At 73.3% G+C, this 57203-nt stretch carries 44 protein-coding genes and 1 pseudogene (2 of these 45 only partly in view); 24 read left to right on the forward strand and 21 right to left on the reverse strand.

Annotated features, from left to right (window positions below; all coding sequences use genetic code 11):
- Window positions 1-795, forward strand: partial view of an ABC transporter permease gene (locus tag ACFWI8_RS05640; RefSeq protein WP_387086134.1) — the 3' portion only. 228 nt of this gene lie to the left of the window's left edge; the window shows 795 of its 1023 coding nt (coding positions 229-1023); its start codon lies beyond the left edge, outside the window; the stop codon is at window positions 793-795.
- 65 nt (window positions 796-860) lie between these two features.
- Entirely contained in the window at window positions 861-1952 is a 1092-nt protein-coding gene (rhaS, locus tag ACFWI8_RS05645) for a rhamnose ABC transporter substrate-binding protein (RefSeq protein WP_387086137.1), read from the forward strand.
- Window positions 1953-2731: 779 nt separating this feature from the next.
- Here the strand turns inward: rhaS and ACFWI8_RS05650 are convergent.
- The 4 genes from ACFWI8_RS05650 to ACFWI8_RS05665 form a co-directional block, all read right to left on the reverse strand.
- Window positions 2732-3265: a ricin-type beta-trefoil lectin domain protein gene (locus tag ACFWI8_RS05650; RefSeq protein WP_387086140.1), complete on the reverse strand. Its 534-nt coding sequence runs from the start codon at window positions 3263-3265 to the stop codon at window positions 2732-2734.
- A gap of 836 nt (window positions 3266-4101) precedes the next feature.
- Window positions 4102-4869: a hypothetical protein gene (locus tag ACFWI8_RS05655; RefSeq protein WP_387086143.1), complete on the reverse strand. Its 768-nt coding sequence runs from the start codon at window positions 4867-4869 to the stop codon at window positions 4102-4104.
- 567 nt (window positions 4870-5436) lie between these two features.
- Window positions 5437-6210 (reverse strand): ABC transporter permease, encoded by a 774-nt coding sequence (locus ACFWI8_RS05660; protein WP_387086146.1) that lies wholly within the window; start codon window positions 6208-6210, stop codon window positions 5437-5439.
- Window positions 6210-7193, reverse strand: coding sequence for an ATP-binding cassette domain-containing protein (locus tag ACFWI8_RS05665; RefSeq protein WP_387086149.1), 984 nt, complete (start codon window positions 7191-7193; stop codon window positions 6210-6212). Before ACFWI8_RS05665 ends, ACFWI8_RS05660 begins: the two co-directional genes overlap by 1 nt.
- Before the next feature lie 91 nt (window positions 7194-7284).
- Here ACFWI8_RS05665 and ACFWI8_RS05670 point away from each other — a divergent pair, with 91 nt between their 5' ends.
- From ACFWI8_RS05670 to gndA, 4 genes are all read left to right on the forward strand, one after another.
- On the forward strand, window positions 7285-7908 hold the full coding sequence (locus tag ACFWI8_RS05670; RefSeq protein WP_387086152.1) for a nucleoside/nucleotide kinase family protein: 624 nt from the start codon (window positions 7285-7287) through the stop codon (window positions 7906-7908).
- A 138-nt stretch (window positions 7909-8046) separates the two neighbouring features.
- Window positions 8047-9339, forward strand: coding sequence for a hypothetical protein (locus tag ACFWI8_RS05675; RefSeq protein WP_387086155.1), 1293 nt, complete (start codon window positions 8047-8049; stop codon window positions 9337-9339).
- Window positions 9340-9369: 30 nt separating this feature from the next.
- Complete coding sequence (locus ACFWI8_RS05680) at window positions 9370-11067, forward strand: tetratricopeptide repeat protein (protein WP_387086158.1); 1698 nt, start codon at window positions 9370-9372, stop codon at window positions 11065-11067.
- Window positions 11068-11159: 92 nt separating this feature from the next.
- The gene (gene gndA / locus ACFWI8_RS05685) at window positions 11160-12599 is read left to right on the forward strand and encodes an NADP-dependent phosphogluconate dehydrogenase (RefSeq protein WP_311602856.1); all 1440 of its coding nucleotides are present in this window, start codon (window positions 11160-11162) and stop codon (window positions 12597-12599) included.
- Window positions 12600-12963: 364 nt separating this feature from the next.
- Here gndA and ACFWI8_RS05690 read toward each other — a convergent pair whose 3' ends face one another.
- Complete coding sequence (locus ACFWI8_RS05690; protein WP_387086162.1) at window positions 12964-16893, reverse strand: Tat pathway signal protein; 3930 nt, start codon at window positions 16891-16893, stop codon at window positions 12964-12966.
- 218 nt (window positions 16894-17111) lie between these two features.
- A complete protein-coding gene (locus ACFWI8_RS05695) occupies window positions 17112-19076 on the reverse strand; it encodes a Dyp-type peroxidase (RefSeq protein WP_387086165.1) in 1965 nt (654 codons plus the stop codon).
- Window positions 19077-19306: 230 nt separating this feature from the next.
- Here ACFWI8_RS05695 and ACFWI8_RS05700 point away from each other — a divergent pair, with 230 nt between their 5' ends.
- The 3 genes from ACFWI8_RS05700 (at window position 19307) to ACFWI8_RS05710 (ending at window position 23011) form a co-directional block, all read left to right on the forward strand.
- Window positions 19307-19849: a type 1 glutamine amidotransferase domain-containing protein gene (locus ACFWI8_RS05700; RefSeq protein WP_387086168.1), complete on the forward strand. Its 543-nt coding sequence runs from the start codon at window positions 19307-19309 to the stop codon at window positions 19847-19849.
- Window positions 19846-21036 carry a Vms1/Ankzf1 family peptidyl-tRNA hydrolase gene (locus tag ACFWI8_RS05705; protein WP_387086172.1) on the forward strand — a complete coding sequence of 397 codons (1191 nt, stop codon included), beginning with the start codon at window positions 19846-19848 and terminating at the stop codon, window positions 21034-21036. Before ACFWI8_RS05700 ends, ACFWI8_RS05705 begins: the two co-directional genes overlap by 4 nt.
- A 130-nt stretch (window positions 21037-21166) precedes the next feature.
- Entirely contained in the window at window positions 21167-23011 is a 1845-nt protein-coding gene (locus tag ACFWI8_RS05710) for a transketolase (protein ID WP_387086175.1), read from the forward strand.
- On the opposite strand, the gene ACFWI8_RS05715 is transcribed toward ACFWI8_RS05710, so the two are convergent.
- Together ACFWI8_RS05715 and ACFWI8_RS05720 are read right to left on the reverse strand one after the other, a co-directional pair.
- Window positions 23008-24054, reverse strand: a complete 1047-nt coding sequence (locus ACFWI8_RS05715; RefSeq protein ID WP_387086178.1) for a hypothetical protein — start codon at window positions 24052-24054, stop codon at window positions 23008-23010. The genes ACFWI8_RS05710 and ACFWI8_RS05715 overlap by 4 nt on opposite strands.
- Window positions 24055-24074: 20 nt before the next feature.
- Window positions 24075-24443, reverse strand: a complete 369-nt coding sequence (locus ACFWI8_RS05720) for a tetratricopeptide repeat protein (protein WP_387086181.1) — start codon at window positions 24441-24443, stop codon at window positions 24075-24077.
- A gap of 144 nt (window positions 24444-24587) precedes the next feature.
- On the opposite strand from ACFWI8_RS05720, the gene ACFWI8_RS05725 reads away from it, so the two are divergent.
- Both ACFWI8_RS05725 and ACFWI8_RS05730 read left to right on the forward strand, forming a co-directional pair.
- Window positions 24588-26006: a DHA2 family efflux MFS transporter permease subunit gene (locus tag ACFWI8_RS05725; protein WP_387086184.1), complete on the forward strand. Its 1419-nt coding sequence runs from the start codon at window positions 24588-24590 to the stop codon at window positions 26004-26006.
- Window positions 26007-26100: 94 nt separating this feature from the next.
- Entirely contained in the window at window positions 26101-27168 is a 1068-nt protein-coding gene (locus ACFWI8_RS05730) for an ATP-grasp domain-containing protein (RefSeq protein WP_387086344.1), read from the forward strand.
- A gap of 63 nt (window positions 27169-27231) precedes the next feature.
- Here the strand turns inward: ACFWI8_RS05730 and ACFWI8_RS05735 are convergent, their stop codons facing one another.
- Together ACFWI8_RS05735 and ACFWI8_RS05740 are read right to left on the reverse strand one after the other, a co-directional pair.
- The gene (locus ACFWI8_RS05735) at window positions 27232-28077 is read right to left on the reverse strand and encodes a LacI family DNA-binding transcriptional regulator (protein ID WP_387086187.1); all 846 of its coding nucleotides are present in this window, start codon (window positions 28075-28077) and stop codon (window positions 27232-27234) included.
- Window positions 28078-28079: 2 nt separating this feature from the next.
- Window positions 28080-30578: a glycoside hydrolase family 2 protein gene (locus ACFWI8_RS05740; RefSeq protein WP_387086190.1), complete on the reverse strand. Its 2499-nt coding sequence runs from the start codon at window positions 30576-30578 to the stop codon at window positions 28080-28082.
- Window positions 30579-30694: 116 nt separating this feature from the next.
- On the opposite strand from ACFWI8_RS05740, the gene ACFWI8_RS05745 reads away from it, so the two are divergent.
- Window positions 30695-32866: an alpha-galactosidase gene (locus ACFWI8_RS05745; RefSeq protein WP_387086193.1), complete on the forward strand. Its 2172-nt coding sequence runs from the start codon at window positions 30695-30697 to the stop codon at window positions 32864-32866.
- Between the two features lie 41 nt (window positions 32867-32907).
- Here the strand turns inward: ACFWI8_RS05745 and ACFWI8_RS05750 are convergent, their stop codons facing one another.
- The 5 genes and pseudogenes from ACFWI8_RS05750 to ACFWI8_RS05770 all read right to left on the reverse strand — a co-directional run bounded on the left by ACFWI8_RS05750 (window position 32908) and on the right by ACFWI8_RS05770 (window position 38411).
- On the reverse strand, window positions 32908-33837 hold the full coding sequence (locus ACFWI8_RS05750) for an ABC transporter ATP-binding protein (protein ID WP_387086196.1): 930 nt from the start codon (window positions 33835-33837) through the stop codon (window positions 32908-32910).
- A complete protein-coding gene (locus ACFWI8_RS05755) occupies window positions 33834-34724 on the reverse strand; it encodes an ABC transporter ATP-binding protein (RefSeq protein WP_311595613.1) in 891 nt (296 codons plus the stop codon). The genes ACFWI8_RS05750 and ACFWI8_RS05755 overlap by 4 nt, the downstream gene beginning before the upstream one ends.
- A gap of 81 nt (window positions 34725-34805) precedes the next feature.
- Window positions 34806-35696, reverse strand: a pseudogene (locus ACFWI8_RS05760) (ABC transporter permease); the annotation flags it as partial.
- A gap of 19 nt (window positions 35697-35715) precedes the next feature.
- Window positions 35716-36705 (reverse strand): ABC transporter permease, encoded by a 990-nt coding sequence (locus ACFWI8_RS05765; RefSeq protein WP_387086199.1) that lies wholly within the window; start codon window positions 36703-36705, stop codon window positions 35716-35718.
- Window positions 36706-36716: 11 nt separating this feature from the next.
- Window positions 36717-38411, reverse strand: a complete 1695-nt coding sequence (locus ACFWI8_RS05770) for an ABC transporter substrate-binding protein (protein WP_387086201.1) — start codon at window positions 38409-38411, stop codon at window positions 36717-36719.
- A 309-nt stretch (window positions 38412-38720) separates the two neighbouring features.
- Here ACFWI8_RS05770 and ACFWI8_RS05775 point away from each other — a divergent pair, with 309 nt between their 5' ends.
- Window positions 38721-40001 carry an ROK family transcriptional regulator gene (locus ACFWI8_RS05775; protein ID WP_311595554.1) on the forward strand — a complete coding sequence of 427 codons (1281 nt, stop codon included), beginning with the start codon at window positions 38721-38723 and terminating at the stop codon, window positions 39999-40001.
- Between the two features lie 6 nt (window positions 40002-40007).
- Here ACFWI8_RS05775 and ACFWI8_RS05780 read toward each other — a convergent pair whose 3' ends face one another.
- Window positions 40008-40649 carry a hypothetical protein gene (locus tag ACFWI8_RS05780; RefSeq protein ID WP_387086204.1) on the reverse strand — a complete coding sequence of 214 codons (642 nt, stop codon included), beginning with the start codon at window positions 40647-40649 and terminating at the stop codon, window positions 40008-40010.
- 275 nt (window positions 40650-40924) lie between these two features.
- Here ACFWI8_RS05780 and ACFWI8_RS05785 point away from each other — a divergent pair, with 275 nt between their 5' ends.
- Together ACFWI8_RS05785 and ACFWI8_RS05790 are read left to right on the forward strand one after the other, a co-directional pair.
- Window positions 40925-42130 carry a cytochrome P450 gene (locus ACFWI8_RS05785; RefSeq protein ID WP_387086207.1) on the forward strand — a complete coding sequence of 402 codons (1206 nt, stop codon included), beginning with the start codon at window positions 40925-40927 and terminating at the stop codon, window positions 42128-42130.
- A 75-nt stretch (window positions 42131-42205) separates the two neighbouring features.
- Complete coding sequence (locus ACFWI8_RS05790; RefSeq protein WP_387086210.1) at window positions 42206-43306, forward strand: type III polyketide synthase; 1101 nt, start codon at window positions 42206-42208, stop codon at window positions 43304-43306.
- A 58-nt stretch (window positions 43307-43364) separates the two neighbouring features.
- Here ACFWI8_RS05790 and ACFWI8_RS05795 read toward each other — a convergent pair whose 3' ends face one another.
- Together ACFWI8_RS05795 and ACFWI8_RS05800 are read right to left on the reverse strand one after the other, a co-directional pair.
- On the reverse strand, window positions 43365-43886 hold the full coding sequence (locus tag ACFWI8_RS05795) for an NUDIX domain-containing protein (protein WP_387086213.1): 522 nt from the start codon (window positions 43884-43886) through the stop codon (window positions 43365-43367).
- A gap of 46 nt (window positions 43887-43932) precedes the next feature.
- A complete protein-coding gene (locus tag ACFWI8_RS05800; RefSeq protein WP_387086216.1) occupies window positions 43933-45039 on the reverse strand; it encodes an NAD(P)-binding domain-containing protein in 1107 nt (368 codons plus the stop codon).
- Window positions 45040-45093: 54 nt separating this feature from the next.
- Between ACFWI8_RS05800 and ACFWI8_RS05805 the strand changes: the two genes are divergently transcribed.
- Complete coding sequence (locus tag ACFWI8_RS05805) at window positions 45094-45507, forward strand: HIT family protein (RefSeq protein ID WP_387086219.1); 414 nt, start codon at window positions 45094-45096, stop codon at window positions 45505-45507.
- 9 nt (window positions 45508-45516) lie between these two features.
- Here the strand turns inward: ACFWI8_RS05805 and ACFWI8_RS05810 are convergent, their stop codons facing one another.
- Window positions 45517-46590, reverse strand: a complete 1074-nt coding sequence (locus ACFWI8_RS05810) for an ATP-dependent DNA ligase (RefSeq protein ID WP_387086222.1) — start codon at window positions 46588-46590, stop codon at window positions 45517-45519.
- Window positions 46591-46667: 77 nt separating this feature from the next.
- On the opposite strand from ACFWI8_RS05810, the gene ligD reads away from it, so the two are divergent.
- The gene (ligD, locus tag ACFWI8_RS05815) at window positions 46668-47717 is read left to right on the forward strand and encodes a non-homologous end-joining DNA ligase (protein ID WP_387086225.1); all 1050 of its coding nucleotides are present in this window, start codon (window positions 46668-46670) and stop codon (window positions 47715-47717) included.
- Here the strand turns inward: ligD and rho are convergent.
- Window positions 47695-48840 (reverse strand): transcription termination factor Rho, encoded by a 1146-nt coding sequence (gene rho, locus ACFWI8_RS05820; protein WP_387086228.1) that lies wholly within the window; start codon window positions 48838-48840, stop codon window positions 47695-47697. The two genes, ligD and rho, sit on opposite strands and share 23 nt — an antisense overlap.
- 383 nt (window positions 48841-49223) lie before the next feature.
- Here rho and ACFWI8_RS05825 point away from each other — a divergent pair, with 383 nt between their 5' ends.
- The gene (locus tag ACFWI8_RS05825) at window positions 49224-50684 is read left to right on the forward strand and encodes an aldehyde dehydrogenase family protein (protein ID WP_387086231.1); all 1461 of its coding nucleotides are present in this window, start codon (window positions 49224-49226) and stop codon (window positions 50682-50684) included.
- A 33-nt stretch (window positions 50685-50717) separates the two neighbouring features.
- On the opposite strand, the gene ACFWI8_RS05830 is transcribed toward ACFWI8_RS05825, so the two are convergent.
- Window positions 50718-52406, reverse strand: a complete 1689-nt coding sequence (locus ACFWI8_RS05830) for an IclR family transcriptional regulator C-terminal domain-containing protein (protein WP_387086234.1) — start codon at window positions 52404-52406, stop codon at window positions 50718-50720.
- Between the two features lie 167 nt (window positions 52407-52573).
- Between ACFWI8_RS05830 and ACFWI8_RS05835 the strand changes: the two genes are divergently transcribed.
- The 6 genes in view from ACFWI8_RS05835 to pcaB are tightly spaced (at most 47 nt apart) and all read left to right on the forward strand, a layout consistent with a single transcriptional unit that may run on beyond the window.
- Window positions 52574-53398 carry a CoA transferase subunit A gene (locus ACFWI8_RS05835; RefSeq protein ID WP_387086237.1) on the forward strand — a complete coding sequence of 275 codons (825 nt, stop codon included), beginning with the start codon at window positions 52574-52576 and terminating at the stop codon, window positions 53396-53398.
- A 47-nt stretch (window positions 53399-53445) separates the two neighbouring features.
- Window positions 53446-54183 carry a CoA-transferase subunit beta gene (locus tag ACFWI8_RS05840; RefSeq protein ID WP_387086348.1) on the forward strand — a complete coding sequence of 246 codons (738 nt, stop codon included), beginning with the start codon at window positions 53446-53448 and terminating at the stop codon, window positions 54181-54183.
- Window positions 54180-55364: a thiolase family protein gene (locus tag ACFWI8_RS05845; RefSeq protein ID WP_387086240.1), complete on the forward strand. Its 1185-nt coding sequence runs from the start codon at window positions 54180-54182 to the stop codon at window positions 55362-55364. The genes ACFWI8_RS05840 and ACFWI8_RS05845 overlap by 4 nt, the downstream gene beginning before the upstream one ends.
- Window positions 55364-56164: a protocatechuate 3,4-dioxygenase subunit beta gene (gene pcaH / locus ACFWI8_RS05850; RefSeq protein WP_387086243.1), complete on the forward strand. Its 801-nt coding sequence runs from the start codon at window positions 55364-55366 to the stop codon at window positions 56162-56164. The genes ACFWI8_RS05845 and pcaH overlap by 1 nt, the downstream gene beginning before the upstream one ends.
- The gene (gene pcaG / locus ACFWI8_RS05855; RefSeq protein WP_387086246.1) at window positions 56164-56760 is read left to right on the forward strand and encodes a protocatechuate 3,4-dioxygenase subunit alpha; all 597 of its coding nucleotides are present in this window, start codon (window positions 56164-56166) and stop codon (window positions 56758-56760) included. Before pcaH ends, pcaG begins: the two co-directional genes overlap by 1 nt.
- Window positions 56747-57203, forward strand: the 5' end (the start) of a protein-coding gene (pcaB, locus tag ACFWI8_RS05860; protein WP_387086249.1) for a 3-carboxy-cis,cis-muconate cycloisomerase. The gene runs 956 nt beyond the window's last position; the window shows 457 of its 1413 coding nt (coding positions 1-457); the start codon lies at window positions 56747-56749; its stop codon lies off the right edge, out of view. Before pcaG ends, pcaB begins: the two co-directional genes overlap by 14 nt.

Here is a 57203-nt window from a genome sequence, read left to right on the forward strand (position 1 = left end):
GTGATCACCGGTGAGATCGACCTGTCGGTGGCGAGCACGCTCGGCCTGTGCAGCGCGGTGATGGGTCAACTCTGGCTCTCCGGCTGGCCGCTGGAGCTGATCGTGGTGGCGGCGGTGGCGCTCGGCGCGCTGCTCGGCGCCGTCAACGGGCTCTTCGTCACCGGCTTCGGACTGCCGTCGCTGGCCGTGACCATCGGCACGCTCGCGGCGTACCGGGGGCTGGCGTTCGTGGTCCTCGGCGACCAGGCGGTGGCCGACTTCCCGACCGACTGGACGAGCGCGGCGGTCGAAACGGTGGCCGGCGGGGCACTGCCCTGGGCGATGGTGATCACCCTCCTGCTCGCCGTCGGCTTCGGCGTGACGCTGCATCTGACGCCGTTCGGGCGGCAGTTGTACGCCATCGGCAACAACGCCGAGGCGGCCGCGTTCGCCGGTGTCCCGGTGGCCAGGGCCAGGTTCTGGCTCTTCGTGGCCTGCGGCGCGGTCTCGGGCCTGGCCGGCGTCTACTGGACGCTGCGGTACGCCAGCGCGCGGGCCGACAACGGCGAGGGCCTCGAACTGGCCGTGGTGGCCGCCGTGTTGCTGGGCGGAGTGTCCATCTTCGGCGGCCGGGGCACGCTGCTCGGGGTGCTGGCCGGGGTGCTGCTGCTCGCGACGCTGCGCAACGCCCTCCAACTCGCCGACGTGCGGGCCGACACACTCGACATCGTCACCGGCTCGCTGCTGATCGCCTCGGTGGTGATACCCAACGCCGTGGCGCTGGCCCGCGCCAGACTTCGCCGGCGCGCCACGTGACGGGACCGTCGCACCTCCCTCCCCTCCACCTACCGGAATCGCTCTGCACGGAAGGAAGTGGTCCGATGTACCCGCACAGCCGACCCGCCCACCGTCGTCGCCGCGCCGGCGTCACGGCCCTCGCGTTGGCCGCGCTGCTCGCCGCGGCCGGCTGCTCAGGCACCACGCGCGGCGAGGAGGAGACCGGCGGCGGGGGCGCCCGTTCGACGGCCGAGGCCGACCCCGACGCGCCGCTGGTCGAGGGCCTGAGCGTCGCCTTCCTGCCCAAGCAGGTCAACAACCCCTACTTCACGGTGGCCAACGAGGGCGGCCGGGCGGCGGTCGAGGAGTTCGCCGGCGAGTACAAGGAGGTCGGTCCCTCGGAGGCCAGCGCCTCCTCGCAGGTGAGCTACGTCAACACCCTCTCGCAGCAGGGCACCGACGTGATCGCGACCGCGGCCAACGACCCCAACGCCGTGTGCGGGGCGCTCAACGCCGCGCGCGAGGCCGGCGCGCACGTGGTGACGTTCGACTCGGACGCCAGCCCCGAGTGTCGCGACCTGTTCGTGAACCAGGCGACGGCGGAGGGGATCGCCCAGATCCAGGTCGAGCTGATCGCGGAACAGATCGGCGGCGCCGGGCAGATCGCCATCCTCTCCGCGACCCCCAACGCCACCAACCAGAACACCTGGATCGAGCTGATGGAGGAGGAGCTGGCGAAGCCCGAGTACGCCGAGATCGAGCTGGTGACCGTGGCCTACGGCAACGACGAGGACGAGAAGTCGTTCCAGGAGACCCAGGGCCTGCTGCGTTCCTACCCCGACCTGGCCGGGATCGTGTCGCCGACCACCGTCGGGCTGGCGGCGGCGGCCCGCTACCTGTCGGGCTCCGAGTACCAGGGCGAGGTGGCACTGACCGGGCTCGGCACGCCCAACCAGATGCGGGAGTTCGTGGCCGACGGCACGGTGGAGTCGTTCGCCCTGTGGGACCCGGCCGACCTGGGCTACCTGGCGGCCTACGCCGGCGCGGCGCTGGCCTCCGGGCAGATCACGGGCGCCGAGGGCGAGACCTTCACGGCCGGTGAACTCGGCGAGTACGAGGTGGGCGCGGACGGCGTGGTGGTGCTCGGCCCGCCGACGGTCTTCGACGCGGAGAACATCGACGAGTTCGACTTCTGATCGGCGACGCCGCACACCGGCCGCGGCCGGAACCGCACCGCCGGTCCGACCGCGGCCAGCGGCTGTCACCCGGCCAAGCCGCGATCACGCGGGACGGGGATGATGGTGGAGCAGTGGCCCGAGGGCCCAGCCGCCGATCCCAAAGCGGCGTCGGAAGAGGTACAACTCCGACATGAAGGCAATGCGCGGGGCACTGCGGGAAGTGGTCCGGGCCGGCCTGAGCGCTGCGCACTTCGGTTTGGGTGTCGTGGTGGTTGCCAGTTGATCGTGGGCTGTTTCGCCGGGCCCCTAGCGTTGACCGTCGACACGTACACATACCGCTCGACTGCCGGCTCCAGGGCGCGAGCCCCGGCGAGAATCCGCCGCGGCGCGAAGTCCGCCGACGACGTGTCGATCACGGCATCCCACGGACCGGCATCAGCCAGCCGTTTCAGGTCCTCGTCCACCGTGCGATCACCACGAATGGCCCGAACACCGGAAACGTCCCGGCCCGACAGGCCACGGCTGAACGTGTCGCCCCCAGCCACGTTCGAGAGCCTGCTCCGCGATGCGGCGACCAAGAAACCACCCGCCGCCGAGTACGAGAATCCGCATGCCCCGATCCTGCCCCACGTCGGCGGCACAGCAGCAGCCACCGGCCGCCACCTCCGGCCGGAGCGACACGATCGTTGGAGTAGCGCCGGTCAGGGTGTGGCGGATGCAGACCGCTGGTGACAGCGGTCTGCATCCGCCGGTGACACGAGTCCGGATGAGTCGTGTCAACCTCTCTGGACCTCACATCAGTTGTGCGCACCGGCCCACAGATAGTGCTGACCAGGGACGACACCGAGGGTCGTGGCGTAGACGTCGTCGTTTACGTCGCTGGTCCGCAGAAAGTGCCCGGTGTCCATGGACTGGATCGTTCCGATTCCGTCCGAGTTCGAGTCTTCGTAGTGCCACAGCTGATTCGGTTCGTTGCACGGTGCCAGCCAGACGGGATCCGGCCCCGAGCTGCTGCCGGTCGTCAGGCATCGGCCGGTCTCCCGATTCCTGATTCGGCTCTGTTCGCCGCTGTTGCTGAGGAAGTCCCAGTGCTGGTAGTGCCCGCCTTCGCTACAGCTCCCTGCCCACACATTGCCGCTCGGCGCCCCGGAGAGGCACCTGACCGTCTCGACGTTCGCGAATGCCCAGTAGGTCTCCTGCTGCGCCGACGCGGTGGAGAGGGTGCCCGACATGGTGAGGGCCGTGGCGGCGCCGGCGGCGACGAACGCCGAACGGCTGGCCCACGTGCGCCGTGGAGCGGAAGTCGACTCGGCTGCGGATGCCTTACTCATCCTGATCACATCAACCCTTCGTCTGGGTCCGAACCCGTTGGACGGCCGCCGGTCATTCCTTCGCACGAAGGGGACGGTCCGTCGCCACGACCGTAGAAGGGGCCCTGACGGCCAGCCAGAGTGCACGGTGCCAAGTTCCGCATGCCGGATCGTGCATGGTGGTCTGCGAGGCATTCTGATGATCCCGGAGATCCCAGAACGTGAAGGGCACCCTGGCCGGTTCGTCTCCGTGATGACCGGCGCTTGATCTTCAGCGGTCTCGGCGTGCGGCTCCGGCCGGGTCGTTCGGGCCCAGGCTCACATGCGGCCGCTGGACGGCAGCGGTCGGGAGTGGAGAGCGAGCGCGGACGTGCTCACGCCGATGGTTGCCGCTGCCGAGGCGTAACGCGCGCTGCGGGAAACACCGGCCGGTGGCCGTGCCGCTGAAGACCATCGTCCACCTGCTCCTGGTCGCGGGGTCCGGGAGAGGCGGCGATGGGATCCGCGCCTCCACCATCCCCCCCACCAGGCCAGGAACCACCCGCGCGCCGACCAACGCGGCCGCCGTGTAACCGTCGAGGGAGAACCCCACAGCGCCGAACCCTCCCCCAGGGCCCTTCGGCGGCGAGCAGGTCCAGAACGAGGGCGCTGTCCCTGGGACGCTCCCGGATTCGGCCGCCGAAGTTCGACATGGCCGACCACCGCGAGCGCCATGCACGTCGAGTGCGGGATCAATCGCCTCAAGCACCACCGGGCCGTGGCCACGAGGTGCGACACGCTCGCCATCCCGGTACGAGGCCGCCGTGCTGGTCACAGTCCTCAACGAGTGGCTGTGACCAGCACGGTCCCAACAGACCCTAGATGCTTGATCCGCCGCCGGAGGTGTTGCTCCACCAGGCGCTGTAGGCGTTCAGCGAGTACCGCTTCTGCACGCCGCTGGTCGAGGTGATCTCGAGGCCGAACTGCATCGTGTCGAAGGTGGTGTTGCGCAGGAGGTTCTGCGACGCGGCCCATCGCCAGACCGCCGCGGCGTCGATGGTGCCGGTGTCGCTCTGCCGGGCGGGGATGAGCTGCAGGACGTTCCAGCCGGGATCGGCCTGCCAGACCGACGCGTACAGGACGCCGCCGATGGTCACGTTGGACGCGATCTGCCTTCCCCAGCCGCCTGCCGTTCCCCCGGACCAGCTGGTGAAGACCATGATCTCGTCCTGGTTGCCGGTCGACCAGAGGTCGCTCGTCCAGTTCCAGTGGTCACCGCCGGCGACGGGAGCCGACGACGTGTTGTACCAGAAGCCTGCGGAGTTCAGCTGCGACAGCGGCGTCTGGGGCCGGACCGAGGTGTTCGGGTAGGACTTGATCCCGCCGCCGGAGTGGTTGGCATCGACGTACCAGGACTTGATGCTGTCGACGGTCAGGCACTGCGTGCCGTGGTTCTCGCCCCAGATGTTGTTGAAGACCGTCCACGTGCCCTGGGTGTACTGACCCCACCGGTCGCAGGTGGAGTACACCTGGGCCTGAGCCGGAGACGCGAGGCTCAGGAACCCGGCGATCACGGCGACGATCACGGCCAGCCGACCGAACCCGGCCGACCTGCTGCTGATGGATGTACGGGGTTGCCATCTCATGTGTCCCTCCAAGGACGGCGATGGGTTGTTCCGGCTCCCGGTCCGGTGGCGGACTCCGGCGCCGCGAGGTGTCGCTCGCCGACGAGCACGGGCTCGGGACGGCGCGGCTCAGCTCCGCCGGAGGTGCCTGCGCGGTTGGCCGACCGGCTTGATGGCCGGCCCTGGGCGAAGTGGTTCCTTGCGCTGCTCGCAGTTGGAGTCCCCGCCGAAAGCGAGGCGGCCGAGACGGTCGATCAGCTGACGCGTCGACACCTTCGTTCCGTTCGCATGCGGTGCCGCTCGCGGTGGTGGGTGGCTCGTGTCGTCGAGGTGGCGCGCTCAGGCTTGGCAGAGGCAGGGCGGGAGGTGTCGAAGCGCTTGCGTCTGCGGACAGTAATAATGACGGGGCACCTGAGCAGCAAGGCACTGTGCGGGAATACACATTTCTTTCACCTGCGAAACACCGATGTCGAAGCGCTTCGACGGAGGTCTGTTGGGAAGGTGCTGGTCACAGCCACTCGTTGGCCTCTGGTGGTGACGAGCGCGCGCCCGGCAACCGACGGCGGCGTTCCGGCCGGTGAGGAGACCTCAGTCCGTGAGGTCGTGGTAGAGCCGCGCGGCGATCAGGAAGAAGACCAGGAAGATCCCGGCGGCCCAGACCAGCGAGAGCCACACGTGGTGGTAGACGGGGCCGCCGCCGAACAACGCGCGCAGCGCGTCGATGGTGATGCTGACCGGCTGGTTGCGGGCGAACGGCTGGAGCCAGTTCGGCATGGTGGCCACCGGCACGAACGCCGAACTGGCGAACACCAGGATGAAGAACGGCAGGATGCCGGCCACCTGGGCGGTCTCCGGGTCCTTGGTGAGCAGGCCGATGGTGGCGTAGAGCCAGGAGAAGGCGTAGCCGAAGACGAGCGCGAGCACCAGCCCGAGCGCGATCGAGGGGAAGGCGGCGTGGAACCGGAAGCCGACGGCCGTGCCGAGGCCCACCATGAGGCCGAGCGCGAACACGCTGCGCGCGAGGTCGGCCAGGGTGCGGCCGGCCAGCACGGCGGAGCGCGCCATGGGCAGGCTGCGGAACCGGTCCACGATGCCGCTCTGCAGGTCCTGGGCCAGGCCGATGGAGGTGGCCATCCCGCCGATCATCACGGCCTCGAGGAAGACGGCGGGCACGACGTAGTCCACGTAGGAGATGCCGGGGACGGCGATGGCGCCGCCGATGGCGTAGCGGAACAGCAACAGCAGCATGGCCGGCTGGATCGCGGTGAAGACCAGCAGTTGGGGGGTGCGGACCAGGCGTCGCAGGTTGCGCCCCGCGATGCCGGCGATGTCGCGGGCGGCGACCGCCGGGTTGGTGGTCATCAGCCCTCGCCTCCCGCGTCGCGCCGGGCGCTCTCGTCGGGTGGCTCGTCGGCTGAGGCGCCGGTGAGGGTCAGGAACACGTCGTCGAGCGAGGGGTGGCGCAGCGCCAGGTCGCGGAGGGGGACGCCGGCCCTGCCCAGCTCCTGGCCGGCCGCGACCAGGGCGTCGGTGCCGCCGGCGGTGGGCACGGTGACCCGCAGCGACTCGGGCTCGGTCTGGGCTTCGGCGCCCGCCACCCGGGTCAGGACCTCGGCCGCCCGGGACAGGTCCTCGCGGCGGGTGACCCTGACGTCCAGGACGTCGCCGCCGACCTGGGACTTCAGCTCGTCGGCGGTGCCCTGGGCGATGACCCGGCCGTTGTCGAGCACGGCGATGTGGTGGGCCAGGGACTCGGCCTCCTCCATGTACTGGGTGGTCAGCAGCACGGTGGTGTCGCCGGCGACCAGGTCCCTGATGAACTGCCACAGCTGGTTGCGGGTGCGCAGGTCGAGGCCGGTGGTGGGCTCGTCGAGAAACAGCACGGGCGGCCGGCCGACGAGGCAGGCGCCGAGGTCGAGGCGGCGGCGCATGCCGCCCGAGTAGGTGCGCACCGGCCGGTCGGCGGCGTCCTCCAGGGCGAAGGCCGCCAGGACCTCCCTGGCCCGCCGGCGGCGCTCGGCCCGGCCGACGTGGTACAGCAGCCCGACGAGCTCCAGGTTCTCGCGGCCGGTGAGCAGTTCGTCGACGGCCGCGTACTGACCGGCCAGACCGATCCTGGAGCGCAGCGTGGCGGCGTCCTCGACGACGTCGCAGTCGGCGACCGTGGCCCGGCCGGAGTCGGGGCGCAGCAGGGTGGTCAGGACCCGCACCAGGGTGGTCTTGCCGGCGCCGTTGGGACCGAGCAGGCCGAGCACCCGGCCGCGCTCCACGGAGATGTCGATGCCGTCGAGCGCCTTGGTCGCGCCGAACCTCTTGGTCACCCCCCGCGTCTCGATCACCGGCATGGGCGGCGCCTTTCGGGTCTCGCGGGCCAGCGGTCACCATTCTGCGGGCGGGCCGGGCGCGCCGCATCCGGAGTTCCGTAGGGTGCCGGCCATGGATCTCGACGCACTGGTGGGCAGGGCCAGGTCGCTGGCGGGCGGCGGCGCGACGCGGACGGTGCTGGGGCTGGCCGGGCCGCCGGGGGCCGGCAAGTCCACGTTGGCCCAGACGCTGACGGCGGCGCTCGGGGACACCGCCGCCTACGTTCCGCTCGACGGCTTCCACCTGTCCAACGCGCAACTCGACCGCCTCGGGCTGCGCTCGCGGAAGGGCTCGGAGCCGAGCTTCGACGTCCGCGGGTACGAGGCGCTGCTGCGCCGGCTGGTCGGTGAGCCGGCCAGGGAGGCGTACGTGCCGGACTTCGACCGGTCGCTCGACGAGCCGGTCGCGGCCCGCCACCTGGTGCCGGCCGGGGCACGGCTGCTGGTGACCGAGGGGAACTACCTGGCCTGTGACCTGCCGGGCTGGCGGGAGGCGCAGCGTCTGATGGCCGAGGTGTGGTACGTGGACGCGGCGGCCGACCTGCGCGACGTGCGCCTGATGCGGCGGCACACCGGCTTCGGCCGGGACGAGGCGGCGGCCAGGGCGTGGATCGACGGCAACGACCGGCCCAACGCCGAGCTGGTCGAGCGCTCGCGGGACCGCTGCGACCTGGTGGTGACGTCGCTGGCCGGCTGACCGCCAGGGCGCGCCCGCGGCGCGCGCCGGCGTGCGCCTCCGTGTGACGGTTTCGCAGCCAACCGCGGGGCCGGCGGGGACATTTCCGCGAGTAGCGTGAAAGCGGGTGGCCGGAATCCGGCGGGGAGGCGGGCGGCGATGACGAACGGTCAAGGGCGGTGGTGGCGGCGCCATCCGGGGGCGCTGGCGGCGATGGGCGGCGTGCTGATGACCGCCGGGGCGGGCAGCGCGCTGGCCGGTTTCGTCCCGTGGTGGCTCGCCCTGGTGCTCGGCCTGTCCTCGGGTCTTCTGACGGCGGCCGGCACGGCGCTCTGGGAGCGCCACGCGGCCGGTGTGGCGCGGCGCGCCGCCTGGCTGAACGCCGTCGCCCAGGGCCCAGGGCCCGAGGACGCGGCGGCCCGGGGCAACAGCGTGCTGGCCGCGCTCAACCCGGAGGAGCGGGTGGTCGGCTTCAACCGGCTGCGGGACGGCGAGCTGCGGGCGTTGCTCGGCTGGTGCCAGGGAGCGGGCCCGGACGCCCGGCGGGTGACGCTGGTGTCGGGCGCGCCGGGCGCCGGCAAGACGCGGCTGCTCCTGGAGTGCGCCGACCGGCTGACGCGGGCCGAGACGGTGCACGGCTGGGCGCGGCGTGACCGGGAGGCGGCGGCGGTGGCCGCGGCGGTGGCGTGGGAGCGTCCCGTGGTGCTGTTCGTCGACGACGCCGACACCAGGCCGGGGCTGCCCGCGCTGCTCGCGGCTCTCGCGGCCACCGACGCCGAGGTGCGGGTGGTGCTCGCGGCCCGCGAGTTCGGCGAGTGGTGGGCGCGGCTGCGGGCCGGGCTGCCACGCGAGGCGGCCAGGGAGCTGCCGCCGGCGGCCGACGTCGTGCTCGGCCCGCTGGCCACCACCGCGCAGGACCAGGCGCAGCTGTTCGACCAGGCGGGACGGTACTTCGCGCGCCGTTTCCACACGGCGCCGCCCGCCGCCACGCTGACGCCGCCGCACCACCCCGCGCAGCCGCTGATGCTGCACGCAGCAGCGGCCGTCGCCACCGTGCGGGGCCAGACGGGGCAGGTCACGGTGGACGACGGGGTGCGGCGTCTTTTCGCCGACGAGGAGTCCTGGTGGGAGCGGAGCGCCGCCGAGGCCGGCCTCACCCTCTCCGGGTCCGCGCTGCGCTCGGCGATCGTGGCCGCCACGGTGCTCGGCGCCCGGGACCTGGACGAGGCGGTGGCGCTGCTCGGCCACTTCCCCGGGCTGCCCCGGCACAACCCGGACGCCATGCGGCGGCTCGCCGAGTGGCTGCGCGAGTCCTACCCGCAGCGCGCCGGCAGCTGGCTCGACCCGCACCTGCCGGCCCGGCTCGTCGAGCGCTACGTCGCGGACCAACTGGCCGCGAGCCCGCCGCTGCGGGCGGCCGTGGTCGCCGCCGCGCTGGCGCCCGCGCCCTGAGCACCACCGGCCACGAAGGAGGCTACGACGATGTCGTCCAGGACCACGGGCCCCGACCGGGCCGCCCGGCTGCTCACCCTGCTGGCCAGGGCGGCCCAGCACACGCCGAGCGCGCTCGGGACGGTGACCGCGGTGATCGGCGAGGCCCCGGGCCGGCTGCTGCCGGTGGCCGTCGCCGTGGCCCACTCGGGCGCGGGCCCCATCGACCGGGCGATCGCCGACGCGGTGCGGGCCTGCGAGCTGTCGCACGCCGAGCTGGTCGATCTCGAGCGGCGGATCCCCTATCCGACACACGCGCTGGTGCACACCGCGGCCGCCGTCACCGGCCGGCTGCTCGACCTGCCGGAGGACGAGCCGTTGACGCACGCCAAGCGGCTCGGTGACCACGGCATCAGGCTGTCCGCGCTCGGCGAGTGGCCGGCCGCGTTGGCCGTGGACGAGCGGGCGGTGGCGATTCTGCGCGGGCTGTTCGCCGAGGATCCGGAGAGCCACGCCGCCGAGTTGGCCAGGCACCTGAGCAACCTGGGCGTCGACCTGGGCCGGCTCGGCCGGCACGCGGAGGGCCTGGCGGTCGCCCGGGAGGCGCTCGACCTCGTGCGCGACCTGGCCGGCGAGGACTTCGCCCGCCACGGCCACCACCTGGTGGACGCCCTGCGGAACCTGGGTGTGGAGCTGTCCCGCGAGGCGCGGTGGCAGGAGGCGCTCGCTGTCGACGAGGAGGCCGTGGCCCTGGCCAGGCGGCTGGTGGCGGAGCAACCGGAGGACCATCTGGCGCGGCTGGCACGGTCGTTGATGACCGCCGGCGTCGACCTGACGAACCTGGGCCGCTGGGACGAGGCGCTGACGGTCGACGAGGAGGCGGTGGCGATCCTGCGGGAGCTGGTGGCCGACGACCCGGACCGGCACGAGGCCGAGCTGACCCAGGCGCTCAGCCATCTGGGCATCGACCTGCACCGGCTCCGCCGCCACGAGGAGGCGCTGCCCGCCTTCGCCGAGTCGGTGGCGGTCGTCCGCCGGCTGGCCGCGGAGAACCCGGCGGCCCACGACGAGGATCTGCCGCGCGCGCTGGTCAGGCTCGGCTCCGTGCTGACCGAGCTCGGCCGGCACGAGGAGGCGCTGGCCGCCGACGAGGAGGCGCTGCGGCTGACCAGGCCGCTGGCCGGTCAGGACCCGGAGCGGCACGAGCCGGAGCTGGCCCACGTCCTGGTGTGCCTCGCCGGCGACCTGTCGCGGCTGGAGCGGGACGCGGAGGCCGTCGTCAGGGACGAGGAGGCCGTCGCGATCAGCCGTCTCCTGGTGGCCCGCGCCCCCGAGGCCCACCGCCCCCAGCTGGCCAGGGCGTTACTCGGGCTCGGGGTGCGGGCGCACCGGCTGCGCCGCTGGGACGCTTCGCTGGCGGCCGACGAGGAGGCCGTCGACCTGCTGCGCGCGGCCGACCGGGCGAGCCCGGCGCACCAGCCCGAGCTGGCGCACGCGCTCGGGAACCTCGCCGCGAGCCTCGTCTCCCTCGAACGGCACGAGGAGGCGCTGGCCGCCACCCGGGAGCAGGTGCGCCGCTACCGCCGGCTGCGGGACGACTGGCCGGGCGTCTTCGACGCCGAGCTGGCCGCCGCCGAGTCCGAGCTGCGGCACCGCAGGGCCCGGGTCGGGATCGACGGGCCCGACCCGGAGATCGCCGCGCCACGCCGGCCACCGGCCACTCGTCCGGATCCGCACCAGGTCGGCTGAGACTTTTTGTCTCATGCACCGGTTGCGATCGCCCGTGACCCTGGTTGCATGGGGGCACGGGTGGGACCAGCCTGACTACAGGAGTTGATGACATGGCGCGGCAGGCCCAGATCGGCGTCACCGGACTCGCGGTGATGGGGCGGAACCTGGCCCGGAACTTCGCCAGGCACGGGCACACCGTCGCCGTGCACAACCGCACCGCCGCCAGGACCAGGGACCTGGTGGCGACCTACGGCCACGAGGGTGACTTCGTGCCGGCCGAGACGGCCGAGGAGTTCGTCGCCTCGCTGGAGCGCCCCAGGCGCCTGGTGGTGATGGTCAAGGCGGGCGCCCCGACGGACGCGGTGATCGACGAGTTCGCGCCACTCCTGGAGCCGGGCGACATGATCGTGGACGGCGGAAACGCCCACTATCTGGACACCAGGCGGCGGGAGGCGGCGCTGCGCGAGCGCGGGCTGCACTTCGTGGGCTGCGGCATCTCCGGCGGCGAGGAGGGCGCGCTCAACGGCCCGAGCATCATGCCGGGCGGCTCCGCCGAGTCCTACCAGGCGCTCGGCCCGCTGCTGGAGAGCATCGCGGCCCAGGTCGACGGCGAGCCCTGCTGCGCGCACATCGGCCCGGACGGCGCCGGCCACTTCGTGAAGATGGTGCACAACGGCATCGAGTACGCCGACATGCAGCTGATCGCCGAGTCCTACGACCTGCTGCGCAAGGTCGCGGGGTACGAGCCGGCGCACATCGCGGAGATCTTCCGCAAGTGGAACACCGGCCGGCTCGACTCCTACCTGATCGAGATCACCGCGGAGGTGCTGGCGCACACCGACGCCGACACCGACCGGCCCTTCGTGGACATCGTGGCCGACCGGGCCGAGCAGAAGGGCACCGGCCGCTGGACCGTGCAGACCGCGCTCGACCTGGGCGTGCCGGTCTCCGGGATCTCGGAGGCCGTGTTCGCCCGCGCGCTCTCCGGCCACACCGAGCTGCGCGAGGCCGCGCGGTCGCTGCCCGGGCCGATCCGCCCCGAACTGCACCCGGACGACGCGGCCCGGTTCGCGGACAGCGTGGAGCAGGCGCTCTACGCCTCCAAGATCGTGGCCTACGCGCAGGGCTGGCACCTGATGCGGGCCGGCAGCGCGGAGTACGGCTGGGACCTCGACCTCGGCACCATGGCCACCATCTGGCGCGGCGGCTGCATCATCAGGGCCCGCTTCCTGAACCGGATCCGCGAGGCGTACCGCCGGGGCGACGAGGCGCCGGTGACGCTGCTGTCCGACGAGACGTTCACCGAGGCGCTGCGGGACGCCCAGGTGGGCTGGCGGCACGTGGTCTCGCAGGCCACCGCGCTGGGCGTGCCGGCGCCCGGCTTCTCAGCCGCGCTCGCCTACTACGACGCGCTGCGCGCCGGCCGGCTGCCGGCCGCGCTGGTGCAGGGCCAGCGGGACTACTTCGGCGCCCACACCTACGAGCGCGTGGACCGCGACGGCTCCTTCCACACCCTCTGGGGCGAGGACCGCACCGAACACGAGGCGTAGCCGGCGACCGCCGGCGGGGGACCGGGACGGGGTTCCTCCCCGCCCGCCCACCCCTTCCCGCGCGACAGGCCGCGACGCGGCCACGTAGACCGGTCGGGCCCCCTGCGCCCGTTGCGCAGCGCCCGGCCCGGCCCACCGGGCCGGGCGGAGAGCCGGGGCCGAGTTGTCCCCCGCCCGCCCCTCCCCGCGCTCCGCGCGACAGGGTGCGACGCGGCGAAGTGGCCGGGCAGGGCCGGCGTGTCCCGCCGGCCCTGCTCCCCCGGCCGGGCGCCGGCCGGGGGAGCAGGCTCAGGCCGGAGACCCGCTCCGGCCGCCAGCCGCCCGCACCGGCTCAGTGGCCGAGGCCGGCTGCCAAGCCTCCGCCTCAGCCCGCCGTCGAGCCGTCGGCGAAGTGGCTGGTGACGCGGTAGCGGACCGTGCCGAACGGGGCGTCGTCGGCGTGTGAGAATCCGCGCTGGCGGTCGCTCAGCCGGGTCCAGTCGTCGCCTTCGGCGTCGGCCCGGTACACCGAGAACGCGACGGCGTGCTTCGGCTTGTTCCAGTGGACGACGACGCCGCCACCCGCCGCCCTGGCGACCGTGGGCCGGGCCATGCCGTCCTCGACCTGGTCGACGGCGACCGCCCGGAACACGGTGTCCGCGGTGGCGGCGACGCCCGCGTGCACCACCCCGACCATCGGGGTGACCGAGGCGCCGATCCGCTCCCAGCGCTCGCCGTCGGCCGAGACCAGCGCCGTGACCAGGTGCGAGTCGGCGTGCCTGACCAGCCGGACGAACGGCGTGTCGGCGACCCGGTGTTCGACGCCCTCGCCGAGGTCCACCAGCATCGGGCTGCGGGTGATGCCGCCGGACGCGTTCTGCCCGGCGTTGCCCTGGCCGATGTCCTCCCGCGAGTCCAGGCTGCGCGTCCGCAGTTCGAGCCGGCCGGCGGCGTTCGCCCCCAGGTGGACGTAGCGGGCCCAGCCGCCGGTGGCGTCCCGCAGCATCACCCCGTTGACCGATCCGGCGGCGCCCGCGAGCCGCGCGGTGACCGCGACCGAGCCGCTGACCAGCCGGCTCACCAGGTAGAGCGAGTCATGGTGGTCCCGGTCGTAGATGTGGTCGTCGTCGCCGGCGGCGAAGCCGGTGCCGGCCACGCCCGTCACGGTGACGGTGCCGCCGCGCACCACGGCCGAGCCGGCCGCGCCCTCCCCCACCGGGTCGTCGCGCCAGGGGCCGCCGCGCAGCGCCCGGCTGTGCGCCGGCGTCACGACGGCGGCGACCGGCGTGGCGGCGCGACCGGCGCCCCGCTCGTTCACCGCCTGTATCCGGTAGTGGTAGGTGGCGTCCTGGGCCGGTACCCGGTCGACGTGACTGGTCCCCCGCAGCCCGCGGGCCACCTCGGTGTAGCGGCCGCCGGCGCGCTCGGCGCGGCTGACCGTGTAGGAGGCGGCGCCGGCCGCCGGCTTCCAGCTGAGGCCGACCGCGCCAGAGCCCGGCGTGGTGACCACGACGTCCACCGGGCCCGGCGCGCCCGGCTCCGTCTCACTGGTGTCGAGGCGCAGCACGACGGCCGTACCCGGGTCGAGCGGCAGCGCGCCGTCCCGCACCCGGAGCCGCCGACCCGACACCAGGTCGAGCACCCGGTCGGCCCGGACCCCGGCGGGCAGCGGCAGCTGGTGGACCCGCTCGTTGCGGTGGGCGGCGCGGGTGGTGTTGGCGGCGAAGAGGTAGCGGCCGTACCGGGCGGCGGCCAGCTCCGGGTAGCCCGCGTAGGGGGTGTCCTCCCGGAAGTTGTCGCGATTGGTGCGGCCGACGCCCGGCTGGAAGGCGACCGGGGTCAGCTCGCCGGCCTGGGCCAGCGGCGGGGCGCCCGGCGCGGTGTAGCGGTCGTGGAAGATGGCCTCCTCGACCGAGGGGGCGCGCAGCGTGTACTCCCGGTGGCGCAGCACGCCCTCGGTGGCGAACTGCGCCAGCTGGTCGTGGCCCTCGTGTTGGGCGTGCAGCCGGCCGTTGGCCTGGAAGCCACCCTTGTTCCGCATGATGAGCGAGGCGAAGAGATGCGTCTCGCCATCCCGCACGCAGAACAGCAGGTTGTCGATGTCCACCCAGGCGAACCGCTCGGGCAGGTGGTCGCGGCCGACGCCGAGCCTGGCCAACTCGGCGTCGGTGTAGCGGTCGAGGTCGGTGTGGAGCAGCACCACACCGGCCGCCACCCGGCCGAAGCGGGGGAACTCGGCGCGGCCCGCGGTGAGGTACTCCCAGGTCTCCCTGAAGCCCAGCGTGTAGCGGTGGTTGGGCAGGATGCGGGAGTCGAAGAGGTTGAAGTACTGGTTGTCCACCAGCTGTTGCTGGAGGAAGCCGACCGCCTCGCGGGCGTACTCCCAGTAGGGCTCCCACTCCGCGCCCCGGTAGCGCTCGGCGTGGCGCGCCATGTGGTGTTCGAGGGAGGCGAAGCCCATGGCCTGGGCGGGGCTCTGCTCGTCGGTCGAGTAGGCGACCCGGCCGGGGTAGGCCGAGTTGCGGTCGTCGACCACCTGCTGCATCCGCATCACCCGCCGGCCGGCGGCGTCGACCGACTGGTGGCGGGTCTGGCCCCGGGCGTGGACGCTGCGCAGCGCGAGCCGCAGGATCTCGTCGTTCAGCTCCTCGTCGCCCGCGTGGCCCAGGGTGCGGTGGAACCAGGACGGCAGGTAGTTGGTGGCCTCCCCGTAGTTGCCGACGTAGCCGTTCTCCCGGGTGAGCCCGGCCGCCGTGAGCCCGGTGTGGTGGCGGCCGTAGGGCAGCCGGCGCACCACCTGCCCCGCCTCGTCCAGCTTGCTGGTGGCCAGTCCGCGCATCACCACCCACAGGTAGTCCTCGGTGTAGTGGGCGTTCCGGTCGTGCTGGAACAGGCTGTGGTAGAGGTCGAGTTCGCGGCCGGCCCGGTCGACGAGCACCTCCTCGCCGAGGAACGGCGCGGCGCCGAGCGCCTCCAGCGCGATGCGGTGGCTCCTGGCCCGGCCCTCGTAGTGCTCGGAGCCGATGACCCGCAACCCCTCGTGGGCCTTCCAGGCGCCCTCGTAGGTGTACATCACCTGGTTGTGGATGTAGGAGAGCCGGGAGCGCGCGAAGTCGAAGGACGCCTTGAGCACCCGCTCCCAGGCGCCGAACCTGGTCAGTTCCTCGCCGTCCCAGCCGACGCCGGCGATGCTGTTGTCGCCGTCCACGGTGCCGGTGACGAAGGGCTCGGCCAGCAGCGCGGCGAAGCGGTCGGCGCCGTGGACCTCCTCGTCGGCGATCAGGTTCTCCACGATGTACAGCGCCTCGCCGAGCGCCGAGTGGTACCCGCCCCAGTCGGACTGGTGGCCGCCGTTGCCCAGGCTCCTGACGTTTCCGTAGTACTGCCGGGTGTAGGCGTCGATCGAGGCGAAGATCCGGTTCAGCGCCGCCCGCTTCTGCTCGGGGGTGGCGGCCGGGCACCAGTCCGTCGCCAGGGCCTCGGCGTAGTACCGCAGTTCGTCCTGGTAGCGGACGATCGACATGGTGGCGGCCGGGTCGGTGTCCACCCGCCGGGAGAGGGCGTCGAAGGTCTCGATCTGGCGGGCGCGGTACCGCTCGACGAGGGCGCGCTCGGCCTCCGGGGTCAACGCGGGGGCGGCGTCGGTCGACTTCCGGTAACCGGTTACGTCACCTGCCTGCGGATCCACCCAGGGCGCGGTGTGGGTGAACGCCTCCAGATAACGGCGGGAGCGCGCGGTGACCCGGCCGGTGACCGAGGCGGCCACGGTGCGCACGGTGATCTCGACCGTGCTCCGGCCGAGGGTGGCGGCGAGCGGCAGCAGCGCGGTGGCGAGGAAGTAGCGACCCGTCAGGGCGGCCGCCCTGGTGCCCGCGTTGATCGGCTCGTAGTCGGCGGCGCCCCGGTAGCTCGCCTGCTCGCCGTCGACCAGCAGGATCGTCTTCTGGTCCGAGTCGTCCTCGCCCCAGAACCTGAGCGTGAGGTGGTTCTGCGCGGTGGGATCGACGGCGACGGTGAACCGCAGGTCGCCGCCGCGCTCGGCGGGGGTGGCGAGCGGCAGCGCCACCCGGGCCCGGCCACCGGTCGGCCCCGGCACGACCTCGGTGTCCTCGGCGACCAGGCCGTGCGCCCGCTCGGAGTCGGGGTCCCCGAAGAGGACGGTGTCCAGCGCGCCGGGTCTGCCGCCCGGCGCGCCGGCGGGCGAGGCGGGACCCGCGGCCAGGGCGGGCGCGGCGGCGCCGAACGGGAGCAGGCCGGTCGCCGTCCCGGCGGCGGCGACTCGGAGCATGGCGCGGCGGCTCGGTTCAGGGGTCATCCGATCGTCCTCCTTGGCGATGGAAGTAACCGTTTTCTCAGGAGGCGGCCCCATGGAGAAACCGTTTGTCTCCGAGATCGCTGCGCACGCTAGACGCCCTGCTCCAAGAGCGTCAATGCTCGCGACAGCGCCAACCGGCTTGCCGCGGCCGAAAGTTAGTAAACGATTTCCCCCGAGCCGGGAAGGCAGCGGCGTCGCCCGGGCGACGCCGCGCCTGTTCAGCGGGCCGTGCCCGTGCTCCAGAGGACCGTGCCGTCCGCCGCCCGGATCAGCACGTCGCCGTCGGTCAACACCTCGAGCGTCGATCCGGGGCTTGGCTCCGCGGGCGCCGACCAGACCGCACCGCCCTCGGAGTCGGCGAGCACCAGGCGCCCGTCCGCGCGGAGTTCGGCCCGGACCGCGCCGAGTCCCGCGGCCCCGGCGCGCCAGCGCTCGGTCTCGTTCTCGTCGCGCACCACTAGGTCGCCGTCGGCCTCGAAGCGCAGCCGGGCCTTGCGGGTGCTGACCACCTCGCCGCGCTGGAGGGTGCGGACGGCGGTGAGGACGCGGTCGGCGGCCGGCCCACCGCCCACCGGCACGGTGCCCTTGGCCAGCCGCTCCAGGGCCGAGAGCGAGGGCGCGAACGCGTAGACCGCGCCCTCGGTGCGGACGAACTGGCGCAGGCTCAGCTCCACCGGGTCGCCGCCCTCGGCCCCGCCGGTCGGGAAGGAGACGACGCCCTCGCGCCCGATCATCGCGTCCCGGCCCACCGGCTTCTCCCGGCTGGGGAAGTCGCCGCTGTCCACCCAGGTGCGCTGGACGAACTCGAACTGCGCGATCAGGTCCGCCTGGTAGGAGACGAAGAGCAGCCCGCGCGGGGCGTCGGGGCCGTTGCCCGCGCCGCCGGCCGGGTCGAAGGGCAGGCCGTAGGGGATGCCGCGGCGCATGATCCGCCGGCCGTCGAGGGCGCCCTTGAGCGCCAACGGCTCCTGGGCCGCCTCGTCCACCGTGAGCCCGTCACGCGGGTTGACCTTGCGGATGTGGGAGCAGAGCGGGGTGACCCGCCCCTCGAAGTCGCCGTCGAAGCTGATGTCGTTGTCCGGCTCCGCGCCCGGGGCGGCCGTGACGTCGGCGTCCGGGTACTTGGCGACCGGGGCGCCCGAGCGCCACCGGCCCACCAGCCGGGCCGCCAACCACTCGGTGGTCGCCTCCTCGGGCACCGCGCCCCGCTCCCTGAGCGCCCGCAGCTGGTCGGCGACCTGGGCCCACCAGCCGGGCACGTCCTGCGCGAGCCGCCTGACCACGTGGAACGAGCCGTCGTTCATCCACTCGGGCAGCCAGGAGGGCAGCCGGTGGTCGGTCAGGTGGCCGACCACGAACTCCCCGGCCGCGATGATCCTGGTGCCCGGCTTGCCGCGCTGGTACTCGGGGTGCTCGGGATCCGGCTCGTCGAAGCCGGCCACGGCCGGCTGGCTGATGCCGTCCTTGAAGCCGAAGTGCTCCTTGCCCCTGCGCTCCCCTTGGAGCGTGGCACCGTTCTGCTCGAAGGCGACGGCGAGACCCTGCCTGGCGATCTCCTCCCGCTCGTGGGCGAGGGCGGCGCTCAGCTCCTCCGAGCGGTCGGCGGCGACGGTGAGCACGGCGTGCACCGGCGCGTTCTGCCGGCCGCCGAAGAGCCAGTGGGCCGGGTCGTTCTGCCCGGTGTCGCCCAGCAGCTCGGCGCGCTTGGCCATGCCCTGGGCGAAGGCCTCCTGGGTGCTGCCGCGCGGCACGTCCGCGCAGGGCGCGCCGCCGATGAGCAGCGTGAGGCCGTCGTGGGTGAAGCTCACCGACCTCCAGACGGAGCGGAGGCCGCTCGGGTCGTCGCCGGCCGAGTTGTGCCGGGCGCGGCTGAAGGCGGCGTTGAAGGCGGCGACGTCCCGGGTGGTGGCGATCCGGTGGCGGAGCCGGTCGAGCCAGCCGCGGGCGCCGCGCTGGTTGCCGAAGGTCAGCAGGAGGAGCCGGACGTGGTCCTTGCGGAAGCCGGCCAGGATGTCGCCCTGGATCTCGGTGCTGCGGCGCAGGGGCAGCGCGCGATCGGTCGTCTGCGCGGGGATGACGCCCGGCGCGCCGGACGGGGTGGGCACCAGCGTGGTCGCCGGCGACGCCCCGTTGCCGAAGGTGGCGGGCGTGCCGGGCGCGTGCGTGGTCGTGGAGTCGTTCATGAGCATCCCCCGTGTGCGGTGAGTGGTCCCCTGGTGGCGCGGCGCGGTCACGGACGCCACGAGAGAGCCAACGATCAGCAGGGGCCGGCGGGCTCCACGCGGCGGCCAAACCGCCCTTTCGTGGGGCGCTCGGACATCAGCCGGGGCGCGTGGGCGTTTTCCGGGCGCTCCTTGGGGTTACTCGGGTCGTCGACCATCGCGATGTCGCGCTACGAGAGACGGTGAATACGATGCTGATCGCCTTCCTGACGGCGCCCGAGGGGGTCGAGCAGGTGGAGCTGACCGAGCCCTGGCGGGCCCTGACCGAGACCGGCGACACTCCGCGCCTGCTCTCGACCAGGCCCGGCCACGTGCAGGCGTTCGACCACCTGGACAAGGCGGACACCTTCCCGGTCGACGAGACGGTGCGCGAGGCCTCGGCCGACGACTTCCAGGCGCTGGTGCTGCCGGGCGGCGTGGCCAATCCCGACGCACTGCGCATGGACGCGGACGCGGTGGCCTTCGTCCGCTCCTTCTTCGAGGCGGACAAGCCCGTCGCGGCCATCTGCCACGCGCCGTGGACGCTGGTGGAGGCCGGAGTGCTGCCGGGCAGGACCCTGACGTCCTGGCCGAGTCTGCGGACGGACATCCGCAACGCGGGTGCCACCTGGGTCGACGAGAAGGTGCACGTCGACGACTCCGCGCGCGGCACGCTGATCACCAGCCGGAAGCCGGCCGACCTGCCGGCCTTCGACGACGCCATGCTCCGCGAGTTCGGGAAGGTGGCGGCATGAAGCTCGACTTCCTCGATCCCCTGTTGCACCACCCGGGGCCGTGGGCCTCGGTCTACTTCGACACCTCGGCGGTCACGGAGGACGCGGCGGCGCAGCGCGCGCTCCAGGCGCGCGGCGCCTGCGAGCGGCTGGCCGAGCAGGGCGCGGACGAGGCGACCTGCCAGGCCATGTTCGAGGCGCTGAGCGGGCTCGACCCGGACCCGGCGGGGCACGCCGTGTTCGCCACCGAGGGCCGGGTGGCCCTGGACACGCCGCTGCCGGCGGCGCCGCCCGCTCCCCCGCTGGCCGACTGGGCGCCGTTGCCCAGGCTCGGGCCGCTGCTCGACTACGCGGCGCGCGACCCGGTGTGCATGGTGGCCTTCGTGGACCGCAAGGGCGCCGACCTCCAGCTGCTCGGCCACGGCCGGCGGCCGCGACCCGTCGACGAGGTGCGGGGCCAGCAGTGGCCGCTGCACAGGACCGGGCGGGCCGACTGGTCGGAGCGGCACTTCCAGTTCGCGGTCGAGAACACCTGGGAGCAGAACGCCGCGCGGGTCGCCGACACGGTGGCCGGCGACGCGGAACGGGCCGGCGTCGAGGTGCTGGTGCTCGCCGGCGACCCCCGGCAGCGGCGGGCGGTGCGGGACCGGCTGCCCGAGTGGCTGCGGGGGCTGACCGTGGAGTCCGAGCACGGCGGCCGGGCCAAGGGCTCGGACAACCGGCGTCTCGACGCCGAGGTGGCCGAGGCCAGGGCGAACCGGGCGCGACAGGACGCGGAGCGCGTGCTGGACCAGTTCCACGCCCGCCGCACCCCGACACACGGCCGGATCGACGCGGCCGAGGGGGTGCCGGCGCTGGTGGACGCGGCGCGTGAGCACCGCATCGCGGCGCTGTTGGTGCGCCCCGGCGGTCCCGATCTGCGCCGCGACGTCTGGGTGGGTGACGATCCCGACCAGGTGGCGGTGCGCAGGACGGACTCGCAGTACCTGGGTGCCCCTTCCCCGCACCAGGCGCGGGCCGACGACGCGCTGTTGCGCTCGGCGGCGGCGACCGGTGCCGAGGTGGTCGCGCTCGGCGACGGGGACGGTGCTGGGGCCGGCGCGGGCTCCGGGCTGCCGGTGGGTGGCCTCGGGGCACTGCTGCGCTGGCCCTACGAGGGCCCGGTGCCGGGCGGGGGCAGCAGGACGGGGCCGGTCAGCGGCGGCTGACCCCCGCCCCGTTAGGGGGCTCCGGGGCGGGGGTACTCGCCCTCGCCCCGGAGGCTACGGACACGAAAGCGACTACACGGCGAGCCGGCCGCGCCCGGGGCGGGGCGGCGGGGCGTCGCGGGAGGCAGGCATGACGACGACAGCGGAGATCGATCTGGCGGAGCTCGGCCAGCAGCTTCGGGTGGACTCGGTGCGGGCCACCGGGGCGGCGGGCTCCGGGCACGCCACCTCGTCGATGTCGGCGGCGGACCTGATGGCGGTACTGCTGGCGCGCTATCTGCGGTACGACTTCGACTGGCCGGACCACCCGGGCAACGACCATCTGATCTTCTCCAAGGGGCATGCGTCGCCGCTGTTGTACTCGCTCTACAAGGCGGCGGGCGCGATCGGCGACGACGAGCTGATGACGTTCCGCACCCTCGGCAGCCGGCTGGAGGGGCATCCGACGCCGCGGCTGCCGTGGGTGGACGTGGCCACCGGCTCGCTGGGCCAGGGCCTTCCGGTGGGGGTCGGCGTCGCGCTCGCCGGCCGCCGTCTGGAGCCGATGCCGTACCGGGTGTGGGTGCTGCTCGGCGACAGTGAGATGGCGGAGGGCTCGGTCTGGGAGGCGTTCGAGCACGCCGGCTACGAGCGGCTGAGCAATCTGACGGCGATCGTGGACGTCAACCGGCTCGGCCAGCGTGGGCCGACCCGGCACGAGTGGGACCTGGACGCCTACGCGCGGCGTGCGGAGGCGTTCGGCTGGCACGCCATCGAGGTGGACGGCCATGACCCGGTGGCGATCGACGCCGCGTACGCGGAGGCGTTGAGCGTCTCCGACCGGCCCTCCGTCGTGCTGGCGCGGACGCTGAAGGGGCGTGGCGTGGCCTCGGTGGAGAACCGCGAGGGCATGCACGGCAAGCCGCTCCCCGAGGTCGACGAGGCGATCGAGGAGCTGGGCGGCGAGCGGCGGATGCGGGTCGACGTCCAGCGGCCGGCGGCCACGACGGCGCCGCGGTCCCAGCACGGGGTCCACGCCGAGCTGCCGGTCTTCTCGGTGGGCGAGAAGGTGGCGACCCGGGACGCCTACGGCCGGGCGCTCGCCGCGGTGGGGAGCGACCGCGGCGACGTGGTGGCGTTGGACGGCGAGGTGGGCGACTCGACGCGCTCCGAGTTCTTCGCGAAGGAGCACCCGGACCGGTTCTTCGAGTGCTACATCGCCGAGCAGGAGATGTTGGCGACGGCGGTGGGCATGCAGGTGCGCGGCTGGCTGCCGTTCGTCTCGACGTTCGCCGCGTTCCTGACCAGGGCGCACGACTTCGTGCGGATGGCGGCTGTGAGTCACGCCAGCCTCAACGTGGCGGGCTCGCACGCCGGCGTGGCGATCGGCGAGGACGGCCCCTCGCAGATGGGCCTGGAGGACCTCGCGATGTTCCGCGCGGTGCACGGGTCCACGGTGCTCTACCCGTGCGACGCCAACCAGACGACGCGTCTGGTCGCGGAGATGGCGGCCGAGCCGGCCGGGATCAGGTACCTGCGGACCACGCGGGGCGGCACCCCGGTCATCTACGGCCCCGACGAGCGGTTCCCGATCGGCGGCAGCAAGGTGCTGCGTTCCTCGGACGAGGACCGGCTGACGCTGGTGGCGGCCGGGGTGACGGTGCCTGAGGCGCTGGCGGCGGCGGACGAGCTGGCGGCCGAGGGGATCCCGGTGCGGGTGATCGACCTGTACTCGCTGAAGCCGGTGGACGTGACGACGCTGCGGGCGGCGGCCGAGGCGACGGGCTGCCTGTTGACGGTGGAGGACCACCATCCGGAGGGCGGGCTCGGCGACGCGGTGCTCGACGCGTTCACCGACGGCCGTCCGGTGCCGCGCCTGGTGCGGCTCGCGGTGACGACCATGCCCGGCTCGGCGACGCCGGCGCAGCAGCTGAAGGAGGCCGGCATCGACGCCACGGCCATCACGGCCGCCGCGCACCGGGCGCTCGCGGTCTAGCGGGGCGCCGTCGGCCGAAGGTCGTCGGCCCAGGCGTCGAGCGTGGGCAGGAAGCGCAGCACCGCGCCGGCGCGGGCCCGCAGGTCGTCGGCGGTGCGGATGCCGAGGTCGGCCAGCAACTCGGCGAAGGCGGGCCGGTGTGCCTCCCGGAGGGCGGCCGGCCCGTCGGCGTCGAGGACGAGGTGGCAGCGGGCGAAGGTGGCGGCGAGCCAGAAGGCGATCTCCCGGTGGTCTCCGGCCCGGATCCGGGCGAGGCTGCCGTCGACGGCGATCGGCCTGGCGGCCGCGGTGAGGTCGGAGCCGAACGGGAACGGGGTCCTGGCGACCTCGGCCGCCGCGTCGAAGGTGGCGGCGAGGGCCCGCAGGTGGTGTTCGGCGCGCTCCGCGGTGAGCCGGTGGCTGCCGAGGAGCCGCAGCAGCTCCTCGTGGCGGTCCGGGGTGCCGTGCGTGGTGAGGAGCTCGCGCGTGGCCACGTAGCGCAGCCGGACGGTGGGGTTGCGCAGGCCGGCGACGAGCAGGACGTGGGTGGTGACGCCGGTCGGGAAGAGCCAGCCCAGGACCAGCGCCGGCCAGGAGCGCTCGGGGTCCACCCGGCCGTCGGCGAGGTCGCGCAGGCCGCGCTCGACGCGCGCCCGCGCCTCGGCGCGGCGGCGCAGCACCCAGCGCGGCTCGGCGAAGCCGGCGGCGACCCGGGCGCGGAGCCGGCCGAGGTCTCCGGTGGGGTCGGCGATGACCGTGTCGGTCCTGAAGGGGGTGGCCAGGTGGTAGGAGGACAGCACGTGCTCGGGCGAGGCGAGTGACTCCCAGGGCACCACGGTGACCTCGAGCAGCGCGCCCCGGTGGCGGAACTTGCCCGGCTTGGCCGCGGGCTCGGGGCCGTCGACGACGAGCATGACGTCGGTGTCCGAGCCGGGCGGCACCTCGGCGTCGGCCGGCAGGTCGACGGTCGAACCGCTGAAGTACGAGCCGCGGAAGCCGGGCGTGCGGCCGCCGTGTTCCCTGATCCAGTCGGCGGCCGCCGCCCGTGCCTCGTTCACCCTCATGGCGGACGGTCTACCAGACGTCAGGGCGTCTGCTCGAACCGGGCGGCCTCCAGGTAGTCGGGGCGCGGGTCGAGCGCGGCGGCCAGCCGGAAGTGGCGCACGGCCTCCGCGTTCCGGTTGGCCCGCTGGAGGGTGCGGGCGAGGGCGAAGTGGGCGAAGGCGTTGTCCGGTTCGCGCTCGATGATCAGCTGGAACTCCTGCTCGGCGGCGCGGAGCTGGGCCGCCAGGAAGAAGGCGCGGGCACGCAGCAGGCGGGCCGCGGTGTTCTCCGGGTGCGCGGTGATCACGGGGTCGAGCAGCTTGAGCGCGCCGCGCGGGTCGCGGGCGTCGAGCAGCTGCTCGGCGGCCCGGTAGGCGATGACGTTGGTCTCGGGTGAGGTGTTCGGCACGTGCCCTCCTCGTTGGCTGGGCTTCGGTGCGGCGGCACGCGGGGAACGTCGGACCGCGGGCCGGTATTCCCCTGGTATGCCCGCCGGGATGTCGGTGTCACCCGCCGCGCGGCGCCGGCGGGCCCGGGGCTAGCCTGAGGCGACATGCCGGAAACCGAGAGCCTCTCCCGCGGGCGCCGACTGCTGGTGCTGGCGATCTGCTGCATGAGCCTGCTGATCGTCAGCCTGGACATCACCGCGCTCAACGTCGCCCTGCCGTCGCTGGAGCGGGAGCTGGGCGCCAGCGTCTCGGGGCTGCAGTGGACGGTGGACATCTACACCGTCGTACTGGCGTCCTTCCTGATGCTCTCCGGTTCGACCGCCGACCGGGTGGGCCGGCGCCGGGTCTTCCAGATCGGTCTCGTGGTGTTCACCGCCGGCTCGCTGCTGTGCGCGCTGGCCCCGAGCCTGGGCTGGCTGGTGGCGTTCCGGGCCGCGCAGGCGATCGGCGGCTCGATGCTCAACCCGGTGGCGATGTCGATCATCACCAACACGTTCCGCGACCCCAAGGAGCTGGCCAGGGCGATCGGCGTCTGGGGCGGCGTGGTGGGCATCTCGATGGCGGTCGGGCCGATCCTGGGCGGCGCGCTGGTGAGCTCGTTCGGCTGGCGGGCCATCTTCTGGCTGAACCTGCCGGTGGGCCTGGCGGCGCTGGTGCTCACCGCGCGGTTCGTGCCGGAGTCCAGGGCGCCGAAACCACGCCGGCTCGACCCGGTGGGGCAGGTGCTGGTGATCGTGCTGCTCGGCTCGCTCACCTTCGGCATCATCGAGGGCGGCAAGGAGGGCTGGGGCTCCCCCGTGCTGCTGGTGTGCTTCGGGATCGCGCTGCTCGCGGTGTGCGCGCTGCTGTGGTACGAGCCGCGCCGCGCGGAGCCCCTGTTGGAGCTGCGGTTCTTCCGGAGCGTGCCGTTCAGCGGGGCCTTCGCCATCGCGGTGCTGGCCTTCGCCGGCCTCGGCGGCTTCCTGTTCCTGAACACGATCTACCTGCAGAACGAGCGGCACCTGTCGCCGTTCGAGGCCGGGGCGCACCTGCTGCCGATGGCGGTGGTGACGCTGTTCGCCTCGCCGCTGTCCGGCTATCTGGTCGGCCACTTCGGCGCCCGGGTGCCGCTGCTGCCGGCGGGGGTCGCGATCCTGGCCAGCGGTCTGCTGCTGACCCGGCTCGAACCCGACTCGTCGCTCGGGTTGCTGTTCTCCGCCTACGCGCTGTTCGGCATCGGCTTCGGCCTGGTGAACGCGCCGATCACCAACACGGCGGTGACCGGGATGCCGCGCGCCCAGGCCGGGGTGGCGGCCGGGATCGCCTCCACCGGGCGGCAGGTGGGTTCCGCGCTCGGCGTGGCGGTGGTGGGCACCATCCTGGCCAACGGCTCGCGGACCGCCGGCTGGTGGGTGATCGCCTTCTGCGGGGCGCTGGTGCTGGTTGTGGGGGCGCTCACCACGGGGCGCAGGGCGCGGGCCACGGCGGAGCGCGCGATGGCGTCGTTCGCCGCCGAGCGGCCCGCGGGAGCCGCCCACCCCTGAGGCGTCGTCGCAGGCCAGGAGTGCCGTCCGGCCGTTCGACGGTGAAACACGCACGTCACGCGCCAGGGCTATGATCCGCTTCACATCCGATGTGATGAGGGGAAGGTGCGCGATAGCACTAAGGATTTGGCTCAGCAGCGCGGGAGCGGCCACGACTCAGGTGATCCGGATGTTGCGGGACAACCCCGACGCCACTCCGGTCCGGATCTTCGGCACCAACGTGGACCGCGGCGCGGCCGCCCTCGCGGCCTGCGACGTGGCGGAGGTCGAGCCACATCGCGTCGACAACCACACCTACGCGGAGTTCGCCCTGGACTTCTGCCGGCGGCACGGCATCGACGTGCTGATCCCGCCCCGGCGCCTGGACGCCCTGGCGGGGCGTGCCGACGACTTCGCGGCGGCCGGCACCCGGTTGATGTCCTCGTCACCGGCCGCGATCGACGTGCTCACCAGCAAGAGCCGCACCTACGAGGCGGCCAGGGCCATCGGCGTGCCGGTGCCCGAGTGGCGGGTGGTGCGGGACGCGGACGGCCTGCGGGCGGCGGTACGGGACCTGACCGGGGCCGGTGAGACGGTCTGCATCAAGCCGGCCGGCGAGTACTCGGCGTTCGGCTTCCGGATCCTGGACGAACGACCGCTCAGCATGCGGGACCTGCTCGAACCGGCGCGGCCGCTGGTCTCCGTGCACGCCGTGGCCGAGGCCCTGAGACGGGCCGCCGACGAGCGGGAGAAGGTCCCCGCGTTCATCGTCATGCCCTATCTGGACGGGCCCGAGGTCAGCGTCGACTGCCTCTCGGCGCCGGGCGGCAAGCTGCTGGCCGGCATAGCCCGCGCCAAACAGGGCCGCTACCGGCTGCTGTCGGACAACCCCGCCTACCCGGAGATCGCGGAGCGGCTGGTGAGCCACTTCGAGCTCGCCTACCTCTCCAACGTGCAACTGCGCCACCGGAACGGGCAGCCCATGCTGCTGGAGGCCAATCCGCGCCCCTCGGCCGGCATCTTCCAGACCGCCTTCGCCGGGGTGAACCTGCCCTGGGCCGCCGTCCGGCTGCTGCTCAGCGGGGACCCGGGACCGCTCGCCGAACCGCGCCTCGGCGGCCGGGTCGCGGTCACCGAGACCGCCACCGAGGTACCGGCCGGCGCGTTGGCCGTGGCCAGCTAGAAAACGCCCGGCCGGTGCCCCTGTGGCGGCCCGCCTTCCGGCGGGCCGCCACAGGTGGCCGCGTCACCCAGGGGGCGGCGGCGCCGTCGTCCCCCGGGGCACGAACCGGACCGGCGGCGACCAGCGCCGCACCACCGGCACCCCGTCGATCAGCTCGACGGCGGTGAGCCCGACCGAGACGCCGAACTGGTGCACGTCGCCGCGCATCGTGGACAGCGCCGGGCTCGCCAGCTGACACATCGTCGAGTCGTCCCAGGCGACGAGCGAGAGCCGCTCGGGGACCGCGACGCCGAGCTCCTTGGCCACGCCGAGCCCGGCCACCGCCATCACGTCGTTGTCGTAGAGGATGGCCGTCGGCCGCTCCTCGCCACGGAGCAGCCGCGCCGTCAGCGCGGCGCCGCTCTCCGCCGAGTAGTCGCCCTCCACGATCACCGGCTCGATCCCGGCCTCCCGGCAGGTGTCGAGCAGGGCCCTGGTCCTGGCCACGGTGTGCAGCAGCTGGGCGGGGCCCGTCACCCGGGCGATCCTCCGGTGCCCCAGGTCGAGGAGGCTGGTCAGCGCCTCCCGCACCGGCTCCACGTCGTCGGTTGCCACCGGCGCGATCCCGGGCCCCGGCTCCCAGTTGCCCACCACGACGGTCGGCATGCCGAGCTCCCGCAGCACCGCCGGGCGGCGGTCGTCCGCGGTCAGGTTGACCAGGACGACCGCGTCGACCAGGCCTCGCTCGGCCCAGCGCCGGTGGGTGGCGATCTCCTCCTCGTGCGTGGGCACGATGTGCAGCAGCACGGAGAGGCCGCGTTCGGCGAGGGTCTCCTCTATCCCGGCGATGAACTCCATGAAGAAGGGCTCGACGCCGAGCAGCCGGGCGGGCCTGGCGAGGACCAGGCCCACCGCTTCCGACCGCTCCACCCTCACGCCCGAACCGGCGGGGCTGCCAGCGAGTTGACGCTGCGCAGCACCGGCGCCGCGGTGAACGCCGCGGGGTCGACGGTGGCCGCGGTGCGCACCGTGAAGATGTGGCTCTCGCCGGGCAGCAGGGTGACCAGCATCTCGTCGACCTCGGCGTCGGGGGCGACCCGGTCGACCAGCAGCGCGACGTCCCTGGCGAAGGACGCGGCCCGCACCTCGACCCGGTAGCCGCCCTCCACCGCGGTGGCCTCGGCGGTCAACGCGGACGGGTCGTAGGCGAGTTCACGGTCCTCGCCGAACAGATGGACGGCCCGCGCCCCGTCGACGGCTGCCACCAGCACCTCCCGCGCCGGGTCGCCCGGCTTGACCAGCGAATCGGCGATCTCCAGCTCGGCGGCCGAACGCGCCGCCACGACAAGGGGGATCGTAGCGCTGTCGAGGACCTCGCCGCCGAAGGTGAGCCGGCGGACGGTGATGTCGCCCGACCAGGCGGTGGCGGTGTCGTTGACGGCCACCAGGGTGGGGCGTCCCTCGCGCGGCTGGACGGTGAGCAGCCGGGGCGCGAAGGCGTGCCGCAGGCCGTACCAGAGGGGCTTCTTACGCTCCTCGCCGTCGACGGCGGCCCAGGAGGTGACCGGCCAGCAGTCGTTGATCTGCCACACCAGGGCCCCGGCGGTCCGCGGCCACCAGGAGCGGAAGTGCTCGATGCCGAAGGCGACGGCCCGGGCCTGGTTGAGCTGGGTGGCCCAGTGCCAGTCGGTGAAGTCGGCGGGCTCCGGCAGGTGCGGGGCCATGCCGCGCTCCAGCTTGCCGTTGCCGTCCTCGGCCTTCTGGTGCAGCAGGAACGCGGGCGAGGTCGGGCTCAGCTCCTCGTCGTGGATCCAGTCGCTGAGGGTGGCCCAGGTGGGCGGGCCCTGGAAGCCGAACTCGGAGCAGAAGCGCGGCACGTGGTTGCGGTAGTTGGTGTAGTCGATCCGGTTCCACACCTCCCACTCGTGGCGGGAGCCGTGGTCCTGGTCGTTGGGGTGCTTCTCCTCGGGCGCGAAGCGGGGGCTGTAGGGGCTGCCGTCCGAGTAGGCGCGGGTGGGGTCGAGTTCGGCGACGATCCGGGGGAAGAGCTCGGTGTAGTAGCGCAGGCCCCAGGTGCGGCCCTCGAGTCGCTCCTGCCAGCCCCAGTCCATGTAGCCCCAGAGGTTCTCGTTGCCGCCGTTCCACAGCGCGAGGGAGGGGTGGCTGGTGAGGCGGGCCACGTTCTCCCTGGCCTCGGCCTCGAACTCGTCCCAGAGCGGCGCCTCCTCGGGGTACGAGGAGCAGGCGAGCAGGAAGTCCTGCCAGACCAGGATGCCGCGCTCGTCGCAGACGTCGTAGAAGTCCTCGGACTCGTAGATGCCGCCGCCCCAGACGCGGAGCATGTTCATGTGGGCGGCCACGGCCTGGTCGACGCGGCGTTCCAGGCGCTCGCGGGTGATCCGGGTGAGGAAGTGGTCGTCCGGGATCCAGTTGGCGCCCTTGGCGAAGATCCGCTCGCCGTTGACGACGAAGGTGAAGGGGGTGCCGATCTCGTCCGGGGTGGTGTCGACGGTGACGGTGCGGAAGCCGATCCGCCGGTCCGCCGTGTCAAGCGGCGCGTCGAGTGCGGCGCTCTCCGGGTCACCGGCGGCTCGTAGCGCCACCCGCAGGTCGTACAGCGGCTGCTCGCCGTAGCCGACGGGCCACCAGAGGCGGGCGTCCGGCACCTCGACCACGGCGACGCCGGTGGTGGCGCCGGCCGGGACGGTGACGGTCGCGGTGTGCTCGCCGACGGTGGCGGTGAGGGTGAGCTCGGGGTCCGCGCCGAGTCCGGCGCGCTCCACGGTCACGTGCACCTCGGCGCGGCCCGTGCCGTCCTCCGCGACGGTGACGAGTGGGCGGACCTCGGCGAGTCGGGCGACGCGCCAGCGCTCCAGGTGGACGGGCTTCCAGATGCCGGCGGTCTGCAGGTCGGGGCCCCAGTCCCAGCCGAAGCTGCAGGCCATCTTGCGGACCATGTTGAAGGGGTGGTCGTAGGCGTGCGGGCGGGCGCCGAGCTCGCGCTCCACCTCCTCGGCGTACTCCAGGGCCGAGCGGAAGGTGACCACCAGGTCGGCGGGCGAGCCGTCGACGATACCGCGCACGTCGAAGCGGTGGGCGCGGTGCATGTTGCGGGTGGTGCCGAGCGTCCGGCCGGCCAACTCCACGGTGGCCACGGTGTCGAGGCCCTCGAAGACCAGGTCGACGCGCTCGTCCTCGGCGGCGGGGGCGGCCTCGACGGTGGTGGCGTAGCGCCAGTCGGTGCGGTGCGCCCAGACCAGCTCGGCCTCGTTGCGGTCGAGGTAGGGCTCGGGGATCAGGCCCGCGGCGAGCAGGTCGAGGTGGGCGCTGCCCGGCACCTGGGCCGGTACGGTGCGGCCCGCGATGTCGGCGGGGACCGGCCCGGCAGCCGCCGTGAGGTGCCAACCGTCGTGCAGGGCTTGGCGGATCATCGTTGAAAACTCCCAAAACTCATCTCTGCCTCAGACCGGGTAGAGATTCTTATGCAACCGAATAAAGTAAGTCAACAGATATAGGCACCGTCGAACAGCTAAGGACATCTACCCCCGTGGCACCTCCTTCCGTACCCTCCGGCCCGACCGGTGACGCCCTCCGCCACCTGCGTGCGGACGGGGTCAGCCTGGTGCTCGACCTCTCCGGCGGCACCCTGCCCCGGGTCGCGCACTGGGGCGCCGACCTCGGCCCCCTCACCCCGGACGGCCTCGCCGACCTGCTGCTTGCCAGCCGGCCGCAGCCCATCGGCTTCTCCGTGGACGGCCCGGTGCCGGTCGCCGTGCTGCCCGAGCAGTCGGCCGGCTGGCTCGGCACCCCGGGACTGGTCGGCAACCGGGGCGGCGGGCACTTCTCCACCGCCTTCCAGGTGCGACACAGCGAACTCGACACGGCCATGGGCCGCTTCACCGCGCACGCCGAGGACCCGGTGGCCGAACTCGCGCTCGACCTCACCATCGAGCTGACCCCCGCAGGACTGGTCAGGCAGCGCGCCACCGTCACCAACCTGGGCGCCACCCCGTTCGCCGTCGACGCCGTGCACCTCACCCTGCCGGTGCCGCCGCACGCGGTGGACCTGCTCGACTTCACGGGCCACCACCTGCGCGAACGCTCTCCGGTGCGCACCCCGTTCACCCAGGGCCTGCGGACCCGGGAGAACCGCACCGGGCGCACCGGCTACGACGCGGCCTTCCTGCTGGCCGCCGGCACCGCGGGGTTCGGCAACCGCGTCGGCGAGGTGTGGGCCGTGCACACCGCCTGGTCCGGCAACCACCGCACCTTCGCCGAACGCACCTTCCACGCCGTCTCGTTGCTCGGCTCCGGCGAGTTGCTGCTCTCCGGCGAGGTCACGCTCGACCACGGCGACTCGTACACCACCCCCTGGCAGTACGGCGCGTACGGCACCGGGCTCGACGGCGTCTCGGACCGCTTCCACCGGCAGCTGCGGGCCCGCCCCGGCCACCCCAGCGGCCCACGTCCGGTGGTGGTCAACACCTGGGAGGCCGTCTACTTCGACCACGACCTGGACCGGCTGCGCCGGCTCGCCGACGCGGCGGCCAGGATCGGCGCCGAGCGCTTCGTGCTCGACGACGGCTGGTTCGGCTCCCGCCGCGACGACCGGCGCGGGCTCGGCGACTGGTACGTCTCGGAGGAGGCGTGGCCCGACGGTCTCGCGCCGCTGATCGACCATGTGACGGGGCTGGGCATGGAGTTCGGGATCTGGGTGGAGCCCGAGATGGTCAACGAGGACTCCGAGCTGGCCCGTGCCCACCCGGACTGGATCATGGCCACCGGCGACCGGCTCCCGGGGCTGGCCCGCAACCAGCAGGTGCTCGATCTCGGCAGGCCCGAGGCGTACGCCCACATCCTGGAGCGGCTCGACGTCCTGCTGACCGACCACCGTATCGGCTACCTCAAGTGGGACCACAACCGCGACCTGGTGGAGGCCGGCCACCAGCCGGGCGGCCGGGCCGGAGTACACGACCAGACGCTCGCCGTCTACCGGCTGATGGACGAGCTGCGGCGGCGCCACCCGGGCGTGGAGATCGAGTCCTGCTCCTCCGGCGGCGGCCGCGTCGACCTGGAGATCCTCCAGCGCACCGACCGGGTCTGGGTGTCGGACTGCATCGACGCCCTGGAGCGGCAGCGCATCCAGCGCTGGACCAACGCCCTGCTGCCGCTCGAACTCATGGGCACCCACGTGGGCTCGGGGCTCGCGCACACCACCGACCGCAGGCACCCGCTCGACTTCCGCGCCGGCACAGCGCTGTTCGGGCACTTCGGGGTGGAGTGGGACCTCAGCCGGGTGGAGCCGGCGGAACTCGACCGGCTCGCCGAGTGGGTGGCGCTGTACAAGGAGCTGCGCGGCCTGCTGCACACCGGGACGGCGGTGCACGCCGACCACCCGGACCCGGCCTATCAGGTGCATGGCGTGGTCGCCGAGGACGGCTCGGACGCGGTGTTCGCGATCGTGGCCATGGCCACCTCCGAGCTCTATCCGCCGGGCCCCGTGCGGTTGCCGGGCCTGCTGCCCGACGCGGTCTATCACGTGCGGCCGCTGCCGCCCGGCGACGTGCCGGACGGCAACGCGAGCCGCTGGGGCGTCCCCCTGCCCTGGTGGACGCCGGAGGGCGTCCGGCTCCCCGGACGCGCGCTGGCCGCCGCCGGCCTGCAGGCCCCCGTCCTGTTCCCGGAACGGCTGGTCCTGCTGCGCGCAACAGCGGCCTGAACCGGGCCCGGCCCGGCCGCGTGGCCGGGCCGGGCCCACCCTCACGCCTGGTCCCCGCCCGCCGGGTCGGCAGCGGTCACGGCGATGGGCCGGGCGTTCTCGAAGGACTGCCAGGACCCGGTCGTGTGGTCGTACGACCTGGCCAGGTCCTTCTCCTCGATCGCGCCCGGCAGTTCGGCGAGCGAGCGCCCGCGAACCTCCGGGTTGGGCGCCGCCGAGGCCAGCAGCTTGGTGTACGAGTGCTGCGGGTTGAGGATCACGTCGTCCGCCGGGCCACGCTCGACCACCCGCCCCCGGTACAGCACCAGGATGTCGTCCGAGAAGTGCCGCGCGGTGGCCAGGTCGTGGGTGATGTACAGCACCGCGAGATGGTCCTCGCGCTGGAGCCTGGCCAGCAGGTTGAGGACGCCGAGCCGGATGGAGACGTCCAGCATCGACACCGGCTCGTCGGCGATCACCACCTCGGCCCCTGGCGCCAGCGCGCGGGCGATCGCCACCCGCTGCCGCTGACCGCCGGAGAGCTCGTGCGGCCTGCGCGGCGCGAAGTCGCCGGCCGGCTTGAGGTTCACGCGCTCGAGCAGCTGCTCGACCTTGCGCCGGGTGTCCTGCCCGCCCTTCGCCTTGCCGTGCAGCCGCAGCGGCCGGGCGATGTGGTGCTCGATGCTGTGGAACGGGTTGAGCGAGGCGAACGGGTCCTGGAACACCATCTGGACGTGGTCCCGGTACTCCCGGTCGCTCACCCGGCGGCCGTCCTCCTTGGTGGCGACGATCTCGCCGCCCGTCGGACGCTCAAGGCGGGAGATCATCCGCGCGATGGTGGACTTGCCGGAGCCCGACTCCCCCACCAGGGCCACGGTGCGGCCCGGGGTGAGGGTGAACGAGACGTGGTCGACGGCGCGCAGCCGGGAGCTGCGCAGACCCGAGCGGATCCGGAAGTCCTTCACCAGGTCGCGGACCTCGAGCGTGGTCATCGCGCGGCCCCCTCGTTCACGTTGGTTGCTTCAGGGCCGGTGCGCACGAAGGCGCCGCGCTCCCCGGTCAGGCTCGGGAACGAGCCGAGCAGCTGCCGGGTGTACGGGTGGCTCGGCCGCTCGTAGATCTCGGTGGCCGGCGCGTACTCGACGATCTCACCGGCCTTCATCACGGCGATCCGGTCGCTGAGTTCGAGCAGCAGCGGCAGGTCGTGGGTGATGAAGACGACGGCGAAGCCCAGCTCGTCGCGGAGCCTGATGATCTCGCGCAGGATGCCGCGCTGGACGACCACGTCGAGCGCCGTGGTGGGCTCGTCCATGATCATGACCTGCGGGTCGAGCAGCATGGCCATCGCGATCATCACGCGCTGCCGCATGCCGCCGGAGAGCTCGTGCGGGAAGGAGTCGAGCCGGCGCGGGTCGACCCCGACCAGGCGCAGCACCTCCTCGCAGCGGGCCCGCCGTTCGGCCCTGCCCATCTCCGGCTTGTGGGTGGTGAGCACGTCCTCCAGCTGCTCCCGGATGGAGATCACCGGGTTGAGCGAGTTCATCGCGCCCTGGAAGACCATCGAGAGCTTGGACCAGCGGAAGGCGCGCAGTTCCTCATCGCCGAGGTTGAGCAGGTCGATGTCCGCGCCGCCGCGGTCGTGGAAGGTGACCGTGCCGGAGGAGACCTCGGCCGGCGGACGGTGCAGCCGGTTGATGGCGTAGGCCAGGGTCGTCTTGCCGCAGCCCGACTCGCCGGCCAGGCCCAGGATCTCGCCGCGGGCCAGGGTGATGGACACGTCCTTGACGGCGTGCACGGGCTTCTCGGTCCGATAGACGACGTTGAGCCCCTCGACGGTGAGCACCAGCTCCCGGCCGGCCTCGGCCGGCTCCGGCGCCACGGCGGTGGCCGCGGCCTTCGCCTCGGCGGCGACGCCACCGGTCTTGGCCCTGGCGATCTTGGCGTCGGTGCGCAGCTTGGGGTTGATGATCTCGTCGATGCTGAAGTTGATCAGCGAGAGGCCGCAGCCGAAGAGCGCGATCAGCAGGCCGGGCGGGACGAACCACCACCACGCCTCCAGCTGGAGTGCCCAGCCGTTCTGCGCGTAGTAGAGCATCGTGCCCAGGGTGTGCTGGCCGTTGGCACCCAGGCCGAGGAAGGAGAGGCTGGTCTCGGAGAGGATCGCCGCGATGATCGCGAAGACGAACTGTGAGGCGAGCAGCGGCAGCAGGTTCGGCAGGATCTCCACCGTGACGACGCGCCAGCGCTTCTCGCCTGCCACCCGCGCGGCCGCCACGTAGTCGCGGTTGCGCAGCGAGAGGGTCTGGGCGTGCAGCACGCGGGCCGCGGCGGCCCAGCCGGTGATGGCGAGGACCAGAATGACGGTCGAGAGGCCGCGGTCCTCCGGAGGCACGAAGCCGGCGATGACGATCACCAGCGGCAGGCCCGGGATCACCAGCATGACGTTGGAGAAGAGCGAGAACGCCTCGTCGAGGAAGCCACCGGCGTAGGCGCCGATGATGCCGAAGACGGCCGAGAGCAGCGTGGCGAGCACGCCGACCAGCAGGCCGATCTGGAGCGATCCCCGGGTGGAGTGCGCCAGTTGGGCGAACACGTCCTGGCCGGTCTGGGTGGTGCCGAGCCAGTACTCGCCGCTCGGCTCGGTCATGCCGATGCTGCTGATGGCGGTCGGGCTGCCCACGAACATGGGCCCGAAGATGCCGAACAGGGCGATGCCGAGCACGAGGAAGAGCCCGATGCCGAGCCGCGCGGACCAGGTCGGCAGCAGGGCGCGCAGGCCGCCGCGGCGCCTGACGGGCTTGGCGGTGGCCGCGTCCGGGGTGGTCCCGGGGAGCGGAGTGGGTTGGGTCATTGGTGCCTGCTCCTTCCGCTCAGTTCCTGACCCGGGTACGGGGGTCGATGAAGCCGTAGAGCAGGTCCACGATCAGGTTGGCGCCGAGCACGGCGATCGTGATGACCAGGAAGATGCCCTGCATCAGGGCGTAGTCGCTGTTCTCCACGGACTGCATCAGCTTCATGCCGATGCCGGGGTAGGAGAAGACCTGTTCCGTGATGATGGAGCCGGAGACGACGAAGCCCAGCGAGATCGCGAAGCCGGCGAGCGAGGGCAGCATGGCGTTCCTGGCGGCGTAGCGGGTCATGATGCGGCGGTCGCGCAGGCCCTTGGCCTGGGCGGTGAGGATGTAGTCCTCGGATCCCGTCGAGACCATCATGTTGCGCATGCCGAGCAGCCAACCGCCGACCGAGGAGACGATGATCGTCAGGGCCGGCAGGAAGCCGTGCTCGACGGTGGAGCTGATGAAGTCCCAGTTCCAACCGGGCGACAGCGACACGTCGTAGCCGCCGTTGAGCGGGAACCAGCCGAGCGTGGTGGAGAAGAGCAGCACGAAGATCAGTGCCAGCCAGAAGTAGGGCACGGCCGCCAGCACGGTGGTCGCCGGGATCAGGCTGTCCAACCAGGAGCCGCGCCGCCAGCCGACCAACGCCCCCAGGCCCACTCCGATGACGAACGACAGCACGGTGGCGATGCCCACCAGCATGATCGTCCACGTCATCGACTGCGAGAGGACCTGGGAGACGGAGGCCGGGTACACGCTTACGGAGACCCCGAGATCACCGCGGACGAGGTTGCCCAGGTAGGAGAAGTACTGGTCCCACAGGGGCTCACCTGAGTTGGTGCCGAGCATCAGCTCGTAGGCCCGACGGGTTTCGGGGCTAACCGAGCCGCCACGCTGCTGGAACTTGGCCAGCAGCGTGTCGACCGGGTTGCCCGGCATCATTCGTGGAATGAAGAAGTTGAGGGTCAGCGCCGCCCACAGGGCGGCCACGTAGAACCCCAGCTTCCGGGCGTAGTACCTCATGGAATTACTCGTCACTCACCGTTGGGCTCGAGGTTCCGGAAGATCTCGGCCTGGTCGGGCTTCTGCCAGATCGCCGGGAAGGCGTAGAGGTCGACCTCGGTCGGCCAGCCGCTGAACTTGTCGGAGTTGTACTCGCTGACGGTGGCGTTGGCGAGGACCGGGATGTAGGGCATGTCCTGCTCGAGCTGCGCCTGGATCTCGTCGTACAGCGGCTGGCGGGCCTCCAGGTCGGTGGGGTCGATCTGGCCGAGCTGCGCGACGGCCTCGTCCACGGCGGGGTTGGAGTAGCGCGCGTAGTTCGGGTTGGCGGGGCTGCCGACCTCGGCGGTGTTGCCGGTGGTGAAGTAGTGGTTGTAGTTCCAGTAGGGGTCGGCCGTGGCGCCCGGGGAGAAGCTGTCGATCATCAGCTGGTAGGTGCCGTTGACCCGCGAGTCGCTCATCTCCTGGAAGGCGACCTGGTTGACGTTCAGCTGGATGCCGACGCCGGACAGCTGCTCGGCCATGGTGTTCAGCGTGGTGACGTAGTCGTTCCAGCCGGTGACCACGGTCACGGACAGCTCGAGCTTCTCGCCGTCCTTCTCGTAGATGCCGTCGCCGCCACGGCTCCAGCCGGCGCCCTCGAGGATCTGCTCGACCTGGTTGGTGTCCGCGGTCGCCGGCGCTGTACGGTCGGTGAGCTCCGCGGAGACGTAGGCCGCGTCACGGTCGGGGAGCGCGAATCCGGGGGAGATCTCGCCGGCCAGGCCCTGGAAGGCCAACTCGTTGATCTGGGTGCGGTCCATGGCGTAGTAGATCGCGCGGCGCACGGCCGGGTCGGTCTGCGGGCCCTCGCAGCCGAGGTCGACGTTCGAGCAGGTGCTGAGCACGACGGGGAAGACATTGACCGTCAGTGCCTTGTAACCGTCGTAGTTCGACTCGATGTTGGCGATGTCCGGAACCGGGCCGGTGTTGAAGTCGATCTCGCCGGCGGCCAGCGAGTCGGCGGCGGCCTGGTTTCCGGAGAGCGACCGGTACTGGACGTTCTGCAGCGACGGCTCGCCGTCCCAGTAGTCCGGGTTGGCGGTGAGCGTGAACGCCTGCGGCCTGAACTCGCCCAGCGTGAAGGGGCCGGTTCCGACCGGCTCGGTCATCTGGTCGGTGGCCGGGTCCGCTATCGAACTCCAGATGTGCTCGGGGACGATCCACGCCCTGCCCAGGATCTGCTGGGCGTCCATGAAGGACGGCTCCTCGAAGGTGACCCGCACCTGGGTCGGGGAGACGACCTCGGTCTCACCGGCGAAGCCGACGGTGTTGATCGCCTCGTTGCCGGCGATCATGTCGAACGTGAACTTCACATCGTCGGCCGTGAAGTCCTCGCCGTCCGACCAGGTGACGCCCTCGCGGAGGTTGATGGTCAGCTCGGTGCCGTCCTCGTTCCACTGGAACTCGGTGCCGAGCCGCGGGGCCGGGTCGTCCGCGCGGGCGATGTTGAAGAAGAAGAGCGGCTCGAAGATCGTCCCCGCGCCCTCGATGTTGCCCGACGCCGCGTAGGGGTTGAAGTTCGCCACGTAGTCGCCGGACTGACCGTTGTAGACGACCAGGGTGTCGGCGGGACCAGACCCGCCGCCGTTGTCACTCGAGCCACCGCAACCGGCGGCCAGCAACCCGACCGAAACGGCACCGATGACCGCGGTACGCGCGCGCCGCCATCTCACGTGCAGGGACATTCTTGTTCCTCTCATGGCCTGCCCCATCGTTGGGGCATGGGCGGGGTCACCCGGGGGTATGTGATTGTTAAGCCGCCGAATTAACAAAGTCAACCCTCCAAAGACACGAACAGACAACGACCCGTGCACAACCGCGGTCGCAATCCGTCACCAAAGAAGCACTTACTGCCACTCTGGACATCACGCCAGCTTTTCGTGCGAAGCCCCTGGCGCAGCGCTTCGTCAAGCAAATAAACTAAGCAACGCGCAGCGTTACCCCCACAACGCATAGTGAAGTCGCGCACTCCCGTGAACGATGCGGAGGATCCAGTGAGCGGACCGGCGGGAGCCACTCCCCACGCCAGCAGCCGAGCGGCCGTCCTCGACGTTATCCGCGCGGCCGGCACCATCAGCAGAGTCGGTCTCGTCAAGGCCACCGGCTTCACCGGCGCGACGATCTCCACCGTGGTCAGACGCCTGATCGACGACGGCCTCGTCCTGGAGACCGGCCGCGCCGAGTCGACCGGCGGCAAGCGTCGGGTGCTGTTGCAGCTCAACCAGTCCTCCCGGTTCGCCGTCGGGGTGCACCTGGACCACGCGGGGATCACCTACGTGCTCACCAACCTCGGTGGCTCCGTGGTCGCCCGGATGTCCCGCGCCGGCGTCGGAACCGACGATCCACCGGCCGTAGTGGCCCGGATGGCGACGGAGGTCGACGCCCTGATCGAGGGAGCCGGCATCGACCGCAGCAGGATACTTGGCCTCGGTCTCGTCGCACCCGGCCCCATGAATCAGACAAGTAGCATGCGCCTCGTGCCCCCCGCGATGCGACACTGGGAGCATTTTCGGCTCGACCGCGAGCTGTTGGCGGCCACCCGGCTGCCCGTCGTGCTGGACAACGACGCGACGGCCGCCGCGCTCGGCGAACACTGGTCGGGGGACGTGGGCGGCACCGCCACCTTCGCCGCGATCTACATGGGCACCGGCATCGGCGCCGGCCTGATGGTCAACGGCATCACCTTCCGCGGCGCCTCGGGGAACGCGGGCGAGATCGGGCACATCTGCGTCGACGCGAACGGCCCGGAGTGCTGGTGCGGCGCGCGCGGGTGTACCGAGGCGCTGGCCGGCCCGGGCGCCGTGGTCGCCGCGGCGCGCGCCGACGCGGAGTTGGCCGCCGAGGCCGGGCTCGCCGCCGATGCCGAGGAGGAGCGCCCGCGCCGGCTCGCCGACTTCGCGGCCATCACCCGGGCGGCGCTGCGCGGCAACGCCACGGCCAGGGAGCTGCTGGAACGCTCGGCGGGCCACCTGGCCATCGCCGCCCGCACCCTGGCCAACATCATGGACCTGGAGCAGATGGTGCTCACCGGCCCGAGCCTGGCCATCGCCGGCTCGATCTACCTGCCGGTGGTGCAGCGCGAGTTGGACCGGGCGTTCTTCTCCAGGGCCACCCACCCGGTGACGGTCAGGCTGTCGCGCTCGGCCGCCACCGCGCCGGCGATCGGTGCGGCCGCGCTGGTGCTCCAGGCCGAGCTGGTGCCGCTGCGCGAGGGGCTCCGGCTGCCGGACAACCTGGCCGACGCCGAGCCGGGCGGTCTGCGGGCCGTGCGCTGACCGCCGTCAGGGCAGCCGTTCGACCGTGGCGCCCGCCAGCGTCGTGTAGAGCGGCTCCTCGGTGAAGTCGGGGCCCGCCTCCTCCCCCAGGTAGAGATCCAGGTGGCGCTCGCCGCCGAGCCCGGGCGTGAACTCGTCGCGGATCTCCCAGGTCGGGGCCGTCAGCCGGGCGCAGACCTCGGGTTCGATCGGCGAACCGTCCTCCGCGGTGCCGCAGTCCACGACGCGCACCTCCCGCCCACGCGGCAGCACCTCGGCGTCGGCCGCCGCGGAGACGAACGGCAGCAGGGGCTCGCCGTGGCTGTCCCGCGGCGCCTCGTCCAGCCAGTAGCCGGTGCCGTGCGACCAGTTGAGGTAGCGGCCGGCGTGCGGCCCGCTGGTGATCCGGCCCGTGCCCTCGTCCCGCACCGCCGCCACGAAGTCCGCCGGGTAGCTGCCGAGTGGCTCGTCGCCCCGTTCGCAGTCGAGACGCGGGCAACCGGTCACCGGCGTCGACTCCCCGTCGTGGTACGACTCGACGGCCGTGTAGTACACCGTGACGAGCCAGCCGCCTTCCCCCCGGTGCTCGCCGTCGTCCGCGCCTCCGCACGACAGCAGCAGCGCCGCCCCGGCCGCCGCGGCCAGCAATGCGACGGCGGTCCTTCTCATCCCTCGCACTGTGCGCTCCCTACAACCCGCGCCCCGTCACGGACCCCTCACCCCTGTGACGCACCCGACGCCCTCCCGGGTCCCCCGGCCCGCCAAGTCCCGGTGAGCACACTACGCAGCGTAGGAATACTGTAAGGAACTGCTCCGGATTCGTCCCACGCAAGGGTTAATTTCCCCCACCCGGCACATGACCTCGCCGCCTCGGGGGGACACCCTCGGTCGTCCAGCCCGATGACTGCCGCGAATGAAAGCGCGCACACGATGGGAGCCCCGGAGTGGATACCTCCGACACCGTATGGTCTTGTCCGTTCGACTTCGCTGACGGGCTCGAGTTCGATCCGTTGCTGAGGCAACTGATGACCGAGGCGCCCATCGCCCGGATCAAGATGTCCTACGGCGAGGGCGAGGCGTGGCTGGTAACGCGCTATGAGGATGTGCGTACCGTCACCACCGACCGCAGGTTCAGCCGGGCCGCCGTCGCCGGCCGGGACTTCCCGCGGATGACGCCCGAGCCGATCGTGCAGTCCGAGTCGATCAACCTGCTCGACCCGCCCGCCAGCAACCGGCTGCGCAAGCTGGTGGCCCAGGCCTTCACCGCGCCGAAGGTCGACGCGATGCGGCCCAAGACGCAGGCCATCGTCGACCGGCTGCTCGACGACATGGAGGAACACGGCCCGCCGGCCGACCTGGTCAAGCACGTGTCGATGGAACTGCCGCTGACCACCATCTGCGAGGTCCTCGACATCCCGGAGGCCGACCGCCCGGAACTGCGCCGGCGGGCCGTGGCCATGATGAACGTCACGGAGGCCAACAAGGAGAACGCCATCCAGGCCAAGGCCGAACTGCGGGCCTACTTCGCCGAGTTGACCCAGGCCAGGCGAGCGGAGCCGGGCGACGACCTGATCAGCTCGCTGGCCACGGCGCGGGACGGCGACGACATCCTCGGCCCCGACGAGCTGAAGGTCATGGCCATGGTCCTGCTGATGACCGGCCACGACACCAGCACCTACCAGCTCAGCAACATCACCTACACCCTGCTGCGCCACCCGGAGCAGCTGGCCAAGCTGCGGGCCCGGCCGGAGAAGCTGCCGCAGGCACTCGAGGAGCTGCTGCGGTTCATCCCGTTCCGCAAGGGCGTCGGCATCCCGCGCATCGCCACCGAGGACGTGGAGATCGGCGGCGTGCTGATCAAGGCCAACGACACGGTGCACGTGTCGTACCTGGCCGCCAACCGCGACCCGGCCCGCTTCCAGTGCCCGGACGAGCTCGACCTCGACCGGTCGCCGGCGCCGCACATGACCTTCGGCTGGGGAGCCCACCACTGCATCGGCGCCCCGCTCGCGCTGATGGAGCTCGAGCTCGCCATCGGCACGATGCTGCGCCGCTACCCGCGGCTGGCGCTCGCCGTCCCGGCCGAGGAGGTGCGTTGGAACAACGAGTCCATCTGGCGCTACCCGTACGAGCTTCCGGTCACTTGGTGACCGGATCGACACCGCACCAACCAAGCGACCCCGCGGCCCGCGCCTCCGGCGCGGCCGCGGCTCGGGGAGGGGATCATGGCCACTCTGTGCAGACCGTCCATCGCAGTTCCTGAACACGTGCTCACCCAGGAGCAGACACTCGACCTCGCGCGCACCCTGCATCCCGACCATCCACAGCTGCCCCTGGTGTTGCGGCTCATCGAGAACACCGGAGTGCGCAAGCGGCACATCGTGCAGCCGATCGAGGAGACGCTCCACCATCCCGGCTTCGAGCAGCGCAACAAGGTCTACGAGGCGGAGGCCAAGCGGCGGGTGCCGCAGGTGGTCTACCAGGCGCTGGACAACGCCGGCGTCGGCGTCCGGGACATCGACCTGATCGTCTACGTCTCCTGCACCGGGTTCATGATGCCCTCGTTGACGGCCTGGCTGATCAACGCGCTGGACTTCAAGTCCGACACCAGGCAGCTGCCCATCGCCCAGCTCGGCTGCGCCGCCGGCGGCGCCGCGATCAACCGGGCGCACGACTTCTGCCTGGCCTACCCGAACGCCAACGTCCTCATCGTGGCCTGCGAGTTCTGCTCGCTCTGTTACCAGCCCGTGGACGTGGGCGTCGGTTCCCTGCTCTCCAACGGCCTGTTCGGCGACGCGGTGGCGGCGGCCGTGGTACGCGGCCGCGGCGGCACCGGGGTGCGTCTGGAGCGCAACGGCTCGCACCTGGTCCCGGACACCGAGGACTGGATCAGCTACGCGGTCCGCGCCACCGGGTTCCACTTCCTGCTCGACAAGCGGGTGCCCAAGACGATGCAGATGCTGGCGCCGGCGCTGAGCGACCTGGCCACGCAGCACAACTGGGGGGAGGTCTCCGGCTTCGACTTCCACATCGTGCACGCCGGCGGGCCGCGGATCCTGGACGACCTCTGCCACTACCTGGGCGTCGACCGGGAGATGTACCGCTACAGCCGGGCCACGCTCACCGAGCGCGGCAACATCGCGAGCTGCGTGGTCTTCGACGCGCTGGAGCGGCTGTTCGCGGACGGCGGCGCGACGGAGTCGGCCCGTGGCGTGATCGCCGGCTTCGGGCCCGGCATCACGGCCGAGATCGCGCTGGGGAGGTGGACCACGGCCCGGCGGACCGTCGGCGGCCAGGGCCGTCGGGCCGAGGCGGGCGTCGCCTGACGACGCCCGCCTGGTGAGCGGGGTGCCGTCCGGGCCACCGGGCGGCACCCCGCGGCGCTCAGCGGCCGGCCGGTGCGCGGGCGAAGAACTCCTCGACCACCTCGGTGTGGGTGGGGAAGGCGAGTGGCGTCGGCTCGTGGATGACCAGCCACTCGGTGGCCTCCGGGGTGGCGACCGGGGCGGGCAGCGCGCCCGACTCCCGGGGCGGTAGCAGCGCGAAGAGGTTGAGCGTGCGCTCGGCGCCGCGCACGCCGAACAGGCTGACGTCCTCGGCCGCCGCGACCAGCCCGGTCTCCTCCCGCAACTCGCGGACGGCGGCCTGCTGCCAGCTCTCGCCGATCTCCATGTAGCCGCCGGGAAGGGCGAGTTCGCCGCGGCACGGCTCGATGTCCCGCCGCACCACCACCAGGCCGACCCGCTCGGCGTCGCGCACCGGCAGCAGCGTCACGGCCACCGGCACCGGGTTGGCCCAGTTGGTCTCCCCACAGCCGGGACAGTCCCGCGGCCACCCGGCGTCGGCCAGGTAGGGGCCGCCGCAGTAGGGGCAGTGGGTGATGCTTCGGCCGTAGGTGTAGGCCACGGTCGACCCGCCTTTCTCGTGCCTGCGGTGGATCTTAGGTCCTCCGCTATCGCCAAGTCGATGAAATGACCGCTGCTTCGGCCGCCGCGGGACGCGGCGCGGTCAGCAGGATCCGGAGATCCTGGGCGGCCGACCGGCCCGCCCGGTTGGCGCCGATGGTGCTGGCCGAGGGACCGTAGCCGACGAGGTGGACGCGGGGATCGCGGTCCACCCGGGTGCCGTGCACCCGGATCCCGCCCCCGGGCTCGCGCAGCCGCAGCGGGGCCAGGTGGTCGATGGCGGCGCGGAACCCGGTGGCCCACAGCACGGTGTCGGCCGGCACCGTGTGACCGTCCGGCCAGACCGCGCCGTCGGGGGTCAGCGCCGCGAACATGGGGTGCCGCACCAGCACGCCGTCCTCCCTGGCGCGCCGCATCGCCTCGGTCATCGGCAGCCCGGTGACGGAGACCACGCTCCGCGGCGGCAGGCCGCGCCGCACCCGCTCCTCGACCATGGCCACCGCCGCCCGGCCCTCCACCTCGCCGAAGCCGTCGGTGCGGAAGACCGGTGGGCGCCTGGTCACCCAGGTCGTGGCGGCCGCCACCTCGGCGATCTCCAGCAGGTGCTGCACCGCCGACGTGCCGCCGCCCACCACGATCACCCGCTCACCAGCGAACGCGGCCGGTCCCTGGTACTGGACGGTGTGCAGCTGCCGCCCCCGGAAGAGCTCCTGTCCCCGCACCCGGGGCCAGAACGGCCGGTCCCAGGTGCCGGTGGCGTTCACCAGGGCCCGGGCCCGCCACTCCCCCGCCGAGGTGTCCACCAGCAGTCCGCCGTCCCCGTCGCCGGCGTCCCGCACCGCGCGGACGTGCACAGGGCGCAGCACCGGCAGGTCGAAGGCTCGCTCGTACTCCTCGAAGTAGTCGCCGATCACCTCCGCCGACGGGCGGTCCGGGTCGGCGTCGGCCAGCTCCATCCCGGGCAGCGCGTGCATGCCGTGCACCCGGCCGTAGGTCAGCGTCGGCCAGCGGAACTGCCAGGCGCCCCCGGGGCGCGGCGCGTGGTCCAGGACGACGAAGCCGCTGCCCGGCTCGAAGCCGAGGCGGCGCAGGTGATAGGCGGTGGAGAGGCCGGCCTGACCGGCCCCGACGACCACGACGTCCACGGAGTTCATGCCACCTTCAACCGTCGGCGGGCGCGGAGGCTTCCCAGCGGGTTGACTGGGGGCGTGGACTGCGTCTTCTGCTCGATCGTGGCCGGCGAGACGGCCGCCCAGGTGGTGCTCGACGACGACACGGTGGTCGCCTTCCTCGACGCCAGACCGCTCTTCCCCGGTCACACCCTGGTGGTGCCGCGCCGGCACGCGGCCACCCTCACCGACCTCTCCGAGGCCGAGCTCGGCCCCTTCTTCGCCCGGGTGCGGCGGGTCTCGGCCGCGGTGGAGCGGGCCATGGCGGCCGAGGGCTTCTTCGTCGCGGCCAACAACCGGATCAGCCAGTCGGTCCCGCACTTCCACGTCCACGTGGTGCCACGCCGCCGCCGGGACGGCCTCCGCGGCTTCTTCTGGCCCCGTCACCGGTACGCGGACCCCGCGGAGGCCGACCGGGTCGCCGCGCTGGTCAGGGCCGAGCTGGAGGGCTGAGGGGCCGGCTCAGCCGGGGCGGTGGGGGGTCAGGACCTGGCCCAGGTCGTAGGTGACGGGTTCGACCAGCTGGTCGTAGCCGCAGGAGGCCGGATCGCGGTCGGGCCGCCAGCGGCGGAACCGCGCGGTGTGGCGGAAGCGGTCGCCCTGCATGTGGTCGTAGGCCACCTCGCACACCCGCTCGGGGCGCAGCGGCACCCAGGACAGGTCCTTGCCGCCCGACCACCGGCTCGGCGCGCCCGGCATCCGGCGGCCGGCGTGCGCCTCGGCGCGCGCCCACTCGGCCCACGGGTGGCCCTCGGCCGACTCCAGGACCAGCGGCGCGAGCTCGTCCATCAGCTCCTGGCGGCGCTTCATGGGGAAGGAGGCGCTGACCCCGACGTGCTGGAGCCGGCCGTCCGCGTCGTGCAGGCCGAGCAGCAGCGAGCCGACGACGGGGCCGCTCTTGTGGTAGCGCAGCCCGGCCACCACGCAGTCCGCGGTCCGCTCGTGCTTGACCTTGACCATGGCCCGCTCGTCGGGGCGGTACGCCAGGTCGAGCGGTTTGGCGACGATGCCGTCCAGGCCCGCGCCCTCGTACTCCTCGTACCACCGCTCGGCCGTGGCGAGGTCCCGCGTCGCCGGGGTGACGAAGACCGGCTGGTGGGTGTCGCGCAGGGCGTCGAGCAGGGCGGCGCGGCGTTCGGTGAGCGGCGTGTCGAGCAGCGAGTCGTCGCCCTGGGCCAGCAGGTCGAAGGCGACGAAGCTGGCGGGGGTGCGCTCGGCGAGCATCCGGACCCGCGAGTCGGCCGGGTGGATCCGTTCGAGCAGCGCGTCGAAGTCCAGTCGGGGTCCGCGCACGATGACGATCTCGCCGTCGACGACGCAGCGCGCGGGCAGCGTGGCCCGCAGCCCCTCGACCAACTCCGGGAAGTAGCGGGTGAGCGGCTTGGTGGTGCGGCTGCCGATCTCCACCTCGTCGCCGTCCCGGAAGACGATGGCCCGGAAGCCGTCCCACTTGGCCTCGTAGTGCATGCCGGGCGGGATCCGCGCCACGCTCCTGGCCAGCATCGGCTTGACGGGAGGCATCACCGGAAGGTCCATGATCGGATTCTGCGGGCGGTCCAGGGCGGGTGCCCGCCGACAGGCGCATCCGGGTGCCGCCACCTACCGTGAGGGTCATGGCCGAGGCGATGGAACTCACCGTGGGTGGGCGGACCGTTCGGGTGTCCAATCCGGGGAAGGTGTACTTCCCCGAGCCCGGGTACACCAAGCTGGACGTGGTCCGCTACTACGTCACGGTGGCCGAGGGCGCGCTGCGGGCCCTGCGGGACCGGCCGACCACCCTGGAGCGCTATCCGGACGGCGTGACGGGCGAGTCGTTCTTCCAGAAGCGGGCGCCGAAGAACCTCCCGGAGTGGATCCCGACGGGCCGTATCTCCTTTCCCAGCGGGCGGCACGCGGACGAGATCTGTCCCACCGAGCCGGCGGCCGTGGTCTGGGCGGCGAACCTGGGCTCGCTCACCTTCCACCCGTGGCCGGTGCGCCGCGACGACACGGACCACCCCGACGAGCTACGGATCGACCTCGACCCGCAGCCCGGCACCTCCTACCCGGACGCGGTCCGGGCCGCCGGCGCGCTGCGGGAGCTGCTCGACGAGCTCGGGCTGCGCGGCTGGCCCAAGACCTCCGGCGGGCGCGGCCTGCACGTGTTCGTCCCGATCGCGCCGGAGTGGACGTTCCCGCAGGTGCGGCGCGCGGCGATCGCGATCGGCCGGGAGCTGGAGCGGCGGGCGCCGGAGCGGGTCACCACGGCGTGGTGGAAGGAGGAGCGGGGGCGGAAGATCTTCGTCGACTACAACCAGACGGCCAGGGACCGCACGATCGCCAGCGCCTACTCGGTGCGGCCGACGCCGCGCGCCACGGTCTCGGCGCCACTGCGCTGGGAGGAGGTCGAGGACGCGCGGCCCGAGGACTTCGACCTGCGGACGATGCCGGGCCGCTACGGCGAGCTGGGGGACGTGCACGCGGACATGGTCGACCACGCGTTCCGGCTCGACGCGGTGCTGGAACTCGCCGAGCGGGACGAGCGGGAGCACGGCCTCGGCGACCTGCCCTACCCGCCGGACCACCCCAAGGTCGCCGGCGAGCCCAAGCGCGTCCAGCCGAGCCGCGACCGCGACCGGCGGCGGGAGTCCGGGCGGGACGCTAGGCCGGAGTCGTCCGACTGACCCGGGTCAGGAACTCGGCGTTGCTCGCGGTGTCGCGCAGCCGTTCGAGGAACTGCTCCGCCGCCTGCCGCGGCTCCCGGTCGGCCAGCGCCCGCCGCAGCCGGCGGACGGCGTCGAGCTCGGCGGGCGGCAGCAGCAGCTCCTCGCGGCGGGTGCCCGAGGGGTCGAGGTCGACGGCCGGGTAGACGCGGCGTTCGGCGAGGACGCGGTCGAGGCGGAGCTCCATGTTGCCGGTGCCCTTGAGCTCCTCGAAGTAGAAGTCGTCGGCGCGGGACCCGGTGTCCGTCAGGGTAGTGGCCAGGATGGTCAGCGAGCCGCCACCCTCGGTGGCCCGGGCGGCGCCGAAGAGCCGCTTCGGCTGGTGGAGGGCGGCCGCGTCGACGCCGCCGCTGAGGGTCCGGCCGCTGGCCCGGCCCGCAGTGTTGTGGGCGCGGCAGAGCCGGGTGAGGGAGTCGAGGAGGATGACGACGTCCTGGCCGAGCTCCACCAGGCGCTTGGCGCGCTCGACGGCGAGCGCGGCCACGGCGATGTGGTCGGCGGCCGGCCGGTCGAAGGGTGAGGAGATCACCTCGGCGGCCACCGACCTGCTCAGCTCCGTGACCTCCTCGGGGCGTTCGTCGAGCAGCAGCAGCATCAGCCGGCACTCGGGGTGGTTGCGGGCGATGCCGTCCGCGACGGCCCTGAGCACGAGGGTCTTGCCGGCCTTGGGCGGGGCGACGATCAGCCCGCGCTGGCCCCTGCCGATGGGGGCGAGCAGGTCGATGACGCGGGTGACGAGCTGCCCCCTGGTGGTCTCGAGGCGCAGCCGCCGGTGCGGGTGGACCGGCAGCAGGTCGGCGAACGCGGGTCGGTCGGCGAGGAGTTCGGGCGGCAGGCCGTTGACGGTGTCCAGCCGGGTGAGCCGGGGTCGCCGTCCGTCGCCGACGGTGCCGGTGACGGCGTCCCCGGGCCGCAGTCCGTGCCGACGGGCCAGGTCGGTGGGGATCGTCGGGTCGTCGGGACCCGGCAGGTAGCCGGCGAGGCGCAGCCGGTGGCCGCCGCCGGTGGTGTCGACGACGCCGCTGACGGTCGTGGCCGTCCGCTCGGCGGGGGGTTCCTGCGTCGGGGAGAGGGTGGACGTCATGCGTGGTCCTTCGGAGTAGGAGCAGAACGGGGTCGTTCGTGGGGATGGGGCCGTGAGCACGGCTGATCGACGACGCGCGGCGCCGGGGGCGCGATCGTGTCGGGGGGAAAACCGGCCTCGCGCTACGCCGGTCATGGAAAGACGGGCGCCGGATGGCCGTTCACAGAGAGGCACGGGCGCCGGAACGGGGCGCGCTCACATGCCACCACCGAGGGTACACCGGCCGTCGTGGGTCCGGTAAGGGCGCCCGGCGGCCGAGGCCGCGCGACACCTTGACAGGTTCACGGCCCGCTCGCAGACTCCCCCCGCCGAAAGCCACGAAGAAAAGTTCACCAGGCGAACGGTCGGCCTACGGAGCGGACGCACGGAGCAAAGGAGCTCTCATGACCAGGCACCGCGAGCTGTTCATCGGCGGCAAGGACGTGCCGGCCGCCGACGGCCGCACCACACCGGACATCGACCCGTACTCCGGCGGGCTCTTCGCCACCGTCGCGGCCGCGGGACCCGCGGACGTGGCCCGGGCCGTCGCGGCGGCGGATGCCGCCTTCCCCGGCTGGGCCGCCACCTCGCCCGCCGAGCGACGGGAGGTGCTGCTGCGCGCCGCCGACCTGTTGCGGGCCCGGGAGGCCGAGGTGGTGGCGCTGATGGCCGGCGAGGCGGGCGGCACGGCGGGCTGGGCCGCGTTCAACGTGTGGCTGGGCGCCGAGACGCTGCGCGAGGCGGCCGCCGCCGTGACGGCGCCGCGCGGCGCGGTGCTGGCCGCGCAGGAGCCCGGCGCGCTGGGCCTCGCGGTGCGCGAACCGGTGGGCGTGGTGGCCGGGTTCGTGCCCTGGAACGCCCCCGTGATCCTGGGCGTGCGCGCCGTGGCCGCGCCCCTGGCGGCCGGGAACACGGTGGTGCTGAAGCCGAGCGAGCAGGCGCCGCTGGCCTGTGGCTACCTGATCGCCGACGTGCTGCGCGAGGCCGGCCTGCCGGCCGGGGCGCTCAACGTGGTCAGCAACGCGCCGGAGGACGCCGCCGAGGTGGCCGAGGCGCTGATCGCGCAGCCGGCGGTGCGTGCCGTCAACTTCACCGGATCGACCGAGGTGGGCCGGCTGGTCGGCGTCCACGCCGCCCGCCACCTCAAGCCGGCGGTCCTCGAACTGGGCGGCAAGAACGCGATCCTCGTGCTGGCCGACGCGGACGTCGACCACGCCGTGGACGCGGCGGTCTTCGGGGTCTTCCTGAACGCCGGTCAGATCTGCATGTCGGGCGACCGGGTGCTGGTCCACGAGTCGCTGGCCGACGCGTTCACCGAGCGTTTCGTGGCCCGGGTGGCGGCCCTGCCGCACGGCTCGCCGGCCGACCCGGAGACCGTGATCGGCCCGCTGGTCAGCGCGGACTCGGCGCGCCGGGTCGCGGCGCTGGTCCGGGACGCGGTGGCCGGCGGGGCCGAGGTCCTGACCGGCGGCGGCGAGCCGGACGGCGCGCTGCACCCGGCGACGGTGCTGACCGGGGTGACGCCCGAGATGCGGCTGCACCGCGGCGAGGCGTTCGGCCCGGTCTGCGCGCTCGCCACCTTCCCGGACGACGACGCGGCCGTGGCCCTGGCCAACGACACGGAGCACGGCCTGACCTGCGGCATCCTCACCGAGGACGCGGGACACGGGCTGGCCGTGGCCCGCCGGATCCGCACCGGCATCGCGCACGTCAACGACCAGACGGTGGCCGACGAGCCGCAGGCACCGTTCGGCGGCGTGGGTGCCAGCGGCTACGGCCGGTTCGGCGGCCGGTGGGGCGTGGAGGCGTTCAGCACCACGCGCTGGATCACCCTCGCCGACCGGCACGCGCACTACCCGTTCTGACCCCACCTCCCCGACGTCCCGACGCCGTGCCGGTCACGGGATCCTGACGCGGGTGAAGCGGCCGGCGACCCGCAGGTCGTGTTCGACGCCGGCCGCCGCCTCGCGCAGCGCGGGCAGCAGTTCGACCACGGCCTGCTCGGCGGTGCGGCGGCTGGCGTGCATGGAGACGTTGACCGCCGCGACCACGCGGCCCGCGCGGTCCCGCACCGGGACCGCAAGCGACCGCAGGCCCTCCTCCAACTCCTCGTCCACCAGGGCGTATCCGGCCTCGGCCACCCGGTCGAGCTCGGCACTCAGCCGGTCCCGGGAGGTGATGGTGCGGCGGGTGAGCGGCGTCAGGTCGAGCCGGTCGAGGCGGGCGGCGCGCTCCGCGGCCGGCAGCCCGGCGAGCAGCACCCGGCCCATGGAGGTGGCGTGGGCCGGGAAGCGGGTGCCGACGGTGATGTCCACGCTCATGATGCGGACGGTCGGCACCCGGGCCGCGTACTGGATCTCGTCGCCGACCAGCACGGACAGGGACGCCGAGTCGTGCGCCCTGGCGACCAGGCCGACCAGGTGTGGCTGCGCGACCCGGGAGAGCGGCAGCCCGGCGAGGTGGGCGTAGCCGAGTTCGAGCACCCGCGGTTCGGGGTGGAAGCGGCGTCCTTCGCAGCGGACGTAGCCCAGGTGTTCGAGGGTGATGAGCGCGCGCCGCACGGTGGCCCTGGCGAGCCCGGTGGCCTCGGCGAGCGCGGAGAGCGTGGCGCCGGCCGGGCCGTCCGGCACGCCGTCGAAGGCGGCGAGCACGCCGAGACCGCGGGCCAGCGACTCCACGAACCCCGGGCCGAGTTCGCGCTTGGCGGCCCTGGTCAGCTCGCCGTGCCGGCCGCCGGTCGGCTCGCCGTCCAGGCGCGGCGGTGGCGGGCCGGCGAGCACCGCCTCCATGGCGGCGACCGACTCGCGCAGCCTGGGCAGCAGTTGCCCGGTGAGCGAACGCACATCGTGCCTGCTGGTGTGGCTGACGACGCTGGCCGCGCCCACCGCGCGCCCCGTGGCGTCCCGCACCGGGAGGGCGACGGCGACCAGACCGGGCTCGATCAGCTGGTCGTCCTCGGACCAGCCGCACCGCCCGGCCTCCGCGATCCGTCGCTCGAAGGAGCCGGCGGCGCGCGCCGCCTCGGGCGGCACGGCCGGGAAGCCGGCGCCCAGCGGGTCGCGCTCCCGGCGGTCGTGCCAGCGTGCCCAGTCGTCCGGGCCCCAGTCGGCGGCGAACAGGGCGCCCGGCGCGCCGCTCTCGGCCGGCAGCAGGTCGCCGATGCGGAAGGCGAGCGACATGGTGCGGCGCCTGGTGGCCTGGTAGACGAAGCGGACCCCGTCCCGGTCGGGCACGGCGAGCGAGACCGACTCGTCGAGCTCGTCGGCCAACCGGTCGACGAGCGGCCCGAGTTCGCCGGGCAGTCGGATCGCCGCGAGGTAGACGTTGCCGAGCTCCATCAGCGGCGGCGCGAGCACGGCGTACCGGTCCTCGAGCCGGACGTGGCCGAGCCGCGCGAGGGTGCTCAGCGTGCGGTCGACGGTGGAGCGGGCGAGGCCGGTCGCGCGCACCAGGTCGCCTACGCTCAGCCGCCCGTCGGCCACGGCGAGCCGGCGCAGCACGGCGAGCCCCCGGACCAGGGGCGTCACCGCCTCCGGCGGCGGGGCGCCGGAAGCGGTGGGGGCGGTCTCGGCGGCCGGTCGGGTCATCGTGCTCTCCAACGCCTCTCCGCGTCCCGGGTGGTGCGCTCCGACGTTCGGGCGGAACCGTACTCGTCCCGGCCATTGACAGCGTGGTGAGGCCGGATCCAGACTCGGAACGAGGCTTGGCGAACTTTAGTTCACTGTACGAACGGCGCCGGGAGGCCGTCAACGACATGGCTGAGATCCGTGACCTCAGGGAGGCCGTCGGGGAGCTGATCCACGACGGCGACACCGTGGCGATGGAGGGCTTCACCCATCTGATCCCCTACGCCGCCGCGCACGAGGTGATCCGCCAGGGCATCACCGACCTCACGCTGGCCCGCATGACCCCCGACGTGATCTACGACCAGCTGATCGGGGCCGGTCTCGTCGCCAGGCTGGTCTTCTCCTGGGGCGGCAACCCGGGCGTCGGCTCGCTGCACCGCTTCCGGGACGCGGTGGAGAACGGCTGGCCGCGGCCGCTGGAGCTGGACGAGCACAGCCATGCCGGCATGGCCAACCGCTACGTCGCCGGGGCGTCCGGGTTGCCGTTCGCGGTGCTGCGCGGCTACCGGGGTGGCGACATGCCGGAGCACAGCGCCACCATCTCCACCGTCACCTGTCCGTTCACCGGCGAGGAACTGGCCGCGGTGGCCGCGCTCACCCCGGACGTCACCGTCATCCACGCCCAACAGGCGGACCGCGCGGGGAACGTGCGGCTGTGGGGCCTGACCGGGGTGCAGAAGGAGGCGGTGCTCGCGGCCCGCCGGGTGCTGGTCACCGTCGAGGAGGTCGTGGACGAACTCACGCCGCACCCGGGCGGGTTGACCCTGCCCGGCTGGGTGGTCGACGCGGTCGCCGAGGTGCCGGGGGGCGCCCACCCCTCGTACGCCGCCGGGTACTCGACGCGGGACAACGCCTTCTACCGGGCCTGGGACGCCGTCTCGCGGGACCGGGCCGCGTTCACCGCCTGGCTGGAGTCCGAGGTCCTGGGCGGCGCGCCGGCGGTGCGCCGGTGAGCGCCGCGAGCGGGGCGACGGCCACCGAGGCCGGCCCGGACGAGCTGATGGAGGTCAACGCCGCCCGCGCGCTGGCCGGGGCCCGTACCTGCTTCGTCGGCATCGGCCTGCCGAGCACCGCCGCCAACCTGGCCCGCCGCACCACGGAACCGGACCTGGTGCTGATCTACGAGTCCGGCGCCATCGGCGCCAAGCCGAGCCGGCTGCCGCTGTCCATCGGGGACGGCGAGCTCGCCGACACCGCCGACGCGGTGGTGTCGGTGCCCGAGATGTTCAACTACTGGCTGCAGGGCGGCCGGATCGACGTCGGCTTCCTCGGCGCGGCCCAGCTTGACCGCCACGCCAACGTCAACACGACGCTGGTCGACCGGGGTCCCGGGCGTCCCCAGGGCCGGCTGCCAGGGGCCGGCGGCGCCCCCGAGATCGCCGCCAGCTGCGGCCGGGTACTGCTCGTGGTCCGGCACACGCCCCGAAACCTGGTGCCGCGCCTCGACTTCGTCACCACCATCGGGCACGGCTCAGGACCCGGCGACCGGGCGGCACTCGGCCTGCCGGGGCGCGGACCGGTGGCCGTCATCACCGACCTGGGCGTGCTGCGTCCCGACCCGGCCACGGCCGAACTGGTGCTGACCGAGCTGCACCCGGGCGTCACCGTCGAGCGGGCCCGCGAGGCCACCGGCTGGCCGCTGCGCACCGCCGCCACCGTGGCCACCACGCCGCCGCCCACGCCGGCCGAGCTGGCCGTGCTGCGCGAGCTGAAGTCCAGAGCCCAGGAGGAGCGTTGAGCATCCGCGAGGTGTACGTGGTGGACGCCGTGCGCACCCCGGTCGGCCGGTACGGCGGCGGCTACGCGGCCGTGCGGCCCGACGACCTGGCCGCACACGTGCTCCGGGCGCTGCTGGACCGCAGCCCGGAGCTGGATCCGGCATCCGTCGACGACGTGATCCTGGGCAACGCCAACGGCGCGGGCGAGGAGAACCGCGACGTGGCCCGGATGGCCGTGCTGCTCGCGGGGCTGCCCACCACCGTGCCAGGCGCGACCGTCAACCGGCTGTGCGGCTCGGGTCTCGAGGCGGTGATCCAGGCGGCCAGGGCCGTCGCCGTGGGCGAGGCGTCGATGGTGGTCGCCGGCGGCGTGGAGTCGATGAGCCGCGCGCCCTGGGTGCTGCCCAAGCCGGACCGCGCCTTCCCCACCGGGCACCAGGAGCTGTACTCGACCACGCTCGGCTGGCGGCTGGTCAACAGCCGGATGCGGCCCGAGTGGACGGTGCCACTCGGCGAGGGCGCCGAACTGATCGCCGACAAGCACGGCATCGACCGGGCGCGGCAGGACGCGTTCGCGCTGGCCAGCCACGCCAAGGCGGCCGCGGCGTGGGCCGCCGGCGACTACGCGGCCGAGGTCGTGCCGTACCCGGGCGCCGAGCTGCCCCGCGACGAGTCGATCAGGGAGGGCTCGACCCCGGAGGCGCTGGCCCGGCTGAAGCCGGTCTTCCGGGCCGACGGCACCGTGACCGCCGCCAACTCCTCGCCGCTCAACGACGGCGCCGCCGCGCTGCTGATCACCGACGCGGCCGGCCTGGCGGCCACCGGCCGGGAGCCGCTGGCCAGGATCGCCGCCTCGGCGGTCACCGGGATCGACCCGCCGTACTACGGGCTCGGACCGGTCACCGCGCTCCCCCGCGCCCTGGCGCGCGCCGGCCGACGCCTCGCCGACCTGGACCTCGTCGAACTCAACGAGGCGTTCGCCGCCCAGGTGCTCGGCTGCCTGGCCGAACTCCCCGACCTCGACCCGGACATCGTCAACCCGCGGGGCGGCGCCATCGCCATCGGACACCCGCTCGGCGCCTCCGGCGCCCGGATCGCCGGCGCTGTCGCCCACCAGCTCGCCGCCCGTGGCTCGGGCACCGGCGTCGCCACCCTCTGCGTCGGCGTCGGCCAGGGCCTCGCCCTCGTACTGGAGCGCTGATGGACCTCACCCGGCAGGACCTCACCCAGCGGCAACTCACCCAGCGGGACGTCGACCGCGAGATGGCCGAGCACGAGGCGGCCTATCTGCGCGCCCGCGCGGCCGGCGCCCCGCCGGCCGTCCACCCGCCCCGCGACTACCGCCCCTACCGCAGCAGCGTGGCGCGCCACCCCACGCGGCCGCTGGTCGCCGTCGACGGCGGCGACCCGGAGCTCGTCGAGCTGGCGGGCCCGGTCTTCGGCCACAGCGACGTCACGGAGCTCGACAGCGACCTCACCCGGCAGCATCCGGGCGAGCCGCTCGGCGAGCGGATCACCGTGTCGGGGCGGCTGCTCGACGGGGCCGGCCGCCCGGTGCGCGGCCAGCTGATCGAGCTGTGGCAGGCCAACGCCTCGGGGCGCTACGCCCACCAGCGCGACCAGCACCCGGCGCCGCTCGACCCCAACTTCACCGGCGTCGGACGCACCCTCACCGACGACGCGGGCGGGTACCGCTTCACCACCATCAGGCCGGGCGCCTACCCGTGGCGCAACCACGTCAACGCCTGGCGCCCCGCCCACCTGCACTTCTCGGTCTTCGGCACGGCCTTCACCCAACGCCTGGTCACCCAGATGTACTTCCCCGGCGACCCGCTGCTCCCCCACGATCCGGTGCTGCGCTCCGTCGCCGACGAGGCGGCCAGGCAGCGCCTGGTGGCCACCTACGACCACGGGCTCTCCCGCCCCGAGTGGTCCCTCGGCTACCGCTGGGACATCGTGCTCGACGGCCCGTCCGCCACCTGGACCGAGGAGGGCCGCTGATGCCGGCCACGCCCGACCCGCCCACCCGTCCCACGCCTTCGCACACCGTGGGCCCGTTCTTCGGTCACGCGCTGCCCTTCCCCGGCGGCGGCGAACTCGCCCCGCCCGGGCATCCGGCGGCCGTCACCGTGCACGGCCGGGTCGTCGACGGCGCCGGCGCGCCCGTGCCCGACGCGCTGGTCGAGCTGTGGGGCCCCGACGAACACGGTCGACTGCCGCGCACGCCCGGGTCGTTGCGCAGGGACGCGGTCGACGGTGGCTTCCTCGGCCGGCACGCGGCGGACTTCACCGGCTGGGGCCGGGTGCCGACCGACGCGGAGGGGCGCTGGTCGGCCCGCACCCTGCGGCCCGGCGCGCGTGCCGAGCACGCGCCGTACCTCGCCGTGTGCCTCTTCGCCCGGGGCCTGCTGCACCACCTGTTCACCCGCCTCTACTTCCCCGAGGACACCGCCGCGCACGCCGCCGATCCGCTGCTGGCCGCGCTGCCCCCGGAGCGGCGCCGCACGCTGGTGGCCACGGCCGGGCGGCACGGCGCCTACCGCTTCGACATCCGGCTGCAGGGCGGGGAGGAGACGGTCTTCCTTGAGTTCCGCTGATCCGCCGCCCGAGGGCCGGCAGGAGGCCGAGGCGACGGGCGAGTTCGGCCTCCTGTCGCCCGGCCGCGCCGGCTCGGCCGTCGAGGCGGCCACCGGCGACCGCGCGTTCCTGACGGCCATGCTGGACGCCGAGGCGGCCCTGGCCCGCGCCCAGGCCGCGCTCGGCCTGGTGCCGGCCGAGGCGGCCGACGCGATCGGCGCGGTCGCCAGCGCCGACCTGTTCGACGTCCGCGCCCTGGCCCGCGACGCCCGCGCGGGCGGCAACCCGGTGATCCCGCTGGTCGCCGCGCTGACCGAGCGGGCCGGCACCGACGCGGTGCACCGGGGCGCGACCAGCCAGGACATCCTGGACACCGCCGCCATGCTGGTCGCGGCCCGCGCCCGACGGCTGATCCTGGCCGACGTGGACCGGGCGATCGCCGCGCTGGGCGCGCTCGCCGCCG

The organism is Streptomyces sp. NPDC127098, from assembly GCF_042722465.1.
In the GTDB taxonomy this organism is placed as follows: domain Bacteria; phylum Actinomycetota; class Actinomycetes; order Streptomycetales; family Streptomycetaceae; genus Streptomyces; species Streptomyces millisiae.

What these genes read in the sequence shown, in the direction of transcription:
- rhaS (WP_387086137.1), top strand. Translation starts at nt 861, where the DNA reads ATGTACCCGCACAGCCGACCCGCCCACCGTCGTCGCCGCGCCGGCGTC.
- ACFWI8_RS05650 (WP_387086140.1), bottom strand. Translation starts at nt 3,265, where the DNA reads ATGAGTAAGGCATCCGCAGCCGAGTCGACTTCCGCTCCACGGCGCACG.
- ACFWI8_RS05655 (WP_387086143.1), bottom strand. Translation starts at nt 4,869, where the DNA reads ATGAGATGGCAACCCCGTACATCCATCAGCAGCAGGTCGGCCGGGTTC.
- ACFWI8_RS05660 (WP_387086146.1), bottom strand. Translation starts at nt 6,210, where the DNA reads ATGACCACCAACCCGGCGGTCGCCGCCCGCGACATCGCCGGCATCGCG.
- ACFWI8_RS05665 (WP_387086149.1), bottom strand. Translation starts at nt 7,193, where the DNA reads ATGCCGGTGATCGAGACGCGGGGGGTGACCAAGAGGTTCGGCGCGACC.
- ACFWI8_RS05670 (WP_387086152.1), top strand. Translation starts at nt 7,285, where the DNA reads ATGGATCTCGACGCACTGGTGGGCAGGGCCAGGTCGCTGGCGGGCGGC.
- ACFWI8_RS05675 (WP_387086155.1), top strand. Translation starts at nt 8,047, where the DNA reads ATGACGAACGGTCAAGGGCGGTGGTGGCGGCGCCATCCGGGGGCGCTG.
- ACFWI8_RS05680 (WP_387086158.1), top strand. Translation starts at nt 9,370, where the DNA reads ATGTCGTCCAGGACCACGGGCCCCGACCGGGCCGCCCGGCTGCTCACC.
- gndA (WP_311602856.1), top strand. Translation starts at nt 11,160, where the DNA reads ATGGCGCGGCAGGCCCAGATCGGCGTCACCGGACTCGCGGTGATGGGG.
- ACFWI8_RS05690 (WP_387086162.1), bottom strand. Translation starts at nt 16,893, where the DNA reads ATGACCCCTGAACCGAGCCGCCGCGCCATGCTCCGAGTCGCCGCCGCC.
- ACFWI8_RS05695 (WP_387086165.1), bottom strand. Translation starts at nt 19,076, where the DNA reads ATGAACGACTCCACGACCACGCACGCGCCCGGCACGCCCGCCACCTTC.
- ACFWI8_RS05700 (WP_387086168.1), top strand. Translation starts at nt 19,307, where the DNA reads ATGCTGATCGCCTTCCTGACGGCGCCCGAGGGGGTCGAGCAGGTGGAG.
- ACFWI8_RS05705 (WP_387086172.1), top strand. Translation starts at nt 19,846, where the DNA reads ATGAAGCTCGACTTCCTCGATCCCCTGTTGCACCACCCGGGGCCGTGG.
- ACFWI8_RS05710 (WP_387086175.1), top strand. Translation starts at nt 21,167, where the DNA reads ATGACGACGACAGCGGAGATCGATCTGGCGGAGCTCGGCCAGCAGCTT.
- ACFWI8_RS05715 (WP_387086178.1), bottom strand. Translation starts at nt 24,054, where the DNA reads ATGAGGGTGAACGAGGCACGGGCGGCGGCCGCCGACTGGATCAGGGAA.
- ACFWI8_RS05725 (WP_387086184.1), top strand. Translation starts at nt 24,588, where the DNA reads ATGCCGGAAACCGAGAGCCTCTCCCGCGGGCGCCGACTGCTGGTGCTG.
- ACFWI8_RS05730 (WP_387086344.1), top strand. Translation starts at nt 26,101, where the DNA reads ATGAGGGGAAGGTGCGCGATAGCACTAAGGATTTGGCTCAGCAGCGCG.
- ACFWI8_RS05740 (WP_387086190.1), bottom strand. Translation starts at nt 30,578, where the DNA reads ATGATCCGCCAAGCCCTGCACGACGGTTGGCACCTCACGGCGGCTGCC.
- ACFWI8_RS05750 (WP_387086196.1), bottom strand. Translation starts at nt 33,837, where the DNA reads ATGACCACGCTCGAGGTCCGCGACCTGGTGAAGGACTTCCGGATCCGC.
- ACFWI8_RS05765 (WP_387086199.1), bottom strand. Translation starts at nt 36,705, where the DNA reads ATGAGGTACTACGCCCGGAAGCTGGGGTTCTACGTGGCCGCCCTGTGG.
- ACFWI8_RS05770 (WP_387086201.1), bottom strand. Translation starts at nt 38,411, where the DNA reads ATGTCCCTGCACGTGAGATGGCGGCGCGCGCGTACCGCGGTCATCGGT.
- ACFWI8_RS05780 (WP_387086204.1), bottom strand. Translation starts at nt 40,649, where the DNA reads ATGAGAAGGACCGCCGTCGCATTGCTGGCCGCGGCGGCCGGGGCGGCG.
- ACFWI8_RS05790 (WP_387086210.1), top strand. Translation starts at nt 42,206, where the DNA reads ATGGCCACTCTGTGCAGACCGTCCATCGCAGTTCCTGAACACGTGCTC.
- ACFWI8_RS05800 (WP_387086216.1), bottom strand. Translation starts at nt 45,039, where the DNA reads ATGAACTCCGTGGACGTCGTGGTCGTCGGGGCCGGTCAGGCCGGCCTC.
- ACFWI8_RS05810 (WP_387086222.1), bottom strand. Translation starts at nt 46,590, where the DNA reads ATGGACCTTCCGGTGATGCCTCCCGTCAAGCCGATGCTGGCCAGGAGC.
- ligD (WP_387086225.1), top strand. Translation starts at nt 46,668, where the DNA reads ATGGCCGAGGCGATGGAACTCACCGTGGGTGGGCGGACCGTTCGGGTG.
- rho (WP_387086228.1), bottom strand. Translation starts at nt 48,840, where the DNA reads ATGACGTCCACCCTCTCCCCGACGCAGGAACCCCCCGCCGAGCGGACG.
- ACFWI8_RS05825 (WP_387086231.1), top strand. Translation starts at nt 49,224, where the DNA reads ATGACCAGGCACCGCGAGCTGTTCATCGGCGGCAAGGACGTGCCGGCC.
- ACFWI8_RS05830 (WP_387086234.1), bottom strand. Translation starts at nt 52,406, where the DNA reads ATGACCCGACCGGCCGCCGAGACCGCCCCCACCGCTTCCGGCGCCCCG.
- ACFWI8_RS05835 (WP_387086237.1), top strand. Translation starts at nt 52,574, where the DNA reads ATGGCTGAGATCCGTGACCTCAGGGAGGCCGTCGGGGAGCTGATCCAC.
- ACFWI8_RS05840 (WP_387086348.1), top strand. Translation starts at nt 53,446, where the DNA reads ATGGAGGTCAACGCCGCCCGCGCGCTGGCCGGGGCCCGTACCTGCTTC.
- pcaH (WP_387086243.1), top strand. Translation starts at nt 55,364, where the DNA reads ATGGACCTCACCCGGCAGGACCTCACCCAGCGGCAACTCACCCAGCGG.
- pcaG (WP_387086246.1), top strand. Translation starts at nt 56,164, where the DNA reads ATGCCGGCCACGCCCGACCCGCCCACCCGTCCCACGCCTTCGCACACC.